49 protein-coding genes (1 of these 49 cut by a window edge) are annotated in these 57,151 nt (G+C 71.8%); 30 read left to right on the top strand and 19 right to left on the bottom strand.

Translation table 11 applies throughout. The annotated features are described in order from the left end of the window. Positions 1–913 carry the 5' portion of a diaminopimelate decarboxylase gene (locus ACF09J_RS13005; protein WP_392305474.1) on the bottom strand. 509 nt of this gene lie to the left of the window's left edge, so 913 of the gene's 1,422 nt are visible here — the first part of the coding sequence; it begins with the start codon at positions 911–913; its stop codon lies off the left edge, out of view. Between the two features lie 181 nt (positions 914–1,094). Between ACF09J_RS13005 and hutU the strand changes: the two genes are divergently transcribed. The 4 genes from hutU (at position 1,095) to hutI (ending at position 6,686) form a co-directional block, all read left to right on the top strand. Continuing rightward, entirely contained in the window at positions 1,095–2,813 is a 1,719-nt protein-coding gene (gene hutU, locus ACF09J_RS13000) for a urocanate hydratase (RefSeq protein ID WP_392305473.1), read from the top strand. 83 nt (positions 2,814–2,896) lie between these two features. Next, entirely contained in the window at positions 2,897–4,102 is a 1,206-nt protein-coding gene (locus tag ACF09J_RS12995) for an allantoate amidohydrolase (RefSeq protein ID WP_392305827.1), read from the top strand. After that, entirely contained in the window at positions 4,099–5,487 is a 1,389-nt protein-coding gene (locus ACF09J_RS12990) for a formimidoylglutamate deiminase (RefSeq protein ID WP_392305472.1), read from the top strand. Before ACF09J_RS12995 ends, ACF09J_RS12990 begins: the two co-directional genes overlap by 4 nt. Positions 5,488–5,513: 26 nt before the next feature. Then, complete coding sequence (gene hutI, locus ACF09J_RS12985; protein WP_392305471.1) at positions 5,514–6,686, top strand: imidazolonepropionase; 1,173 nt, start codon at positions 5,514–5,516, stop codon at positions 6,684–6,686. Between the two features lie 126 nt (positions 6,687–6,812). Here hutI and ACF09J_RS12980 read toward each other — a convergent pair whose 3' ends face one another. Beyond that, positions 6,813–7,748, bottom strand: a complete 936-nt coding sequence (locus ACF09J_RS12980) for an RNA polymerase sigma factor SigF (RefSeq protein WP_392305470.1) — start codon at positions 7,746–7,748, stop codon at positions 6,813–6,815. A 238-nt stretch (positions 7,749–7,986) separates the two neighbouring features. Here ACF09J_RS12980 and ACF09J_RS12975 point away from each other — a divergent pair, with 238 nt between their 5' ends. After that, positions 7,987–8,364 carry an STAS domain-containing protein gene (locus ACF09J_RS12975; protein ID WP_392305469.1) on the top strand — a complete coding sequence of 126 codons (378 nt, stop codon included), beginning with the start codon at positions 7,987–7,989 and terminating at the stop codon, positions 8,362–8,364. Between the two features lie 249 nt (positions 8,365–8,613). Next, positions 8,614–9,162 carry an ATP-binding protein gene (locus tag ACF09J_RS12970; RefSeq protein ID WP_392305468.1) on the top strand — a complete coding sequence of 183 codons (549 nt, stop codon included), beginning with the start codon at positions 8,614–8,616 and terminating at the stop codon, positions 9,160–9,162. 144 nt (positions 9,163–9,306) lie between these two features. Here the strand turns inward: ACF09J_RS12970 and ACF09J_RS12965 are convergent, their stop codons facing one another. Further along, positions 9,307–10,845, bottom strand: a complete 1,539-nt coding sequence (locus ACF09J_RS12965; protein WP_392305467.1) for a peptide MFS transporter — start codon at positions 10,843–10,845, stop codon at positions 9,307–9,309. Positions 10,846–11,379: 534 nt separating this feature from the next. On the opposite strand from ACF09J_RS12965, the gene ACF09J_RS12960 reads away from it, so the two are divergent. Together ACF09J_RS12960 and ACF09J_RS12955 are read left to right on the top strand one after the other, a co-directional pair. Continuing rightward, complete coding sequence (locus ACF09J_RS12960; protein WP_100571005.1) at positions 11,380–12,057, top strand: response regulator transcription factor; 678 nt, start codon at positions 11,380–11,382, stop codon at positions 12,055–12,057. A 35-nt stretch (positions 12,058–12,092) separates the two neighbouring features. Then, the gene (locus ACF09J_RS12955) at positions 12,093–13,361 is read left to right on the top strand and encodes an ATP-binding protein (protein ID WP_392305466.1); all 1,269 of its coding nucleotides are present in this window, start codon (positions 12,093–12,095) and stop codon (positions 13,359–13,361) included. A 17-nt stretch (positions 13,362–13,378) separates the two neighbouring features. On the opposite strand, the gene ACF09J_RS12950 is transcribed toward ACF09J_RS12955, so the two are convergent. Next, the gene (locus ACF09J_RS12950; RefSeq protein ID WP_392305826.1) at positions 13,379–13,924 is read right to left on the bottom strand and encodes a GtrA family protein; all 546 of its coding nucleotides are present in this window, start codon (positions 13,922–13,924) and stop codon (positions 13,379–13,381) included. Positions 13,925–14,196: 272 nt separating this feature from the next. On the opposite strand from ACF09J_RS12950, the gene ACF09J_RS12945 reads away from it, so the two are divergent. Genes ACF09J_RS12945 through ACF09J_RS12935 form a run of 3 tightly spaced genes read left to right on the top strand, consistent with a single transcriptional unit; the run spans position 14,197 to position 17,044 of the window. Then, positions 14,197–15,336 carry a 5-(carboxyamino)imidazole ribonucleotide synthase gene (locus ACF09J_RS12945; RefSeq protein WP_392305465.1) on the top strand — a complete coding sequence of 380 codons (1,140 nt, stop codon included), beginning with the start codon at positions 14,197–14,199 and terminating at the stop codon, positions 15,334–15,336. Continuing rightward, positions 15,333–15,860, top strand: a complete 528-nt coding sequence (purE, locus tag ACF09J_RS12940) for a 5-(carboxyamino)imidazole ribonucleotide mutase (RefSeq protein ID WP_392305464.1) — start codon at positions 15,333–15,335, stop codon at positions 15,858–15,860. Before ACF09J_RS12945 ends, purE begins: the two co-directional genes overlap by 4 nt. A gap of 5 nt (positions 15,861–15,865) precedes the next feature. Further along, positions 15,866–17,044, top strand: coding sequence for a dipeptidase (locus ACF09J_RS12935; protein ID WP_392305463.1), 1,179 nt, complete (start codon positions 15,866–15,868; stop codon positions 17,042–17,044). Between the two features lie 84 nt (positions 17,045–17,128). Here the strand turns inward: ACF09J_RS12935 and ACF09J_RS12930 are convergent, their stop codons facing one another. Beyond that, complete coding sequence (locus ACF09J_RS12930; RefSeq protein ID WP_392305462.1) at positions 17,129–17,485, bottom strand: VOC family protein; 357 nt, start codon at positions 17,483–17,485, stop codon at positions 17,129–17,131. Between the two features lie 118 nt (positions 17,486–17,603). Here ACF09J_RS12930 and ACF09J_RS12925 point away from each other — a divergent pair, with 118 nt between their 5' ends. After that, positions 17,604–18,110: a CGNR zinc finger domain-containing protein gene (locus tag ACF09J_RS12925; protein ID WP_392305461.1), complete on the top strand. Its 507-nt coding sequence runs from the start codon at positions 17,604–17,606 to the stop codon at positions 18,108–18,110. Between the two features lie 124 nt (positions 18,111–18,234). Here the strand turns inward: ACF09J_RS12925 and ACF09J_RS12920 are convergent, their stop codons facing one another. After that, positions 18,235–19,578 carry a UDP-glucose dehydrogenase family protein gene (locus ACF09J_RS12920; protein ID WP_392305460.1) on the bottom strand — a complete coding sequence of 448 codons (1,344 nt, stop codon included), beginning with the start codon at positions 19,576–19,578 and terminating at the stop codon, positions 18,235–18,237. A gap of 171 nt (positions 19,579–19,749) precedes the next feature. Here ACF09J_RS12920 and ACF09J_RS12915 point away from each other — a divergent pair, with 171 nt between their 5' ends. Together ACF09J_RS12915 and ACF09J_RS12910 are read left to right on the top strand one after the other, a co-directional pair. Then, on the top strand, positions 19,750–20,907 hold the full coding sequence (locus tag ACF09J_RS12915) for an acyl-CoA dehydrogenase (RefSeq protein ID WP_392305459.1): 1,158 nt from the start codon (positions 19,750–19,752) through the stop codon (positions 20,905–20,907). Positions 20,908–21,119: 212 nt separating this feature from the next. Continuing rightward, positions 21,120–21,482, top strand: a complete 363-nt coding sequence (locus ACF09J_RS12910) for a four-helix bundle copper-binding protein (RefSeq protein ID WP_392305458.1) — start codon at positions 21,120–21,122, stop codon at positions 21,480–21,482. A gap of 75 nt (positions 21,483–21,557) precedes the next feature. Here the strand turns inward: ACF09J_RS12910 and ACF09J_RS12905 are convergent, their stop codons facing one another. Beyond that, positions 21,558–22,868, bottom strand: a complete 1,311-nt coding sequence (locus ACF09J_RS12905) for an LCP family protein (protein ID WP_392305457.1) — start codon at positions 22,866–22,868, stop codon at positions 21,558–21,560. A gap of 92 nt (positions 22,869–22,960) precedes the next feature. Between ACF09J_RS12905 and ACF09J_RS12900 the strand changes: the two genes are divergently transcribed. Further along, on the top strand, positions 22,961–23,545 hold the full coding sequence (locus ACF09J_RS12900) for an acyl-CoA thioesterase (protein ID WP_392305456.1): 585 nt from the start codon (positions 22,961–22,963) through the stop codon (positions 23,543–23,545). A 23-nt stretch (positions 23,546–23,568) separates the two neighbouring features. On the opposite strand, the gene ACF09J_RS12895 is transcribed toward ACF09J_RS12900, so the two are convergent. Beyond that, complete coding sequence (locus ACF09J_RS12895; RefSeq protein ID WP_392305455.1) at positions 23,569–25,059, bottom strand: LCP family protein; 1,491 nt, start codon at positions 25,057–25,059, stop codon at positions 23,569–23,571. A 125-nt stretch (positions 25,060–25,184) separates the two neighbouring features. On the opposite strand from ACF09J_RS12895, the gene ACF09J_RS12890 reads away from it, so the two are divergent. Further along, positions 25,185–26,213 (top strand): glycosyltransferase family 2 protein, encoded by a 1,029-nt coding sequence (locus tag ACF09J_RS12890; RefSeq protein WP_392305454.1) that lies wholly within the window; start codon positions 25,185–25,187, stop codon positions 26,211–26,213. Between the two features lie 73 nt (positions 26,214–26,286). Here the strand turns inward: ACF09J_RS12890 and ACF09J_RS12885 are convergent, their stop codons facing one another. The 4 genes from ACF09J_RS12885 to ACF09J_RS12870 form a co-directional block, all read right to left on the bottom strand. Next, complete coding sequence (locus tag ACF09J_RS12885) at positions 26,287–26,715, bottom strand: hypothetical protein (protein ID WP_392305453.1); 429 nt, start codon at positions 26,713–26,715, stop codon at positions 26,287–26,289. A gap of 171 nt (positions 26,716–26,886) precedes the next feature. Further along, positions 26,887–28,548 carry an LCP family protein gene (locus ACF09J_RS12880; protein ID WP_392305452.1) on the bottom strand — a complete coding sequence of 554 codons (1,662 nt, stop codon included), beginning with the start codon at positions 28,546–28,548 and terminating at the stop codon, positions 26,887–26,889. 93 nt (positions 28,549–28,641) lie between these two features. After that, positions 28,642–30,393: an LCP family protein gene (locus tag ACF09J_RS12875; RefSeq protein ID WP_392305451.1), complete on the bottom strand. Its 1,752-nt coding sequence runs from the start codon at positions 30,391–30,393 to the stop codon at positions 28,642–28,644. Positions 30,394–30,893: 500 nt separating this feature from the next. Then, positions 30,894–31,649, bottom strand: coding sequence for a TIGR03089 family protein (locus ACF09J_RS12870; protein ID WP_392305450.1), 756 nt, complete (start codon positions 31,647–31,649; stop codon positions 30,894–30,896). A gap of 132 nt (positions 31,650–31,781) precedes the next feature. Between ACF09J_RS12870 and ACF09J_RS12865 the strand changes: the two genes are divergently transcribed. Both ACF09J_RS12865 and ACF09J_RS12860 read left to right on the top strand, forming a co-directional pair. Beyond that, on the top strand, positions 31,782–33,080 hold the full coding sequence (locus ACF09J_RS12865) for a peptidoglycan recognition protein (protein WP_392305449.1): 1,299 nt from the start codon (positions 31,782–31,784) through the stop codon (positions 33,078–33,080). A gap of 37 nt (positions 33,081–33,117) precedes the next feature. Next, on the top strand, positions 33,118–34,200 hold the full coding sequence (locus ACF09J_RS12860; protein WP_392305448.1) for a sugar phosphate nucleotidyltransferase: 1,083 nt from the start codon (positions 33,118–33,120) through the stop codon (positions 34,198–34,200). A gap of 57 nt (positions 34,201–34,257) precedes the next feature. Here ACF09J_RS12860 and ACF09J_RS12855 read toward each other — a convergent pair whose 3' ends face one another. The 4 genes from ACF09J_RS12855 to ACF09J_RS12840 all read right to left on the bottom strand — a co-directional run bounded on the left by ACF09J_RS12855 (position 34,258) and on the right by ACF09J_RS12840 (position 38,259). Continuing rightward, positions 34,258–35,259, bottom strand: coding sequence for a DNA-3-methyladenine glycosylase family protein (locus ACF09J_RS12855; RefSeq protein ID WP_392305447.1), 1,002 nt, complete (start codon positions 35,257–35,259; stop codon positions 34,258–34,260). A gap of 46 nt (positions 35,260–35,305) precedes the next feature. Next, on the bottom strand, positions 35,306–36,631 hold the full coding sequence (locus ACF09J_RS12850; protein WP_392305446.1) for a coenzyme F420-0:L-glutamate ligase: 1,326 nt from the start codon (positions 36,629–36,631) through the stop codon (positions 35,306–35,308). Continuing rightward, positions 36,628–37,611 (bottom strand): 2-phospho-L-lactate transferase, encoded by a 984-nt coding sequence (cofD, locus tag ACF09J_RS12845; protein ID WP_392305445.1) that lies wholly within the window; start codon positions 37,609–37,611, stop codon positions 36,628–36,630. Before cofD ends, ACF09J_RS12850 begins: the two co-directional genes overlap by 4 nt. 102 nt (positions 37,612–37,713) lie before the next feature. Further along, complete coding sequence (locus ACF09J_RS12840) at positions 37,714–38,259, bottom strand: cysteine dioxygenase (protein ID WP_392305444.1); 546 nt, start codon at positions 38,257–38,259, stop codon at positions 37,714–37,716. A 661-nt stretch (positions 38,260–38,920) separates the two neighbouring features. On the opposite strand from ACF09J_RS12840, the gene ACF09J_RS12835 reads away from it, so the two are divergent. From ACF09J_RS12835 to ACF09J_RS12825, 3 genes are all read left to right on the top strand, one after another. After that, positions 38,921–39,184 (top strand): WhiB family transcriptional regulator, encoded by a 264-nt coding sequence (locus tag ACF09J_RS12835; protein ID WP_003975777.1) that lies wholly within the window; start codon positions 38,921–38,923, stop codon positions 39,182–39,184. Between the two features lie 193 nt (positions 39,185–39,377). After that, entirely contained in the window at positions 39,378–43,241 is a 3,864-nt protein-coding gene (locus tag ACF09J_RS12830; RefSeq protein ID WP_392305443.1) for a glycosyltransferase, read from the top strand. Next, entirely contained in the window at positions 43,238–44,767 is a 1,530-nt protein-coding gene (locus ACF09J_RS12825; RefSeq protein WP_392305442.1) for a DUF5719 family protein, read from the top strand. The genes ACF09J_RS12830 and ACF09J_RS12825 overlap by 4 nt, the downstream gene beginning before the upstream one ends. A gap of 70 nt (positions 44,768–44,837) precedes the next feature. Here the strand turns inward: ACF09J_RS12825 and ACF09J_RS12820 are convergent, their stop codons facing one another. Beyond that, positions 44,838–45,287 (bottom strand): metallopeptidase family protein, encoded by a 450-nt coding sequence (locus ACF09J_RS12820; protein ID WP_392305825.1) that lies wholly within the window; start codon positions 45,285–45,287, stop codon positions 44,838–44,840. A 294-nt stretch (positions 45,288–45,581) separates the two neighbouring features. Here ACF09J_RS12820 and ACF09J_RS12815 point away from each other — a divergent pair, with 294 nt between their 5' ends. From ACF09J_RS12815 to ACF09J_RS12790, 6 genes are all read left to right on the top strand, one after another. Continuing rightward, entirely contained in the window at positions 45,582–46,004 is a 423-nt protein-coding gene (locus ACF09J_RS12815) for a DUF3499 domain-containing protein (RefSeq protein WP_392305441.1), read from the top strand. Positions 46,005–46,118: 114 nt separating this feature from the next. Then, positions 46,119–47,483 carry a phosphomannomutase/phosphoglucomutase gene (locus tag ACF09J_RS12810; RefSeq protein ID WP_392305440.1) on the top strand — a complete coding sequence of 455 codons (1,365 nt, stop codon included), beginning with the start codon at positions 46,119–46,121 and terminating at the stop codon, positions 47,481–47,483. Between the two features lie 142 nt (positions 47,484–47,625). Then, a complete protein-coding gene (locus ACF09J_RS12805; protein ID WP_100570979.1) occupies positions 47,626–47,796 on the top strand; it encodes a Trm112 family protein in 171 nt (56 codons plus the stop codon). 102 nt (positions 47,797–47,898) lie between these two features. Further along, a complete protein-coding gene (locus ACF09J_RS12800) occupies positions 47,899–49,026 on the top strand; it encodes an SIS domain-containing protein (protein ID WP_392305439.1) in 1,128 nt (375 codons plus the stop codon). Between the two features lie 128 nt (positions 49,027–49,154). Next, positions 49,155–50,306 carry a mannose-6-phosphate isomerase, class I gene (manA, locus tag ACF09J_RS12795; RefSeq protein ID WP_392305438.1) on the top strand — a complete coding sequence of 384 codons (1,152 nt, stop codon included), beginning with the start codon at positions 49,155–49,157 and terminating at the stop codon, positions 50,304–50,306. Positions 50,307–50,436: 130 nt separating this feature from the next. After that, entirely contained in the window at positions 50,437–51,417 is a 981-nt protein-coding gene (locus ACF09J_RS12790; RefSeq protein ID WP_392305437.1) for a cation diffusion facilitator family transporter, read from the top strand. Positions 51,418–51,475: 58 nt separating this feature from the next. On the opposite strand, the gene lepB is transcribed toward ACF09J_RS12790, so the two are convergent. Beyond that, complete coding sequence (lepB, locus tag ACF09J_RS12785; RefSeq protein ID WP_392305436.1) at positions 51,476–52,150, bottom strand: signal peptidase I; 675 nt, start codon at positions 52,148–52,150, stop codon at positions 51,476–51,478. Between the two features lie 284 nt (positions 52,151–52,434). Between lepB and ahcY the strand changes: the two genes are divergently transcribed. Then, entirely contained in the window at positions 52,435–53,892 is a 1,458-nt protein-coding gene (gene ahcY, locus ACF09J_RS12780; protein ID WP_392305435.1) for an adenosylhomocysteinase, read from the top strand. Between the two features lie 102 nt (positions 53,893–53,994). Continuing rightward, entirely contained in the window at positions 53,995–54,612 is a 618-nt protein-coding gene (locus ACF09J_RS12775) for a hypothetical protein (protein WP_392305434.1), read from the top strand. Between the two features lie 54 nt (positions 54,613–54,666). Here the strand turns inward: ACF09J_RS12775 and ACF09J_RS12770 are convergent, their stop codons facing one another. After that, positions 54,667–55,635, bottom strand: a complete 969-nt coding sequence (locus tag ACF09J_RS12770; RefSeq protein ID WP_392305433.1) for an RDD family protein — start codon at positions 55,633–55,635, stop codon at positions 54,667–54,669. 131 nt (positions 55,636–55,766) lie between these two features. Between ACF09J_RS12770 and ACF09J_RS12765 the strand changes: the two genes are divergently transcribed. Then, positions 55,767–56,774 (top strand): stage II sporulation protein M, encoded by a 1,008-nt coding sequence (locus ACF09J_RS12765; protein ID WP_392305432.1) that lies wholly within the window; start codon positions 55,767–55,769, stop codon positions 56,772–56,774. Positions 56,775–57,151 lie beyond the last annotated feature (377 nt).

Here is a 57,151-nt window from a genome sequence, read left to right as displayed (position 1 = left end):
CCAGCCCGTACCGCCCCTCGCACAGCCCCGGCACCACCTCGCGCAGCAGCCGCGCATAGTGCGCGTACGTCGGCGTGGTCGCCTCGGAGCTGAAGTTCACCGGCAGCCCGCCGCCGATGTCGAGGGTGTCGATCTGCCGCCGCCCGGCCCGCGCGTTGATCTCCTCGGCCAGCTCGTACGTCCGCGCCGCGCCCTCTGCCATCAGGGAGAGCGGGATGCCCTGGGACCCGGTGTGGGCATGCAGCCGGGTCAGCCACGGACGGTCGAGATACGCCCGCACGACCCACTCGCGGGCGCCCTCGTCGCGCAGCGCCACCCCGAACTTCGAGGTCGCCGTGGCCGTCGACAGCGCCTCGATGGCACCCCCGCCGACCTGCGCATTCACCCGTATCCCGAGCGGTGAGCGAGGGGTGGCGGAGCCCACGAGGGCGTCGATGCGGGCCAGCTCCTGGGGGTTGTCCGCGTTGACGGCGATGCCGAGTTCCAGCGCCTCGCGCAGTTCGGCAGGTGTCTTGGCGGGGGAGTCGAGGACGGTACGGGCGGGCGGGACCCCGGCCGCCCGCGCCAGCGCCAGTTCCCCCGGGCTCGCCACCTCGGCGCCGATGCCCTCCTCGTGCAGCAGCCGCAGGACGGGCACGAGCGGGGTCGCCTTGACCGCGAAGGCGTGCAGCACCGGGGTTCCCGGCGCCAGCACCGCGTCGAACGCCGCCCGGAGCGCCGCCGCGGACTCCCGGATGCCGGTGACGTCGAGCAGGCCCACGACGGGGGAGCCGGGGCCGACCAGCCCCTGGGTCACGGCGGCCCGCACCGCCTGGTCCCGCCGCACGGCCCGCTCGCGGTCCGCCTCGCCGAAGCCCTGGTCCGTGCCCTGGTCGACGTCCTGGTCGATGTCCTGGTCGATGTCCTTGTCCATGCCGCGCCCCCGGTCCCGTCGGTGTGCCTCCAGGTCCTGCCTTCCTGACCTGGCGGCGGCCAAACATCGGCCCGCCGCGCACGCCGGCGCGCGTCCCTGTATTGACTAGCCCTATTCATCACGCCAGGATGTGAATAGACACAGTAATAATCGCCCGGGAGCACCCACCAGGAGGCAGACCATGTCAGGACCCCGCCCGCCCGTCTCCCGCCACCACCCTCAAACGAGGCCCTACGGGCCGCCCCCTGGTGGGGTACAAGCGCCGCGCGGTACGGAACTGAGCGCCCTGGGATGGCAGCAGGAAGCCGCCCTGCGGATGCTCCAGAACAACCTCGACCCCGAGGTCGCCGAGCACCCGGACAAGCTCGTCGTCTACGGCGGCACCGGCAGGGCCGCCCGCGACTGGCGCTCCTTCGACGCCATGGTCCGCACGCTGCGGACCCTCAAGGCCGACGAGACCATGCTCGTCCAGTCCGGCCGCCCGGTCGGCGTCATGCAGACCCACGAGTGGGCCCCGCGCGTGCTGCTGGCCAACTCCAACCTCGTCGGCGACTGGGCCAACTGGGAGGAGTTCCGCCGCCTGGAGGCCCTCGGCCTGACCATGTACGGCCAGATGACCGCCGGCTCCTGGATCTACATCGGCACCCAGGGCATTCTCCAGGGCACCTACGAGACCTTCGCCGCCGTCGCCGCGAAGAAGTTCGGCGGCACGCTCGCCGGGACGATCACCCTGACCGCCGGCCTCGGCGGCATGGGCGGCGCCCAGCCGCTCGCCGTCACCATGAACGACGGCGTGGCCATCTGCATCGACTGCGACCCGCGCGCCATCGAGCGGCGTATCGAGCACCGCTACCTGGACGTGAGGGCCGACTCCCTGGAGCAGGCCCTCCACCTGGCCGTGGAGGCGCGCGACCAGCGCAAGCCGCTGTCCATCGGCGTCCTCGGCAACGCCGCCGAACTCGTCCCGCAGCTCCTCGCGATGAGCGCGCCCATCGACATCGTCACCGACCAGACCTCCGCCCACGACCCGCTGGCCTACCTGCCGCTGGGCACCGACTTCGACGACATGGCCGACGCCGCGGCCAAGGACCCGGCCGGCTTCACCACCCGGGCCCGCGAGTCCATGGCCCGCCACGTCGAGGCCATGGTCGGCTTCATGGACGCCGGCGCCGAGGTCTTCGACTACGGCAACTCGATCCGCGGCGAGGCCCAACTCGCCGGGTACGAGCGGGCGTTCGCCTTCCCCGGGTTCGTCCCCGCCTACATCCGGCCGCTGTTCTGCGAGGGCAAGGGCCCGTTCCGCTGGGCCGCGCTGTCCGGTGAGGCGTCCGACATCGCCAAGACCGACAAGGCGATCCTGGAGCTGTTCCCCGAGAACGAGTCCCTGGCGCGCTGGATCAAGATGGCCGGCGAACGCGTCCACTTCCAGGGCCTGCCCGCCCGCATCTGCTGGCTCGGCTACGGCGAGCGCGACAAGGCGGGCGAGCGGTTCAACGACATGGTCGCGAGCGGTGAGCTCCAGGCGCCGATCGTGATCGGCCGCGACCACCTCGACTGCGGCTCCGTCGCCTCCCCGTACCGCGAGACCGAGGCCATGCTCGACGGCTCCGACGCGATCGCCGACTGGCCGCTGCTGAACGCGATGGTGAACGTGGCCTCGGGCGCGTCCTGGGTGTCGATCCACCACGGCGGCGGCGTCGGCATGGGACGGTCCATCCACGCCGGACAGGTGACGGTCGCCGACGGGACCCCGCTCGCCGGGGAGAAGATCCGCCGGGTGCTCACCAACGACCCCGGCATGGGCGTGATCCGGCACGTGGACGCCGGGTACGACATCGCGGACTCGGTGGCCGGCGAACGCGGGGTGCGCGTGCCCATGCGCGAGGGCGAGGAGGCGTGACGCGGCATCCGGCCGACCCGAGCGAGGCCCGTCCGACCGCGACGCGGACCCCGTCGCCCGCCGTGGGCGACTCCTTCCACACGATGTGGCGGGAGCTGCTCCCCATCGGGCGCCATGCCGAGTCCGGCGGTTACCGGCGTTTCGCCTGGAACGCGGCCGACGCCGAGTGCCGGGCCTGGTTCCGGCAGCAGGCCGAGGACCGCGGCCTGGCCTACGAGGTCGACCGCAACGGCAATCAGTGGGCCTGGCTCGGCGACCCCGCGACCGGGGACGCCGTGGTCACCGGGTCGCACCTCGACTCCGTGCCCGACGGCGGGGCCTTCGACGGGCCGCTGGGCGTCGTGTCCTCCTTCGCCGCCCTCGACGAACTGCGCGGCAGGAACGCGCGGTTCACCAAGCCGCTGGCCATCGTCAACTTCGGTGACGAGGAGGGCGCGCGGTTCGGGCTCGCCTGCACCGGCTCGCGGCTGACCGCCGGGCACCTCACCGTCGAGCAGGCGCACCGGCTCACCGACGCCGACGGGATCACGCTGCCCAGGGCCATGGAGGCCGCCGGGTACGACCCCGACGCCATCGGCCCCGACCCGGAGCGGCTCGCACGCATCGGCGCCTTCGTCGAACTGCACGTCGAGCAGGGCCGCGCCCTCGACCTGACGGGCGACGCCGTCGGTGTGGCCAGCGCCATCTGGCCGCACGGGCGGTGGCGGTTCGACTTCCGGGGCGAGGCCAACCACGCGGGCACCACCCGGCTCGTCGACCGGCGCGACCCGATGCTGCCGTACGCCGAGACCGTGCTCGCCGCCCGGCGCGAGGCCGCGCTCGCCGGTGCCGTCGCCACCTTCGGCAAGATCGCCGTCGAGCCGAACGGCGTCAACGCGATCCCGTCCCTGGTGCGCGGCTGGCTCGACTCCCGCGCCGCCGACCAGGCGACCCTGGACACCGTGGTCACCGGCGTCGAGAAGGCGGCCCGCGAGTACGCCGCCGCGCACGGCGCCGACCTGGACGTGGTCCGCGAGTCCTTCACGCCCGTCGTCGAGTTCGACCACGCGCTGCGCGACGAACTCGCCCGCCTCCTGGCCACGACGAGCGCGTGCCTGAAGGTGCCGGTGCTCGGCACGGGCGCCGGACACGACGCCGGAATCCTGTCCGGGACCGTCCCGACCGCCATGCTGTTCGTGCGCAACCCCACCGGTGTCTCGCACTCCCCGGCCGAGTTCGCGGCCGAGGACGACTGCGTGGCCGGGGTGCGCGCGCTCGCCGACGTACTGGAAGGGCTGGCCTGCACGTGACCCCCACCGAGCAGACGCGGACGTATTGGCTGGAGCAGGCCTGGCTCGGCACCCTCCCCCGAGCTCTCGACGGCGCTCGGGCAGGGGGGACCCTCATCGAGCCGGGCGTGGCGCTCGACGTGCGCGGCGGCCGCATCGCGGCCGTCCGCACCGGGGTGCCCGTCCCGGAGCCGGGTGCCGAGGTGCTGCGGGGGCTCACGGTCCCGGGGCTCGCCAACGCGCACAGCCATGCCTTCCACCGGGCTCTGCGCGGCACCGTCCAGGTCGGCTCGGGGACCTTCTGGACCTGGCGCGAGGTCATGTACTCCACCGCCGACCGGCTCACTCCCGAGACGTACCACGCGCTGGCCCGCGCGGTGTACGCCGAGATGGCCCTGGCCGGCATCACGGCCGTCGGCGAGTTCCACTACGTCCACCACGCGCGGGGAGGCACCCGGTACGCCGACCCGAACGCGATGGGCGAGGCACTGATCGCGGCCGCCGCCGAGGCCGGGATCCGCATCACCCTCCTCGACACCTGCTATCTGTCCTCCGGATTCGGGCAGCCGCCCGACACCCACCAGCTCCGCTTCTCCGACGGGACGGCCGAGGCCTGGGCCGAACGCTGTTCAGATCTCAAGGAACACGATCACGCGCGGATCGGTGCCGCCGTGCACTCCGTACGGGCCGTGCCCGCGCGGGAACTGGCGACGGTGGCGCGGTGGGCCGAGGAGCGGCGGGCCCCGCTCCACGTGCACCTGTCTGAGCAGACCGCCGAGAACGACGCATGCCAGGCCGCCCACGGGTGCACCCCGGCCCGGCTGCTGGCCGACCACGGCGTCCTCGGCCCGCGCACGACCGGCGTGCACAACACCCACCTGACCGACGAGGACATCGCCCTGCTCGGCGGCTCCGGCACCGGCACCTGCATGTGCCCGACCACCGAGCGCGACCTGGCCGACGGCATCGGACCCGCCATCGCCCTCCAGCGCGCGGGCTCCCCGCTCTGTCTGGGCTCCGACAGCCACGCCGTCATCGACCTGCTCGAGGAGGCCCGCGCGATGGAGTTGAACGAGCGGCTGCGCACCCGCGCCCGCGGCCACTGGACGGCCGCGTCCCTGCTGCGGGCCGCCACCGCCGACGGCCACGCCGCCCTTGGCTGGTCCGACGCGGGCAGCCTCACCCCCGGCGCCCACGCCGACTTCACGACGATCGCGCTGGACTCGGTCAGGACAGCGGGGACGCTGCCCAGGCTCGGCGCCGAGACGGCCGTATTCGCGGCGACCGCAGCCGACGTACGCCATACGGTCGTGGCCGGCCGGCACATCGTGCGGGACGGCGCCCACACCCTCGTACCGGATGTGCCGTCGGCGCTGGCAGGCGCCGTCGAGGTACTGCGCGGCTGAATCCCCCCGTCACCCCTGAGGACACCATGAGCAGCACCGTCATCACCAACATCGCCACGCTGGTCACCAACGACCCCTCCCTCGGTGACGGATCCCCCCTCGGACTGGTCCGGGACGCGGCCGTCGTCATCGAGGGCGACCACGTCGTGTGGACCGGTGAATCCAGGAAAGCACCCACCACTGACAACCGGGTCGACGCCGGCGGCCGGGCGGTGATCCCCGGCTTCGTCGACTCCCACTCCCACCTGGTCTTCGCGGGCGACCGCACCGAGGAGTTCAACGCCCGCATGTCCGGCCGGGCCTACAGCGCCGGCGGCATCCGCACCACCGTCGCCGCCACCCGCGCCGCCACCGACGCGGAGCTGGAGGCCAACCTCACCCACTACCTCGCCGAGGCCCTGCGCCAGGGCACGACCACGTTCGAGACCAAGTCCGGCTACGGCCTCACGGTCGCCGACGAGGCCCGCGCCCTGCGCATCGCCGCCGCGCACACCGACGAGGTCACCTACCTCGGCGCCCACATCGTCTCCCCGGACCACGCCGAGGACCCGGCGGCGTACGTCGCCCTGGTCACCGGGGAGATGCTGGACGAGTGCGCCCCGCACGCCCGCTGGATCGACGTCTTCTGCGAGAAGGGCGCCTTCGACGGCGACCAGGCCCGGGAGATCCTCACCGCGGGCAGGGCGAAGGGCCTGCTCCCGCGCATCCACGCCAACCAGCTCGGCTACGGCCCGGGCGTCCAGCTCGCCGTCGAGCTGGACGCGGCCAGCGCCGACCACTGCACCCACCTGACCGACGCGGACGTGGACGCGCTGGCGAACGGGAACACGGTCGCCACGCTCCTGCCCGGCGCCGAGTTCTCCACCCGGGCCCAGTGGCCCGACGCCCGCCGTCTCCTCGACGCCGGCGTCACGGTCGCCCTGTCCACCGACTGCAACCCGGGCTCGTCCTTCACGTCGTCGGTGCCCTTCTGCGTCGCGCTCGCCGTACGCGACATGGGCATGACCCCGGACGAGGCGGTCTGGGCTGCGACGGCGGGCGGTGCGCGGGCCCTGCGCCGCGACGACGTCGGCCGGCTGTCCCCGGGCGCCCGCGCCGACCTCGCCGTCCTCGACGCGCCCAGCCACGTCCACCTGGCCTACCGGCCGGGCGTCCCGCTGGTCACCGAGGTCTGGCGGCGCGGCGTGCGCGAGGTCTGAGCAGGCCTGAACAGTTCTGAACAGGTCTGAACAGGCTGAGAGCAGGACCGCTCAGGGCGGCGGTGAGGCGCCGGTCGCGGCTGTCGAGCCCGTCGACCGGCGCCTCACCGCCGCCCCGTCACCCGGTCACTCCTCGAGCGTCAGGCCCTTGCGCAGTTGTCCGAGTGTGCGGGACAGCAGCCGCGAGACGTGCATCTGCGAGATGCCCAGTTCCTCGCCGATCTCCGACTGGGTCATATTGGCGACGAACCGCAGGGACAGGATCTTCCGGTCCCTGGAGGGCAGCTGCGCGATCAGCGGCTTCAGCGCCTCGACGTACTCGATGCCTTCGAGCCCGTGGTCCTCGTAGCCGATGCGGTCCGCGAGGGCGCCCTCGGAGTCGTCCTCCTCGGGCTGGGCGTCCAGCGACGAAGCGGTGTAGGCGTTGGAGGCGGCCATGCCCTCCACCACCTCGTCCCTGGACAGACCGAGGTGCTCGGCGAGTTCGGCGACGGTCGGGGCGCGGTCAAACCGCTGGGCCAGTTCGTCACCGGCCTTGGCGAGGTCGAGGCGCAGTTCCTGGAGCCGGCGCGGGACGCGCACGGACCAGGAGGTGTCGCGGAAGAAGCGCTTGATCTCACCGATGATGGTGGGCATCGCGAACGTGGGGAACTCCACGCCCCGGGACAGTTCGAACCGGTCGATCGCCTTGATCAGGCCGATGGTGCCGACCTGGATGATGTCCTCCATCGGCTCGCTGCGGGAGCGGAAACGGGAGGCGGCGAACTTGACGAGCGCGAGGTTGAGCTCGACGAGCGTGTTGCGGACGTACGAGTAGGGGTGCGTGCCCTCCTCGAGGGACTCCAGCCGCTCGAAGAGGGCCTTGGAGAGGGCCCGGGCGTCGTCGGGCGCCACTTCGTCGTACGGGGGGATGTCCGGAAGTCCGGCCAGTGCGTCGGCCTGATCGGCCCGCTCGGCGCGTACGTCGGGAAATTCGATGGGATCCAGGTGCTCCGTGGGGGATGCCGACGTCGCCATCCGGGTATGCGAGGCGTCGAGCCGGGGTGACATGATGTCCTCCATCGTTCTCGGCATATGGCTGCCGAAGCCAATATGTGCACTGCGGTGTGCGGCGCCTCCAAAGCCGGCCGTGTCGGGTGCGGGTCCCTACTAGCCCTACCCGCTTTCCCAACACCGCCGCAAGTTCCTTATGTGGGGCTATGTCCGATTGTGTGTAGTTGTTCGGGTGTCGGAGCGGTGAGGGAAGGCGTAGTGTTCGAGGGCGTCAGTCAGCAGCCAAGACCCCGGGAGAGAAGACGGCATGGACCGCGGGACGGTCGGCAGCGCACAGTCGGGCCGGCTTCTGGTGGAGGTGCGGCAAGAGGGCTCCAGTGCCGTCGTGACGCCGGCGGGTGAGCTCGATCACCACACGGCCGACCTGCTGCGCGAGCCGCTCGAGGAGTGCCTCGACAAGGGGCGCTCGCGCCTGGTGGTGGACTGTTCACGCCTGGAGTTCTGCGACTCCACGGGGCTGAACGTCCTGCTGGGCGCGCGGCTGAAGGCGGAGGCGGCCGGAGGGGGCGTGCATCTGGCCGGGATGCTGCCGGTGGTGGCCCGCGTGTTCGAGATCACAGGGGCGGACGCGGTCTTCACCGTGCACGGCTCCCTGGAGGACGCGCTGGCCGACGAGGCCGGCTGAGCCGGCCCCGGGTCCGTCGACGTGCCCCTTCCGTGCTCCGCGCCCGGCGTACGCCGGGCGTCGGCATGGCGGGCCGAAAACGGGGGTGTTCCCCTCGATCGGTCGGGCAGGAGACATCCTGAGTGGATCGGCCGCCCTCGCGAGTCGGCGACCGGGTTCGGCGTGTGTACGGACGTACCGACCGTGTACGTGTGAAGTGACTGGTGACTTTTGAATCGTGAACTGGTGAATCGGTGAGGTGAAGCGCTGATGGCCACCACCCGGCCTTACTCGCCGGGCGACCGCGGCCCGGAGCCCAGCGGCGCTTCCGGGGCGTCCGAGGGGGACGCGCCGGCGGGCGCGGTACCCCCAGGGGGTGCGACGGCCGTGCCGGCGGCCCCGTCCGGGAGTCGCCAGATCCGCAGGCTGAGCTTCGACGGCGAGAGCGGCGTCGTGCCGCTCGCCCGCGACTTCACCCGCCAGGCGCTGTACGCGTGGGGCTGGCTGCCCGCCGCGACCGCCGACCAGCGGGCCGCCGCGGAGGACGTACTCCTCGTCGTCTCCGAACTGGTCACCAACGCCTGCCTGCACGCCGAGGGCCCCGATCAGTTGGAGATCACCTGCGACAACAAGGTGATCCGCCTGGAGGTCTCCGACCGCGGCACAGGACAGCCCGCCCCGCGCACCCCGCACCGGGCGGGGCGTCCCGGCGGCCACGGCATGTTCATCGTCCAGCGGCTGTGCCTGGACTGGGGTGTCGTGCGCGCGCCCGGCGTCACCGGCAAGAGAGTGTGGGCCGAACTGGGGGCACCCGCCTGAACGGGAGCCGCTCGGCGAGGCCCGACGGCGACCGCGGCACGAGACGGCGCGAGGACCGGCGGCACGAGGGCGGCCACACGAAGACCGGCAACACGAAAGGGCCGCCCCGCGAGGGGCGGCCCTTTCGTGTTCCGGCAGGAGACGTCAGTGCACGTCGCCCATCAGGGACTTCACCTTCCGGCGGTACATGTACACCGCGACACCGGCGAGGGCGGCGAGGACCGCCTCCAGGGTGACCGCTCCCGTGCCGCTGAGGTCGACCCCGGCCACGGCGGGGTTGGACAGCAGGCTGGTGATGGAGTCGCCCGCGGTGACCGCGAGGAACCACACGCCCATCATCTGGCTGGCGTACTTGGCCGGGGCCATCTTGGTCGTCACCGACAGGCCGACCGGGGAGAGGCACAGCTCGCCGACGGTCTGGATCAGGTAGATGCCGACCAGCCACATCGGGCTGACCATGGTGTCGCCGCCGGCCATGCCCAGCGGCAGCAGGAAGAAGAAGAACGAGACGCCGATGAAGAACAGGGCGGCCGAGAACTTCGCGACCGTGCTCGGCTCCTTGCCCTTCCGGCTCAGCCACAGCCAGAACCAGGCGAAGACCGGGGCCAGCGCCATGATGAACACCGGGTTCAGCGACTGGTACCAGGAGGAGGGGAAGCCGAAGCCCAGCAGCGAGGAGGAGGTCTTGGTCTCACCGAACGCCTGGACCGTGGAGCCGCCCTGGTCGTAGATCATCCAGAAGGCGGCGGCCGCGACGAAGAACCAGATGTAGCCGGTCATCCTGGACTGCTCGACGCCCGACAGCTCCTTGTCGCGCTTGATGCGCAGCAGGACGCCGGCCGGGATGACCAGGCCGATGACCGTGAGCGGGATCATCGCCCAGTTCAGGGTGAAGTGGCCGGTGAAGCCGACGAGGCCGTAGAAGACGGCGGCGACCGCGAGCCAGGTCAGGCCCTTGCGCAGCCAGGAGGCGCGCTCGACGGCGTCCAGCGGCTTGGGCACGACGTTGCTCTGCGGGCTCAGGTTCCGGGTGCCGATGAGGAAGGCCGCGAGGCCGATCGCCATGCCCACGGCGGCGAGGCCGAAGCCCAGGTGCCAGCTGACCTGCTGACCGACGGTGCCGATGATCAGCGGCGCGAAGAAGGCACCCATGTTGATGCCCATGTAGAAGATCGTGAAGCCACCGTCGCGGCGCGGGTCGTCCGGGCCGTTGTAGAGGTGGCCGACCATGGTGGAGATGTTGGCCTTCAGCAGGCCGGAGCCGAGCGCGACCAGCGCGAGACCGGCGAAGAAGGGCGCCTGGCCGCCGGGCAGCGCCAGGACCGCGTGGCCCGCCATGATCGTGATCGCGGCGATCGCCACCGTCTTGCGGGGACCCCAGACGCGGTCACCCAGCCATCCGCCGGGCATGGCGAGCAGGTACACCATCGACAGATAGACGGAGTAGATGGCGGTGGTGGTGGCCAGGTCCATGCCGAGCCCACCGCTCATGCTCCCCTTCTTGGCGTCGGGGCCGCCGGAGAGCAGGTACACGACGAGCAGAGCCCGCATACCGTAGAAGCTGAAGCGCTCCCACATCTCGGTCATGAAGAGGGTGGCCAGGCCGCGGGGGTGGCCGAAGAAGGTCTTCTCGGAACCGGGGGTGCCCGGATGGACCGAGTCCTTCGTCAGGCTGGACGCCATGGTCGTTCCTTGCTGGTCGGGACGCGCCGCCCTCGGCGGTTACGCGCCCGGTGGGGGTGGCCGGCACCGGCAGGCCCGAGGTCCACCCCACGCCCAGGGGGAGTCCGCTCCGGATCGCGAAGCGGCGGACGACGGCCACCGGGATCCACACCTCTGCCCGCGTCGACGCGCGTACGAGGCCCGGCCCTAGGTCATTCTTCCCGGGCCGGCCCGGGCCGGCCCGCTCACAAAAGAGACCTTCAGCGTCAATACGATCGCCAAAGGTCCCCTGTGTGCATCAGACGTTCAATCCACCATACGGCAGGACACTGCCGGATATGGAAGGACTTGAGACATGGATCACAGGTTCCTGGGGAACCCTGCCCTGCTTTCGAAGGTCTATTACCGAGACCTCAAACGATCGCGTCCAGGCCGGCCGCGCCGCGAGGCGGGCCGCCCGAGCGGCACTCGACCGGCCGCAAGGTAAGAACCGCGCGTGTCGATCACACCGCAGGACCGCCCCAGCGGGCAGCGCGAGCGGACTACCATCGGCTCATGACCCGTGTACTGCTCGCCGAGGACGACGCGTCCATCTCGGAGCCGCTGGCCCGCGCACTGCGCAGGGAAGGTTACGAGGTCGAGGTGCGTGAGGACGGACCCGCCGCGCTCGACGCCGGAATGCAGGGCGGTGTCGACCTGGTCGTGCTGGACCTCGGACTGCCCGGCATGGACGGCCTGGAGGTTGCCCGCCGGCTGCGCTCCGACGGCCACACGGTGCCCATCCTGATCCTGACCGCACGCGCCGACGAGGTGGACACCGTCGTCGGCCTCGACGCGGGCGCCGACGACTACGTCACCAAGCCCTTCCGGCTCGCCGAACTGCTCGCCCGCGTCCGGGCCCTGCTGCGGCGCGGCGCCGCAGAGCCGCAGCAGCCGCCGGCCACGCACGGCGTGCGCATCGACGTCGAGTCCCACCGCGCGTGGATGGGCGACGAGGAGCTCCAGCTCACCGCCAAGGAGTTCGACCTGCTCCGGGTGCTCGTGCGGGACGCGGGCCGGGTCGTCACCCGCGACCAGCTGATGCGCGAGGTCTGGGACACCACGTGGTGGTCGTCCACCAAGACACTCGACATGCACATCTCGTGGCTGCGCAAGAAGCTCGGCGACGACGCGGCGAACCCCCGGTACATCGCGACCGTGCGCGGAGTCGGCTTCCGCTTCGAGAAGAGCTGAGCCCGCCGCCCCGTGCTTCCGTCAGGTAGGAGGACATGCGCCGCCGACTGATCCAGTCCACGCTTGCCGTGGTCCTGGTCGTGATCGCCGTCTTCGGCGTGTCCCTGGTGATCGTCGAGACCCGCACCATCAGCAGCAGCGCCCAGGAGCGCGTCGACTCCGAGGCGCTGCGGCTGGCCAGCATCGTCGACAGCCGGCTGCTCGGTGACGCGACGGTCAACGCGGGGATCCTGCGCCACCAGATGGCCGACGGTCAGTACGCCGTGATCGGCATCCCCGGGAAGCCGCCCATCCAGGTCGGCGACAAACCGTCCGGCGACGTGATCCACTCCACGGCCAAGGGAGAGCAGGGCGAGACCGTTCGGGTGGAGGAGCCCCGCTCCTCGGTGACCCGCGAGGTCGGCCGCACGCTGCTGATCATCGGCCTGGTCGCGCTGCTCGCGGTGGTCGCCGCGGTGCTGCTCGCAGTCCGCCAGGCCAACCGGCTCGCCTCCCCGCTGACCGACCTCGCCGAGACCGCCGAGCGTCTCGGATCCGGCGACCCGCGCCCCCGCCACAAGCGCTACGGCGTCCCGGAGCTGGACCGGGTCGCGGACGTGCTCGACGGATCGGCCGAGCGCATCGCCCGGATGCTGACCGCCGAGCGGCGGCTCGCCGCCGACGCCTCGCACCAGCTGCGTACGCCGCTGACCGCGCTGTCCATGCGCCTGGAGGAGATCACCCTCACCGACGACCCGGACACGGTGAAGGAGGAGGCGAACGTCGCCCTCACCCAGGTCGAGCGGCTGACCGACGTGGTGGACCGCCTGCTGACCAACGCCCGCGACCCGCGCACCGGCTCCGCCGTCTCCTTCGACCTCGATGAGGTCATCCAGCAGCAGATCGCCGAGTGGCGCCCCGCCTACCGCAGCGCCGGCCGTGCGATCGTCAGCTCCGGCAAACGGCACCTCCAGGCCGTGGGCACGCCGGGCGCCGTCGCGCAGGTGCTGGCCGCGCTGATCGAGAACTCCCTCATGCACGGCGGCGGCACGGTGGCGCTGCGCACCCGGGTGACCGGCAACCAGGCCGTGGTGGAGGTCACCGACGAGGGCTCCGGCGTCCCCGCCGACCTGGGCGCCCGGATCTTCGAGCGCACCATCAGCGGCCGCAACTCCACGGGCATCGGACTCGCCGTCGCCCGCGACCTCGCCGAGGCCGACGGCGGCCGCCTGGAACTGCTCCAGGCCCAGCCGCCCGTCTTCGGCCTGTTCCTGTCCCGCACCCCGCCGCTGAAGAGGCAGCCGGAGGACCCGACGGTGCGCTGACCGCCCGAGCCCGGGATCTAGCGGAAGGCGTTGGTCCGGGGCTTCTTCGACTCGGTCTGGAGGAAGGACTCCGCGCCCGCCACTGCCTGCCGGGCCGGCAGGGTGCGGAAGACCCAGGTGCGGTACGACCAGAAGCGGAACAGGGTGGCGATGCCGATGCCGAGGAACTTGAAGACGTTGCTCTGCAGCGGGCTGTCCCAGCCGAAGCCGTACGTCGCCAGGTACAGCACGCCGTTCTCGATCACCAAACCGACCACGCTGAACAGCAGGAACAGCGTCAGTTCCTTGGTGCGCCCGCTCTTGTCGCGGTCCCGGTAGGTGAAGTAGCGGAAGCCGATGTAGTTGAAGACGATCGCCACGACGGTGGCGATGACGCTCGCCCGCACCACCTGGAGTCCGGTCACGTGCCGCACCAGGTTGAACACGAGCAGGTTGACCAGCAGTCCCGCCCCGCCCACCGCGCCGAACTTCACGACCTCGCGCCAGAGCTGGTCCACGCGCCTGCGCAGCGCGCCGCGGGGCGCCGGGGGCGCCGGTCGAAGCCCCGAGGAACCATGTTCCATGGTCGTGCAGGCCCCCGTCTCGGTCGATTCCGTCAACCCGGCCATGCTAACCAGCGGCGCACGCCCGCGCCTGTGGACAAGGCATCAGCTCGGGAACGGGTCGGAAAGAGTCCGGGAAAAGGCGGGAAAGAGCCGTCGAAGCGACTGGTAAGAACGCCGATGGGGGCGCCGCCGCGTACGTCAGTGCGGGGGGTGACATCCCCGAGAGGCGCCGGTACGGCCCCGGCGGGCGCGGAAGCTGGGCGCGGCGCCGCGGCCGATACCCTAGGAGCGTGACGTTTCCGGTAGTCGGCATGGTCGGCGGTGGCCAGCTCGCTCGTATGACACACGAGGCGGGCATCCCGCTGGGCATCAGGTTCAAGCTCCTCAGTGACACTCCCCAGGACTCCGCGGCGCAGGTGGTGAGCGACGTCGTCATCGGCGACTACCGCGACCTGGACACGCTGCGCGCGTTCGCGCGGGGCTGCGACGTGATCACCTTCGATCACGAGCACGTCCCCACCGAGCACCTGCGGGCCCTGGAGGCGGACGGCATCCCCGTGCGCCCCGGCCCCGACGCGCTCGTGCACGCCCAGGACAAGGGCGTGATGCGCGCGCGGCTCGACGCGATCGGCGTGCCGTGCCCGCGGCACCGGATCGTGGCCGACCCGCAGGATGTCGCCGCGTTCGCTGCCGAGGGCGACGGGTTTCCCGTGGTCCTGAAGACCGTCCGCGGTGGTTACGACGGCAAGGGCGTGTGGGTGGTCGACTCCGTCGAGGAGGCCGCCGAGCCCTTCCGCGCCGGTGTGCCCGTCCTCGCCGAGGAGAAGGTCGACTTCGTCCGGGAACTCGCCGCCAACGTCGTACGCTCCCCGCACGGCCAGGCCGTGGCCTACCCGGTCGTCGAGTCGCGGCAGGTGAACGGCGTCTGCGACACCGTGATAGCCCCGGCACCCGACCTCGACGAGAGACTGGCCCTCCAGGCCGAGCAGCTCGCGCTGACCATCGCCAAGGAACTCGGTGTCGTCGGCCACCTCGCCGTCGAGCTGTTCCAGACCCGCGACGGGCGCATCCTCGTCAACGAGCTGGCGATGCGCCCGCACAACTCCGGCCACTGGTCGATGGACGGCGCCATCACCTCCCAGTTCGCCAACCACGTCCGCGCGGTCCTCGACCTCCCGCTCGGCGACCCCCGCCCGCGCGCCCGGTGGACCGTCATGGTGAACGTGCTCGGCGGCGACTATCCCGACATGTACTCCGCGTACCTGCACTGCATGGCCCGCGACCCCCAGCTCAAGATCCACATGTACGGCAAGGACGTGAAGCCCGGCCGCAAGGTCGGCCACGTCAACACCTACGGCGACGACCTGGACGACGTGTTGGAACGCGCCCGTCACGCAGCCGGCTACCTGAGAGGCACCATCACCGAATGAGCCCAGTTGTTGGCATCGTCATGGGGTCGGACTCCGACTGGCCCGTCATGGAGGCAGCCGCCGAGGCGCTCGACGAGTTCGAGATCTCCTACGAGGTCGACGTGGTCTCCGCGCACCGCATGCCGCGCGAGATGATCGCGTACGGCGAGCGTGCGGTGGACCGCGGACTGAAGGCGATCATCGCGGGCGCGGGCGGGGCCGCCCATCTGCCCGGCATGCTCGCCTCCGTGACGCCGCTGCCGGTGATCGGCGTGCCCGTCCCGCTGAAGTACCTGGACGGCATGGACTCCCTGCTGTCGATCGTGCAGATGCCGGCCGGGGTTCCGGTGGCGACCGTGTCCGTGGGCGGCGCCCGCAACGCGGGGCTGCTCGCCGCCCGGATGCTCGCCGCGCACGACGAGGAACTGCTCGCCCGGATGCGGGAGTTCCAGCAGGAGCTGAACGACCAGGCCACCGAGAAGGGCAAGCGGCTGCGCGCCAAGGTCGAGAACTCCGGCGGCTTCGGCTTCGGCACGGGGAAGTGACGCCGATGACCTCGCTGAACGAAGCCCGGGACCTGCTGCGCGAGTTCCCCGTCGTCGACGGCCACAACGACCTGCCCTGGGCGCTGCGCGAGCAGGTCCGCTACGACCTCGACGCCCGCGACATCGCCACCCCCCAGAACGCCCATCTGCACACCGACCTGCCCCGCCTGCGCGAGGGCGGCGTCGGCGCCCAGTTCTGGTCGGTCTACGTCCGCGCGGACCTGCCCGACCCGGTGCCGGCGACGCTGGAACAAATCGACTGCGTACGGCAGTTGCTCGCCCGCCACCCGGCCGACCTGGCACCCGCCCTGACCGCCGCCGACATGGAGGCGGCGCGTGCCGAGGGCCGGATCGCCTCCCTCATGGGCGCCGAGGGCGGCCACTCCATCGCCGACTCCCTCGGCACGCTGCGCGGGCTGTACGCGCTCGGCGTGCGGTACATGACGCTCACCCACAACGACAACGTGGCCTGGGCGGACTCGGCGACGGACGAGCCGGGCGTGGGCGGCCTGTCGGCCTTCGGCCGCGAGGTGGTCCGGGAGATGAACCGGCTCGGCATGCTGGTCGACCTCTCCCACGTGGCCGCGACGACCATGCGGGACGCGCTCGACACCACGAGCGCGCCGGTGATCTTCTCGCACTCCTCCGCGCGGGCCGTGTGCGACCACCCCCGCAACATCCCGGACGACGTGCTGGAGCGGCTGCCCGCCAACGGCGGGATCGCGATGGTGACGTTCGTGCCCAAGTTCGTGCTCCAGGCGGCCGTGGACTGGACGTCCGCCGCCGACGAGAACATGCGCGCACACGGCTTCCACCCCCTCGACAGCACCGCCGAGGCGATGAAGGTCCACCATGCCTTCGAGGAGGCGCACCCGCGCCCGGTCGCCACGGTCGCCACGGTGGCCGACCACCTCGACCACATGCGTGAGGTCGCCGGCGTCGACCACCTGGGCATCGGCGGCGACTACGATGGCACGCCCTTCACCCCCGACGGCCTCGGCGACGTCTCCGGCTACCCGAACCTGATCGCGGAACTCCTGGACCGAGGCTGGTCCAGGACTGACCTGGCCAAGCTCACCTGGCAGAACGCGGTCCGTGTCCTGGGCGCCGCGGAGGACGTGGCCCGTGACGAACAGGCCACCCGGGCACCGTCCAACGCGACGATCGGCGAACTCGACGGCTGAGTTCCGCTGCCGGACGGCAGGAGACCACGTACGTGCGTCTCCTGCCGTCCCGTCCCGTCGCGTACGGCGGCCGGCGGACGTCTCTCAGCAGGCGCACAGGCAGAACGGGTGCCCGGCCGGATCGGCGTAGACCCGGAAGCTCTTGCCGCCCTGCTCGGCCAGGGGCTTCGCGCCGAGCGCCAGCACCCCCTTCTCCGCCGTGTCCAGGTCCTCCACCACCAGGTCCAGGTGGAACTGCTGCGAGGCGTCCCCGGCCGGCCACCTCGGCGGCACGTGCCCCGGCGCCCGCTGGAACGCCAGCGCCGATCCGCCCGGCACCTTCAGGTCCACCCAGTCGCCGTCGCCCTCCACGGTCCCGCCGAGCACCTCGGCGTAGAAGCCGGCGAGGGCGCGCGGGTCGGGACAGTCCAGGACGACGACACCCAGCTTGGCGAGAGCCATGACTTCCTCCCAGTCGGGGACGGTGTTACCCATGGAGGCGGGTAACCGGTAACCGTTACCGTATGCTCCCGCATTGCAGGTAACGACGCAACCGCATTCAAGAGGTACCGTCGCTGACATGAGTGAGAGATCGTCCGCGCCCGGGGGCCTGGCGCTGGTCGAGGCCCTGGTGAACACGCTGGACATCGAGACGGGCGCCGACTCGCTCGACACGGCGGAGGGCCGGGCGCGGCTGGGGATCCCCGAGGCGGAGCTGCCGCGGGCACGCGAGCTGCGCGAGTCGCTGCGGGCGGCGCTGCTGGCTCACGCCGGTCACTCCCCGCACCGGGAGGTGACACCGCTGGGCGAGCTGCTGGCGCGGGCGCCGCTGCTGGTGTCCGTCGACGCCGGGGACGGCTCGGCCACGCTCGTGCCCGCCGACGCCGGTCCCCTGCTCTCCCGGGTCGCCGCCGCCGTCGCCGAGGCCCTCGTCGCGGGCACCTGGACCCGGCTGAAGGCCTGTGAGGCGGCCACGTGCCACTGGGCGTTCTACGACCGCAGCCCGGCCGGCCGCGGCCGCTGGTGCTCGATGCAGGTGTGCGGAGCGCGCGCGAAGATGCGCCGCTACCGGGCGAAGCAGACCTGATCCACAGGGAGTTCCTCGTTCACACCCGGCTCCGGTGGTGCACAATGCGTGCAGACGCCGGTTCGGCCGACTGAGCCTCGGCCGAACCGGCGTCACATGTCCTTGTCTGCCCGCCGGCGCGGGACTAAGCGGTCGGGCGTCCCATCGCCCGGTACGTCCACCCGGCCCGCCGCCACAGCTCCGGGTCGAGCGCGTTGCGCCCGTCGAGGACCACCCGGGCGGCCACGACCTCGCCCAGCCCGGCCGGGTCCAGCTCGCGGAACTCCCGCCACTCCGTCAGGTGCAGCACGACGTCCGCGCCCCGCACGGCCTCGAGCGCGGAGCCCGCGTATCCGAGCGTGGGGAACACCCGCCGGGCGTTGTCCATGCCCTTGGGGTCGTAGACCGTCACCTGGCCGCCCTGGAGGTGGATCTGCCCGGCGACGTTGAGCGCGGGAGAGTCCCGTACATCGTCCGAGTCCGGCTTGAAGGTGGCGCCGAGCACCGCGACCCGCTTGCCGAGGAACGGCCCGCCGCCCAGCGCCTGCCGGGCCAGCTCCACCATCTGCCCGCGCTGGCGCATGTTGACGGAGTCGATCTCGCGCAGGAAGGTCAGCGCCTGGTCCGCGCCCAGTTCACCGGCGCGCGCCATGAAGGCCCGGATGTCCTTGGGCAGGCAGCCGCCGCCGAAGCCGATCCCGGCCCGCAGGAACTTCCTGCCGATCCGGTCGTCGTGTCCGATGGCCTCGGCCAGCTTGGCCACGTCGCCGCCGGCGGCCTCGCAGACCTCGGCCATCGCGTTGATGAAGGAGATCTTCGTGGCCAGGAAGGAGTTCGCGGAGGTCTTCACCAGTTCCGCGGTGGGGAAGTCGGTGACCACGAAGGGGGAACCCTCGCCGATCGGCGTGGCGTAGATCTCGCGCAGCAGCTTCTCCGCCCGCTCGCTGCGCACGCCGACCACGATCCGGTCCGGGTGCAGCGTGTCCTGCACGGCGAAGCCCTCGCGCAGGAACTCCGGGTTCCAGGCCAGCTCCACGTCCGCGCCCGCGGGCGCGAGCTCGGTGATCGTACGGGCCAGCCGGTCGGCGGACCCCACGGGCACCGTCGACTTGCCGACGACGAGCGCGGGACCGGTCAGGTGCGGGGCGAGCGAGGTGACGGCGGAGTCCACGTAACTCATGTCACAGGCGTACTCGCCGTGCTTCTGCGGGGTGTTCACGCAGACGAAGTGGATGTCGCCGAACGCGGCCGCCTCCGCGTAGTCCGTCGTGAAGCTCAGCCGCCCGGTCGAGCCCTCGATCCCGGCCACGTGCCGCCGCAGCAGCTCATCGAGACCGGGCTCGTACATCGGGACCTCGCCCCGCCGGAGCATCTCGATCTTCTCGGGGACGATGTCCAGACCCAGTACCTCGAACCCGAGCTCGGCCATGGCCGCGGCGTGCGTCGCGCCGAGATAGCCGGTGCCGATCACAGTGATCTTGAGGCTCATGGGTGCTCCAGGAGAGACGATGGTGATGCGGTGCCCGAGCATATCGGGGGCATGCGCGGGGCCTTCGCCGGGCAATGTCCCCGCTGTCGCCAAGCTCACGTATCACTGACGTGGGCGGGCGCATAAAATTTGGGTTACTTAACGGTAATTAGCGTTGGAGCGTGAGAGACCTTGGCCGGATCGGCTGACTTCGACCTGTACCGCCCGTCCGAGGAGCACGACATGCTCCGCGACGCCGTCCGCTCGCTGGCCGAGGCGAAGATCGCGCCGTACGCCGCCGTGGTGGACGAGGAGGCCCGCTTCCCGCAGGAGGCCCTGGAGGCGCTGGTCGCCAACGACCTGCACGCGGTGCACGTGCCCGAGGAGTACGGCGGCGCGGGCGCGGACGCCCTCGCGACGGTGATCGTGATCGAGGAGGTGGCCCGCGTGTGCGCGTCCTCCTCCCTCATCCCGGCCGTGAACAAGCTGGGTTCGCTGCCGGTGATGCTCTCCGGCTCCGAGGAACTGAAGAAGCGGTACCTGACCCCGCTCGCCAAGGGCAACGCGATGTTCTCGTACTGCCTGTCCGAGCCGGACGCGGGCTCCGACGCGGCCGGCATGAAGACCAAGGCGGTCCGCGAGGGCGACACGTACGTCCTCAACGGCGTGAAGCGCTGGATCACCAACGCGGGCGTGTCCGACTTCTACACGGTGATGGCCGTCACCGACCCCGACAAGCGCAGCAAGGGCATCTCGGCGTTCGTCGTCGAGAAGTCGGACCCCGGGGTCTCCTTCGGCGCCCCGGAGAAGAAGCTCGGCATCAAGGGCTCCCCGACCCGCGAGGTCTACCTGGACAACGTCCGTATCCCCGCCGACCGCATGATCGGCGCCGAGGGCACCGGCTTCGCCACGGCGATGAAGACCCTGGACCACACCCGCATCACCATCGCGGCCCAGGCCCTCGGCATCGCCCAGGGCGCCCTCGACTACGCCAAGGGCTACGTCAAGGAGCGCAAGCAGTTCGGCAAGCCGATCGCCGACTTCCAGGGCATCCAGTTCATGCTCGCCGACATGGCCATGAAGATCGAGGCCGCCCGCAACCTCACCTACGCGGCCGCCGCCAAGTCGGAGCGGGGCGATTCCGACCTCACCTTCCAGGGCGCCGCCGCCAAGTGCTTCGCCTCGGACGTCGCCATGGAGGTCACCACGGACGCCGTCCAGCTCCTCGGCGGCTACGGCTACACCCGCGACTACCCGGTCGAGCGCATGATGCGCGACGCCAAGATCACGCAGATCTACGAGGGCACGAACCAGGTCCAGCGGATCGTGATGGCGAGGAACCTGCCCTAGCGGATCCCTCTCCGGCGGGTCCCTTCACGGGTGTTCGACGGCCTCCGGCATCGCGCCGGGGGCCGTTCGCGTCGCCCCGGGAGAGGGCCGCCGTAAGCCGAACGGCGGTAACCGGGGCGGTGTCCGTGCCGGATGGCGCGGGTGCCCGGGCGGGCGTACGACGGAAGGGAACAGGGCCCCGCCCCGGTGCCCTTCGTCCCCCAGGAGGAGCCATGACCCAGCCCGGAACCATGACCCCCATGAGCAAGGAGATGCAGGACTGCGTCCAGGCCTGCATGGCGTGCCACACCGTCTGCGAAGAGGCCATGAGCGGCTGCATGCAGTTGGGCGGCCAGGCGCAGATGCAGATCATGCGCGCGCTCATGGACTGCTCCGAGATGACCCGCATGTGCGCGGACATGATGATGCGCCGCTCGCCCATGGCGGCCGAGATGTGCGCGATGTGCGCCAAGGCGTGCGACATGTGCGCCGAGGCGTGCATGTCCATGCCCGACGACAAGATGATGAGGCGCTGCGCGGAGGCGTGTCGCCGCTGCGCGGAGATGTGCCGCGCGATGGCCGGCGTCAGGATGTGACCTGAGCCCGACCGGACGGCCGAAGCCCCGCGGTGCCGGCCGGCACCGCGGGGCTCTCCTGGCCCAGGGGCCGGGTCAGTTGCCCGTGACCGTGACCTTCTCGTCGTTCTTCAGCTCGTTGACCAGCGTCTTGACCTTCGGCATGTCCCACACGAGGTTGCCGCCGGTCGAGCCGGATATCGGCATGTTCATGGAGGTGCCGTCGCCGCCGTTGACGTTCTTCATCGCCCAGAACATGGAGGCCAGGTCCCACAGGCTCATGTCCTTGTCGACGATCAGGGAGTCCAGGCCCGCGCCCATCGTCGGGTAGAGCTTGAACGGGTTCAGGACGGTCGAGGGGGTCGCCACCTGGTGGGCCAGGGCCGCGAGGAACTTCTGCTGGTTCTTCGTGCGCTCCAGGTCGGAGGCGGCGAAGGCGTGCCGGGTGCGGACGAAGGCCAGGGCCTGCCGGCCGTCCAGCGTCTGCTTGCCCGCCTTGAAGTCGGCGCCCGAGTACTTGTCCTTGAAGCCCTTGTCGAGGGTGAGTTCCACGCCGCCGACCGCGTCCACGATGTTCGCGAAGCCGGCGAAGCCGATCTCCACGTAGTGGTCTATGTGCAGTCCGGTGTTGTACTCGACGGTGCGGACCAGCAGCTCCGGGCCGTCGAAGGCGTAGGCCGCGTTCAGCTTGTTCGGGCCGAGCGGGCCCTTGATCTTGCCGGACTCCGAACCGCGGAACTGCGGGATCGTGACGTTGGAGTCGCGCGGCAGGGATATCAGGGTGTCGCCGTTGTCGCCGACGTGCAGGATCATCATCGAGTCCGTGCGCTTGCCCTCGGCGGACCCGGTGTGCAGATCCTTCTTCTGCTCGGAGGACATGCCCTCACGGCTGTCGGAGCCGACGATCAGGTAGTTCGTGCCCTTGCCGGCCTCCGGGCGGTCGATGACCTTGGACAGGTCGACCTCGCGGCGCAGCTTGGAGTCGGCCCAGAAGTAGGTCGCGACCGAGGTCACCACGAGCAGCGTGACCAGGGTGATCACGGTCCACTTGAAGCGGCGGCGCCAGTTCGGCGCGGCACGGTAGGCGCGGGGGTCGTCGCCGCCCGGTCCGCCGGGTCCGCCGTAGACATGGCCGGAGTTGTAGCCGCTGTCGTAACCGTCGTAGCCGCCGGGATCGTCGTATCCCCGGCCGTCGACGTACGACGGCTGCTGCGGGATCCCGTACGGCGGTGCCGAGGGACCGGGGCCGCCGGGGCCGGGGTACCCGCCCTGTCCGGCGGGGCCCCCCGGGCCGCCGCGCCGTACCTGGCGCATCACACGCGCCCCTTCCGGCGTCGCGCCGGCGCTGCCGCGTCCGTATCGGGGTCCGCGGTCGCCGCCGGACCGCCCCTCGGGCCAATCAGTCATGCGCCCCAGTGTGCAGGGCACCGCTGTGTGCCTTACAAGGGCCGTCAGTAAATAAGGGCGCCGCTGTTGCCAAGCTGACACAAATTCCCCGGATGCCGCCTCGGCATAAGGTAGGGGTCATGACAGAGCAGGCCTCCGCCCTCGAGTCCGAGATATCGGACATCCCCGGCAAGCCGACTTCGGCTTCCCGGACCACCCTGAGCCACATCATGACCCACAACGACACCAACCTGCTGGGGACGGTGCACGGCGGTGTGATCATGAAGCTGGTCGACGACGCGGCGGGCGCGGTGGCCGGCCGGCACAGCGGCGGACCCGCCGTCACGGCGTCCATGGACGAGATGGTGTTCCTCGAACCGGTCCGGGTCGGCGACCTCGTCCATGTGAAGGCCCAGGTCAACTGGACCGGCCGCACCTCCATGGAGGTCGGCGTGCGAGTCCTCGCCGAACGCTGGAACGAGTCCACGCCGACCACCCGGGTCGGCTCGGCCTACCTGGTCTTCACCGCCGTGGACGCCGACGGCAAGCCGCGCCCCGTGCCGCCGGTGCTGCCCGAGACCGACCGGGACCGGCGGCGCTACCAGGAGGCCCAGATCCGCCGCACCCACCGCCTGGCCCGCCGCCGCGCGATCAAGGAGCTGCGCGAGAGGCGCGCCGCCGAGGGCTTCGAGGACTGACGGCGGCCCGCCGGTTCACTCCGTCAGCCGCACAGCACCTCGTCGCCCGTCACGACCGTGGCGGCACCCTGCTCCGGGTCCTCCACCCGCACCGGGCGCACCTGGCGGTAGTCGCTTCCCGCGATCACCTTGAGCGTGGCGCCCTGCCCCGGCACGGCCCGCAGCTCACTGCCCGGCAGCGCCGCGGCGAGCGACTTCGCCGACCGGTCCCACTGGGGGTCGTAGAGCACGACGGTCCGCCGCGCGGTGCGGTCCTTGGCATCCGTGGGCGCCCCGGTCGTACGGAACCCGGTCGAGGCCAGCGCCCGGTCCACCCGCTTGCCGAGCCCGGCCGCGGCGGTGCCGTTCTCCACCTGGACCCGGATCTGCTGCGGGGCGACCTGCACGGTCGCCGGAGGGTGCGTCGGCCGCGGCCGTCCCACGGTCAGCGGCCGGTCGTCGCGCAGGGCCTGGAAGAGCCGGTCCGCCTTGGTCCGGTCCCACTTCACCGTCGAGCCGACGCCCTTGACGGGATACGACGGCTGCGCGATCGGGACAGTGGTGAACTCGGAGGAGGACGGGGAGAAGTTGCGCATCGCCCGGCCGAGGTCCAGCAGCTCGTCGGTGTGGAAACCCTGGTCCGCCCGCACCGAGCCCAGCACGGTCAGCGCCACGTTCCGGAACTTGATCGGGTTCAGCAGCACCCGGGAGGAGGTCGCCCGCTCGATCAGGGCGGCCAGGAACCGCTGCTGGCGCTTCATCCGGCCGAGGTCGCTGGCCCCGTCGACGTGCCGGGAACGGACGTACTGCAGGGCCTGGCCGCCGGAGAGCGTGTGCGTGCCGGCCGGCAGGTCCAGGCCGGAGTAGCTGTCCTTCATCGGTTCGTAGGTGCAGATCTGCACCCCGCCGAGGACGTCCACGGTCCGCATGAAGGTGGTGAAGTCCACCTCCAGATAGTGGTCGATCTTCAGACGGGTCAGGTCCTCGACCGTGCGCACGGTCAGATGGGGCCCGCCCTCCGCGTACGCCGCGTTGAGCTTGACGGGATGCGGTCCGTGCCGCCTGCCGGAGTTCTGCTCGATGTGACCGGGCAGCTCGGCGTAGGAGTCGCGGGGCAGGCTCACCACGCTGGCCCGCTGCCGGTCCTGCGACACGTGCACGATCATCATCGTGTCGGTGCAGTGGCAGGCCTGGCCGCCCAGCCGGTACTGGCGCCGCTCCTGCTCGCTGATCCGGTCCCGGCCGTCGGTGCCGACCAGCAGGACGTTCATGCCGTGACCCGCCCGCGGGCGGTTCTTCATGTCCTTGAAGGGATCGACCCGGGCGATGTCCGCGTCCAGGCTGGAGACCACCGCGTGCCCGATCCCGGCGGAGGCGAGCACCACCACCGACAGCGTGGTCGCCGCCCGCATGGCCCAGCGCGGTCTTTTCCGCGGTACGGACGCGTACGGGACCCGGGCCGACCGCGGCGGTGCGGGGCGGCGCTGCGGGGGGCGCGATGACCGCGGGCGGGGCCGGGACGGCGTGGTGGGCATGGGGACACCTCCGCATAGGCGTGGGTGGGCACCGTGAGCACCGTAGGGCCATACGATCTCCTGATTGGCGCAGTGACCCCCACGGCGCGCACCGGTGTCCCCCGTTCGCGGTAACGTGAGCACCGATGAACGCCAAGCCCGACGTGCGGCTCCCCGCCGTTTCTGTGATCATGCCCGTCCTCAACGAGGAACGGCACCTGCGCGGAGCCGTCGAAGCGATCCTCGCGCAGGAGTACGGCGGCGAGATGGAGGTCGTGATCGCCCTCGGTCCGTCCACGGACCGCACGGACGAGATCGCCGCCAGGCTCGTGGCCGAGGACCCGCGCGTGCACACGGTCCCGAACCCCACCGGCCGCACCCCCGCCGCGCTCAACGCCGCGATCAAGGCCTCCCGCCATCCGATCGTGGTCCGTGTCGACGGGCACGGGATGCTCTCGCCGGACTACATCGCCACGGCGGTACGGCTCCTGGAGGAGACCGGCGCGCAGAACGTCGGCGGCATCATGCACGCCGAGGGCGAGAACGCCTGGGAGCACGCCGTCGCCGCCGCCATGACCTCGAAGATCGGGGTGGGCAACGCCGTCTTCCACACCGGCGGCCGGGCCGGCCCGGCCGAAACGGTCTACCTGGGTGTCTTCCGCCGCGCGGCCCTGGAGCAACAGGGCGGCTACAACGAGGAGTTCATCCGGGCCCAGGACTGGGAGCTCAACTTCCGCATCCGCGAGGCGGGCGGCCTGATCTGGTTCTCGCCCGAACTGCGGGTGTCCTACCGGCCGCGCCCGAACGTCAAGGCCCTCGCCAAGCAGTACAAGGACTACGGCCGCTGGCGGCACGTGGTCGCCCGCTACCACCAGGGCTCCATCAACCTGCGCTACCTCGCCCCGCCGGCCGCGGTGTGCGCCATCGCGGCCGGGATCGTGGTGGGCGCCGCCCTGACCCCGTGGGCCCTGGTGGTCCCCGGCGGCTACCTGGCGGCGATCACCGCCGGCTCGCTCCCCGCGGGCAGGAACCTCCCCCTGTCCGCCCGGCTGCGCATCCCGGTCGCCCTGGCCACCATGCACATGTCCTGGGGCTGGGGCTTCCTGACCAGCCCCAAGTCCCTGGCCAGAAGGGTCATCGCGTCCCGGCGGCCGGCAGTGGCCGGCCAGGCCTGACCGGTCTGACCGCCGACGGCCAGTCAGCCCCGGAGCCCAAGCGTGCTCCGGGGCTAACCGCGCGAGAGGAACGTCAGCACACGGAGCTGGTGGATCCCCCGGTCGAGTTCAGGTAGCCGGTGGCGTGCGTGCAGCGTGAGGCAGTGTTGGCCGCAGGACCCCACAGCTCGGAACGCGTGGTGTTGTTCACCGTCGCCTGGCCGTAGTCGACACCGGAGTCCGCCTCGTTGACGATCTTCACATACAGGTCCCACGACGAGTGCGTGTCGCGGTACTGCTGCCAGACGAAGATGTAGGCGTAGTTGTAGCCGCAGCCGTAGTACTGCTTGACGGACGCGGCCTGCATGCCGCCCACGGTCAGAACGCGCGTGGTCCCGATCTGGGAGACGTTTGAGCACGAGGACGGCGTGGAGGCGGAGGCGCCGGGGGCCACGACGACGCCGATGCCGATGATCGCGGCGAGGGAGGTAAGAACAGTTCCGATCTTTTTAGTGATGTTCATGTGCGGGATGCTTGCATAAGAGATCTGTAGATGAAAGCCCTTGCTGAATAAGGGAGTTGGGGCCGATCGGCCTGTATGGCGAACGCCATTCATTCCTGCCTCTCCGGCCCCCGAGCCCGACACCTGTTGCTCCGCGTTCGCCCGGGGGCGTCGACGCGGCCCGTTGGCCGGCTACCACCGATAGGGCGCGTACACGTCCATGCACTGGTTCTCGTCCGAGCCGTTGATGGCGTCGGAGTTGTCGGGCAGTTCTCCGGGCTTCGGCGTGGCCTCCTCCGGATAGGTGCTCCCCGTACGCCAGTCGGCGCCGACGACGACGGTGACACCGGAGACGTCGGTCGACTTGCGCACCGAACTCAGCGGAATCCCGAGGGCCTTGGCGACGCTCTGCGCGTCGCCCTCCATGTCCGCGCTCGGGTACCGCACGAGCGTCTCGTCCTCCGCCAGCGCCGGCGAGGTGTCCGCGGCGGCCCGGGTGAAGCCCTTGCCCGCCAGTTCCTGGCTGATCTCCCGGGCCCGGCCGCCGACCGGGGCCTGGGTGGCGGTGCGGGTGGCGTTCTGCACCAGGACGCCCAGGCGGTCGGCCGCGACCGAGGGAGTCCTGCTCGGCGCGCTCTTGCCGGTCCGCTTCTTGGCGTCCGCCGACGGGCCCTTGTCGTCGAAGGGCACGTCGTCGCGGAGCATCTTCCACATCCGCGCGGCGTTGGCGCCGTCCGGGAGCAGGTGGTTCTCGTCCTTCCAGTCCTTGATGTTGGGCATCGTGGTCATGGTGATGCGGTCGGTGGGGACCGTCTTCAGCTGCATTCCGAGGTCGTACAGCTTCTTGACGGTGCCGACCTCCTCGGAGACCTCGAGCGACTTCGTGGCCGTCTCCGCCAGGTTCATCAGCCGGCCGGTGTCGGTGAAGACGTTCTGGTGCTGCAGCGTGCGGATCATCGAGTTCAGGTACATGTGCTGGCCCCTGGCCCGCATCTGGTCGCTGCCCCAGGCGTGCCGGGTGCGCAGCCACTGCAGGGCCTGTTTGCCCTTGACCTTGTGCTTGCCCGCCGTCAGCTTCAGGCCGGAACCCCCGGGCGCCTGGGGCGTGGGGTGGTCCCACACGTTCTGCTTGACGCAGACCTCGACGCCGCCGATGGCGTCCGCCATCTTCACCACGCCCGCGAAGTCGATCGTCATCCAGTGGTCGATGTACACACCGGTGAGGCTCTCCCAGGTGGCGAGCGTACAGCCGGGGCCGCCGCGGGCCAGCGACTCGTTGATGATCTTGTTGACCGGCGGATAGACCTCGCCGGTGTCGGGGTCGGTGCACTTGGGGATGTCGACCCGGGTGTCCCGCGGGATGCTCACCACGGCGGCGCTCTTGCGGTCCGCGGCCAGGTGGATCAGCATCTGCACATCGGCCCGCGGCGGGGTGCCGCGGTTGTCCCGGCTGCCGCCCAGCGCGACGTTCGCGTCGGAGTTACGGCTGTCGGAACCGATCAGCAGGATGTTCATGGGCGTCTGGCCGGCCGCGTTCGGCCTCGACCGCTGCGCCTTGGAGTCGCCGCTGCTGCGCTGACCCTTGCGGATGTTGTTGTTCAGGTGCTGGTAGTAGAGGTATCCGGCGCCGGCCGTGCCGAGTACGACCAGTGCGAGCGCCGTGGCCGACCAGCGCAGTACGCGCCGCGCGGGGCTTGCGCCCCCGGCATCGCGCCTCTTCCCGCCGCGTCCTCCTCCGCCGCGCCCCCCTCCACCGTGCCGGCCGCGGCCGTCCGATGTGCTGCCCTTGCGCGGCGCGGGAGGTATCGCTTCCTCGACCGCCGACCCCTCCCCGCGCAGACTGCTCCGCGTCACTCCCCGTCCTCCCACCCTGGTGCCATGCCATGAAACAGGCCTGCCGTGCGTCGGGTTAGACGCACGACAGGCCCATAAGGTGGTGCGGTTCGCTCAACTTGCGCATTCGACCTTGTCCGCCGTGGACTTTCCGCTGACCTCCGGGGCCTTCGTCGGCGGAGTGAGTGGCACGCCGGCACCCTTGAAGTCCTTGCCCAGGGTCAGGGTCATCGTCGGCAGACCCTGGGAGTTGGTGAAGCTCTTGCCGGGCTTCAGCGCGGCCCCGGACAGTCCCATGAGCGCCGCGAGCTTGCGGGCCTGCGGTGCCTGGTCGGGCGCGTACTCGAGCGTGGTCTTGGCGATCTCCTTGGGCGCGTTGGCCGCGTTCTCCGACTTGAGCACGCCCACGGAGGTCTGCAGCCAGGTGACGGTCTCCCCGGCGGCGCCGGCGGCGGCCCCTCCGTTGAAGACCCGGACCCGCACCTCGGAGGCCTCGGACTGGGTGCCCTTGAGGCGGGCGGCCGCGGCGCTCTTGTCGGCCTTCTGCTTCTTCTTCACTTCGGTGAAGGAGACGTCGTTGGCGATGGCGTCGAAGACCGGGGGCGCGAGGTTCGGGTCGACGACGACCGTCGCGCGGACCTTTTCGGCCGGGTTGTCCCGCACCGGCACCGTCAGGAAGGTGATGTTCTTCGTCGGCACCTTCTTCAACTCCAGAGCCACGTCCTTGAGGGCGCTGACCTTGCCGATGCCGGTGTCGACGGTCAGCGCCTTGGTGGCGGCGTCGGCCAGGTCGTACAGCTTGGTCGGGTCGGTGAGGGTGTCCCCGGAGGCCATCTTGCGCATCAGCGAGCTGAGGAACTGCTGCTGCACCTTGATGCGGTCCAGGTCGCCCTGGTTTCCCCAGGCATGCCGGGTACGCACGAAGGCCAGCGCGTCCTCGCCCTCGATGGTGGACTTGCCGGCGCGCAGGTTCAGGTGCGATTTGTCATCGTTCACGGCGTGCTTGAGGCACACGTCGACCCCGCCGACCGCCGTCGTCAGCGTCTTGACCGCGTTGAAGTCGGCCATCATGAAGTGGTCGGGCTGAACACCCGTGACCTCTTTGACCGTGCGCATGGTGCAGCCCGGGTCGCGGCCGTCCTGGCCGAGGCTCGTGTTGAAGCGCTGGCCGGACGTCCCCGGGATGACCTTCGTGCTGCCGTCGGGCTGCTTGGTCGGGCAGTCAGGGATGTCCACGATCAGGTCGCGCGGGATGCTCAGCGCGGTCGCGTTCGTACGGTCCTTGGAGACGTGCAGCAGGACGTTGGTGTCGGCGTGACCCACGCTGCCCTTGTCGCCGTAGCCCCCATTGCCTTTGCCGGTGCGCTTGTCCGTGCCGATGATCAGTATGTTGAAGGCCTCGTCCTTGCTGAAGCCGTTCTTGGCCGCGCCGCCCACGTCGGTCGTGGTGACGTTTCCCTCGAGGTGTTTGAGGAACAGGTAGCCGGCCGTGGTGGCGCCCACCAGGACGAGCGCCATGGTGCCGCCGGTCCACATCAGGACCTTCTTGGTCTTCGACTTCTTCTCCGGCCGGCGCCCCCGCCGTCCGGGCGGCGGCTCGTCCGGCGGCGCCGCCCGGCGCCGGCGCGGTGCGGGCACCGTTTCGGCGGGAGCGGCCTCGCGGGTCTTCTGTCGTGCGGGCGCCGCCTGGGACTCCCCGGACGCGTTGCCCCCGGCCCTGCCGGCGGACGGCCGGCGGGGACCCGGCACCGCCGACTGCGGAGCGGAAGGGGTCAGTCGCAGTTCGTATTCGCCGGTGTCCGGATTGAGTACCCACTGGTCTGCGGGGTCGATGTTGTCCGCCCGCCCACGGCCTTGCGCGTCCACGGTTGTCCGAATCCTCCGTCGGGGCCACGCGGCGCCTGCCCTTCTCGGCGCCAGGTCTGCTTCACACAGTGCGTGACCCCAGGAAGACCTCGCGGCCAGCCGCACCGGATCGCTCACACTATCCGGCTGATTCAACATCGAGCGACGCTGGTGACAAATTCCACTTCCGCACAAGGGGGCAATTCGCCCATTTCCTTGGACAAAAGTTCGCCTTTGGCCGGGGCTTTACCCCCAGGGGCCCTCGAGTTGGCGGTGTTGTCCTGGAACGACGTCGTGGACGGGGGTCGTGTCACGGGTCCCGCGAGCGCTCGGCCCGAGCCGTGCGCGAGGCACGGAGAATACCCACTGTAGTCGTTCGACTGCGCAGATGAATCCCTTTCCGGTCCGGAATCCGAATCCGCGCGGCAGTGGAATTCGCGCCGTTCGCCCCGAATCCAGCATTCCGCAAGATTCAGGGCGGGCGGGTGGTCGCTGAGATCCGGGCGCGGGGCCCGGTCGCGTCATCTGGCCGTGGCCGTGACCCGTTCGGATTCGATGCGCTTGGCGAGGGCGTCCTCGGGCAGGCGGTCGAGGTTGCGGCACAGGACGACCGAGGCGCCGGCGGTGAGCGGCGCGTACAGGCCCGCGCTGAGGCCCTCCCAGGTGTCGTACGGCAGGGCCGACAGCAGGCGGGAGCCCGGCCCGGTCAGATTCAGCTCCGGGGCGTCGCCGCGGGCCAGCTCCACGACCTCCGCCGCCGTGTACTCGGCCCCGGCCACGATCAGCGCCGGCTCCTCCGGGTCCACCGGAGCGAAGGGCGCGAACACGTCGCCCTGCCCCGGCACCTCGACGGCGTAGTCCACGAATCCCTCCGGCGGCTGCGGGAACCGCCCGCCCAGCGGCCGCAGCGCCAGCGCCACCCGCTCCCCGGAGCACGCGCGGGCCGCGTCCAGCGTGTCGGGACCGCTGACCACGACGTCGGCCGCGCCCGCGTTCCCGTCCACGTCGGCCACCGCGCCCACCGACGCGCACGCCAGCAGCCACACCGCCGTCTGCCAGTGCGCCGGCAGCAGCAGCGCGACCCGGTCGCCGGGTCCGGCGCCGAGGTCCCCCTGGAGGAGGTTCGCGGTCTTGGCCACCCAATTGGAGAAGGTGGCCACGGACAATTCGACGCGTTCGCCCGTGGCGTCGTCGTAGAAGGTCACCAGTGGGCGTCCGGGATCCGCGGCGAGCGCGGAACGCAGCAGGTCGGCAGGGGTGCGTTCGGTGGCGTTCACCCGCGCAAGCGTACGCGCCGCCACTCCCGTCCACCGCGTGGCGGGCCACGTGCGGGTGAGCGGCGGGCCACCGGTTCGGCGCAACGGCAGTCGACGGCCCGTCAAGTCCCGGATGGACAGGTTTGTCTGACCATGTCCAGGATCAGGAGCATGCGTCGATACGGATTTCTTGCCTCCTCGATCGGTGTCACGTGCACGGCCGCCCTCGCCCTCGCGCCGGGCCTGACGGGCAGTCGGGCGAGCGCCGAGCCGGCCTCCGCGACCGGGTCGGCGGCCGTCCCGGGGAGCACCCAGTCCCTGCCCCTCGCCCCGCTCATCCGCGACCCCGGCCCCGGCGGCGCCGCCCGCGAACAGGGCCTGCGCCGCACGGACGTCCGCCACTTCTCACTGGCCGGCGTCGTCTGGGACGACCCGGACGCCGAACTGCACGGCACCGTCCGGATCCGCACCCGCTCAGCCGCCACCGGCGCCTGGTCCGGCTGGCAGGACCTCGACACCCACAACGCCGACCACGGCGCCGACCCCGGCACGGCCGAGCGCACCTCGGGACACGTGCACGGCGCCACCGCGCCGCTGTGGGTGGGCGACTGCGACGGCGTCGACGTACGCGTCCGTGCCGATGCCGGGAGCCGTGACCCGGCCGCCCGGCCGGTCCCGCTGCCCGCGGGGCTGCGCCTGGAACTCGTCGACCCCGGCACCCGGTCCCCGGCACGGGGCGCCGCGGCCGGTGGCGGCGGGATTTCCGCGCCCGGCCGCGAGGACACCGAGCGCGAACTGCCCGCCCCGCCCGGCGGCGAACCGGCGGAGGGCCGGAGCGCCCGGGCCCCCGTCGGACCGCGGCCGGGGATCGTCACGCGCCACGGCTGGGGCGCGGACGAGTCCCTGCGCGAACGGGGCTTCGTCTACACCCAGAAGGTCAAGGTGGCGTTCGTGCACCACACGGCCTCCGGCAACAGCTACACCTGCGCGCAGGCCCCGGCGGTGATCCGCGGCATCTACCGCTACCACGTCAAGAGCATGGGCTGGCGCGACATCGGCTACAACTTCCTGGTCGACAAGTGCGGGAACACGTACGAGGGCAGGGCGGGCGGTGCGGCGAAGGCCGTGCTGGGCGCCCACACCATGGGGTTCAACAGCAACAGCATGGGCGTCGCCGTCATCGGCACCTACGGCACCACCAAGCCCTCCTCCGCCGCGGTGACGGCCGTCGCACGGCTGACCGCGTGGAAGCTCGGCCTCTACGGGATGAATCCGCTCGGAAAGACATATCTGACGTCCGGTGGTGGCAACCTCTACCAAAAAGGGAAGAGCGTACGCCTGAACGTGATCTCCGGCCACCGGGACGGCCTCGCCACCGACTGCCCGGGCCAGCAGCTCTACGGCAAGCTCGGCACGATCCGGTCGGCCGCGGCGCGCTACCAGGGCCGCTGAGGGCGGACCGAGGACGAACAGGAAGCGGAGACGACAGGTGACAGAAGCGATCCTCCTGGTCGGCGGCAAGGGAACCCGGCTGCGCCCCCTCACGGTGCACACCCCGAAGCCGATGGTGCGTGCGGCGGGCGTGCCGTTCCTCACCCACCAGCTGGCGCGGGCGAGAGCGGCGGGCGTCGAGCACGTCGTGCTCGCCACCTCCTATCTGGCCGAGGTCTTCGAGCCGTACTTCGGCGACGGCTCCTCGCTCGGGCTCCATTTGGAGTACGTGACGGAGAAGGAGCCCCTGGGCACGGGCGGCGCCATCCGCAACGTCGCCCCGCGGCTGCGCTCCGCCCCCGACGAGCCGGTCCTGATCTTCAACGGGGACATCCTGACCGGGCTGGACATCCGCGCGCTGGTGCGCACCCACGAGACGACGGGCGCGGACGTCTCCCTGCACCTGACGCAGGTGCCGGACCCCCGCGCCTACGGTCTGGTCCCGACCGACGGGACCGGCCGCGTCCTGGCCTTCCTGGAGAAGCCGCAGACCCCCGAGGAGATCGTCACCGACCAGATCAACGCGGGGGCGTACGTCTTCAGACGCTCGGTCATCGACACGATCCCGCACGACCGGCCGGTGTCCGTGGAGCGGGAGACGTTCCCCGAACTGCTCGCGGCGGGCGCCCACTTGCAGGGCATGGTCGACTCCACCTACTGGCTGGACCTGGGCACCCCGGCCGCCTTCGTACGGGGCTCCGCGGACCTGGTCCTCGGCCGCGCGCCCTCCCCGGCCGTGCCCGGTCGATGCGGCGACCGTCTGATCCTGCCCACGGCCGTCGTGGCCCCCGGGGCCAAGCTGACCGGCGGCACGGTGGTGGGCGAGGGCGCGTTCGTCGCCGAGGGCGCACGGGTGTTCGGCAGCGCGATCCTGCCCGGTGCCGTCATCGAGTCCGGTGCCGTCGTCACCGACTCCCTCATCGGCAGCCGCGCCCGCGTCGGCACTCGCTCCGTCCTCAACGGCACGGTCGTCGGCGACGGCGCGGTGGTCGGCGCGGACAACGAGCTGAGGAACGGCGCGAGAGTGTGGTGCGACGCGACGATCCCGGCCGGGTCCGTGAGGTTCTCCTCGGACCAGTAGCCCGGCCTCGTGCCGGCCGCACTGAGGGAACCCGACGGCGGACGAAGCCGACCCGGCTCAGAGGCGCCCGATGTCGCCCTTCGGCATCCGCGGCGCCCGCCGGGGCGGCACCCGCCCGCTCACCAGGATCAGCCGGGCCGCCCGATGCCGCTGCCCGGCGTACGGTTCCAGCAGGCGCAGCATCTCCGCGTCGTCCGCGTTCCGGTTCCCGGCCAGCGCCCAGCCCACGATGCCCGGCAGATGCAGATCGCCGACCGTGACGGCGTCCGCCGCGCCATGACTGCGCTGCACGGTCTCCGCCGACGTCCACGGCCCGATGCCGGGCACCAGTTCCAGGCGCTCCCGCGCCCGCTCCGGAGGCATGCGCGCCGCCTCCTCCAGCCGCGCGGCGACCCGCACCGCCCGCAGCACGGTCGACGCCCGCTTGTCGTCGACCCCGGCCCGGTGCCACTCCCACGACGGGATCAGCGCCCAGGTCCGCGGCGCCGGCATGACGTACATCCGTCCGGGGGCGGGCCCGGGCGCCGGCTCCCCGAACGTGCGCACCAGCGTCCGCCAGGCCGCGTACGCCTCGACCGTCGTCACCTTCTGTTCCAGGACCGAGGGGATCAGCGACTCCAGCACCAGCCCGGTCCGGGTCAGCCGCAGTCCCGGCCGCCGGTGCCGGGTCAGCGCGAGCAGCCGGTGCCGCGGTACGAACGGGGACGGGTCGTCGGCGGCCCCGAGCAGCTCGGGCAACTGCTCCAGCAGCCATGCGGCCCCCGGCCCCCAGGCCTCGCCGCGCACCTTCCCGCCATGGGCGGACACGCGCAGCGTCCCGGGTCCGAGCGGAGTGCGGCCGGTGCGCCACACCGAACCGTCGGGCGTCGCCCGGAACGTGGGGTCGCCCTGCCCCCGCCGCAGCGGCCCGAGCACGAGGCCCAGGTCCAGCGGCCCGTCCGGCGCCCAGGCGCGCACCAGCCCCGGCGCGACGGCCTGCCGGGGTACGGCCGCGGGTACGCCGGCGTGCCCGCCGCGCACGGTCGGACGCGGGGGCCGCGGAGCGAAACGTCCTGCCACGAGTGAGATCCAGGGTTGCCTTGAGGTGCCGTACGAGCCTATGCGGTCACAGGGAGACGACGAACGCCCCCGGGTCGCGCTCCGGCCGTGGCCTCGGCCGCTCCGCCGGATGCCCGACGGCGACCGCCCCCATCGGATCCCAGTCCGCGGGCAGCCCGAGCACCTCGCGCACCACGTCCCGGCAGAACATCGTCGAGGACACCCACGCCGAGCCGAGCCGCTCCCCGGCCAGCGCGACCAGGAAGTTCTGCACCCCGGCCCCGGCGGCGACCACGAACATCTCCCGCTCGGCGCCGTCCCGCCGCTCGTCGCCGTACTCGTGCGAGCCGTCCATGACGAGGCACGGCACCACGAGGTACGGCGCGTTGCGCAGCACGTCCCCGCGCCGGATCCGCCGGGCGATCGACTCCTCGCTCTTGCCGTCCCGCCGCAGGTCCGCGATCCAGGCCTCGCGCATCGCGTCGAGCAGCCGGGTGCGGGACTGCGCGGACTCGAGCAGCACGAACCGCCAGGGCGTGGTGTGGTGCGGCGCGGGCGCGGTCACCGCCGCGGCCACCGCCCGCCGCACCGCGCCGGGGTCGACGGGCTCGTCGGTGAAGGACCGCACGGTACGCCGCTGGGTCACGGCCTCCCGCACGGCCTCGGAGGTCCCCAGCCGGAACATGTCGTCGCGTGCGTCGCGCACCAAGGCCCGGGCTCCTTCCCCGTCCTCCTCGGCGACCACGTGCCGCAGTCCGCGCACCACGGCGACGGGCAGCCCGGCGGCCTTGCCCTTGACCAGGTCGCCCGCGGCGGCGAGTTCGTCGGCGGTGGCGACGACGGTGGCGCTCAGCGGGTTGCCGTGGGCGTCGGTGCCGCCGCGCAGATCGTCCAGCACCCGCACGCCGGCGGCGCCGATGGCGACGTCGGTCAGTCCCGCGCGCCAGGGCCGCCCGAAGGTGTCGGTGACGAGCACGCCGACGGTGACCCCGAGGGCGTCGCGCAGCCCGTCCCGGATCGCGCGCGCGGACGCGTCCGGGTCCTCCGGGAGCAACAGAACCGTGCCGGAAGGGGTGTTGGACGCGTCGACCCCGGCGGCCGCCATGACGTGCCCCTGCCGGTTCTGCACGATCCGCAGCGGTCCGCGCCGGGCCACGACCCGTACGGTCTCGGCGTCGATCGCGGCCTCCCGGTCGGTCGCGTGGACCAGCCGTCCCTCGGCCTTGGAGACGATCTTGGAGGTGACGAGCAGCACATCCCTGTCGGCCAGCCCGGGCTCCGCGCCGGCGATCAGCTTGGCCAGATCGTCGCCCTGCGCGACCTCGGGCAGTCCGGGCACCGCCCAGACCCGGAACTCCGGGGTGGCCCGTGGCTGCTGCGTCGTGCCGCTCATGTCCCGCGCACCTCCTCGGCCAGCGTGAGCGCCTCGTCCGCCATCCGGGCGGCAGCGTCGACGTCGGTCATCATCAGCGGCACCGCCCGGCACCGGATGCCCGCGGCCTCGACCCGCTCGATGGAGGCCTCGTCGACCGTGTCGACGAGCCAGCCGTCCAGCAGTCCGGAGCCGTAGTGCTCGGCCACCGCCGCGGCCGTGGACTCCACGCCGACCGCGGCGAGGACCTTGTCGGCCATGCCGCGCACGGGCGCGTCCCCGACGATGGGGGAGAGGCCGATCACCGGTACCCCGGCGTCGGCGATGGCCTCCCGGATGCCGGGCACCGCGAGGATGGTGCCGATGGAGACGACGGGGTTGGACGGCGGGAAGAGGATCACGTCGGCCGCGGCGATCGCCTCCAGCACGCCGGGCGCCGGCTTGGCCTGTTCCGCGCCGACCGGCACCACCGCCTCGGCCGGCAGCGAGGCCCGCAGCCGTACCCAGTACTCCTGGAAGTGGACGGCCTTGCGCTCGCCGGGCCCCGGGGTGGCGCCGCTGTCGGGCAGCGTGACCGCGACATGCGTCTCCACCCGGTCGTCGGTCATCGGGATCAGCCGCACCCCCGGCTTCCACCGGTCGCACAGCGCCTCGGTCACCGCGCTGAGCGGGTACCCGGCGCCGATCATCTGAGTGCGCACGATGTGCGTGGCGAAGTCGCGGTCGCCCAGACCGAACCAGTCCGGTCCGACGCCGTACGCCGCGAGCTCCTCCTTGAGATGGAAGGTCTCCTCGGCCCGGCCCCAGCCCTGCTCCTCGTCGATGCCGCCGCCGAGCGTGTACATCACCGTGTCCAGGTCCGGGCAGATCTTCAGCCCGAAGAGGTGGATGTCGTCGCCGGTGTTGCCGATGACCGTGACGTCCGCGTCCGGCACGGCCCGCTTGAGACCGCGCAGGAACCGGGCACCACCGATGCCGCCTGCCAGAACCACAATCCGCATGGAAACAGTGTGTCAGCCGCCGGGCCGGCGCGTGGCGGCCTGTGGACGAGGGAGCCGGCGCGTGGTGGCCTGTGGACGAAGGACGCGTCCCCCGCGGGCGGCTCAGGCGCCGGCCGCGCCCGCCGGGTCGGGGAAGTGGAAGGCCCCCGCGCACCGGGCGGCGGAGTGGGCCGCCCCGGCCGAGGACCGTGGGTGCATGGGCATCTCGGTCAGACCGGGGAAGTACACGTGCAGGCTGACCGCCGGCTCCAGCGTGTCGTTGACGACCTCGTGCGCGTACCCGGGTGCGAACACACGCTGCGCGCCCGCGCCCAGCGTGCGCGCGGCCCGCGCGGTGCGCTCGGTCAGCTCGCCGTCGAGGACCGTGAGCACACCGGAGGAGGGACCGTGGTCGTGCGGTCCGCTGCCCTGTCCGGGCACCCAGGACAGCAGCCACACCTCGTAGCCGGGGCCGGTGCGCAGCCGGTGGTACCAGCGGGTCGTCGCGTCGTAGCGGACGAGGTGCGCCCACTGGGCGCGGTCGGCGGCGATGGAGCGGGCCAGACCGACGAACTCGGCCACGGTGGAGGGGTGTTCGCGGGGGGCCTGGAGCAGGTGCGGGACTTCGAGGATGTCGCCCGCGATCTGCAGGTCGCTGTCGCTGTTCATGAGGGTGGGGTGGTTCCTCGGTGAAAGGGTGAAAGAAGAGGGAACGGGGGTCCGGCCGCGGGGGCCCGGACTACGGCTGGAGCACGCGTGCGCGCGTGGGGCTCAACAGCCGCAACAGCGACAGCTGTGGCGAACGTGGGCTGCACCGCGGGACCCGGCGGTGCGGGTCGTGGTGAGTGCCGAGTTCGCGAGCATGCCCTCTAGGACAGCGGCTCACACCTTCACTGTCAACCTGACGCCCGGAATGTGGGACATGTTTCACCTCATCCGGTTCATCTCGCAGGTGAAAGGTTTGCTCGGGCGGCTACCGGGACACATGGCGTCCATGCCGGGCGCGCAAGCCCCGTTGCGATCCCGTGATCAGACCGTGATCCGGGTCGCTTCGGTGCGTGTGTCGGAACGAGATCGAAGTCCGGGTCGTCCTTCCTTGTGCGGGCTCCGTGCGGGGGGCGAGACCCTCGGGGCCTCAGCGGGGTGTAGGGGTTTATCCCGATTTGAACACTTTCCGCATGGGCTTGGTTCCGCAGAGTGAATAAGGGGCTCAATAGCAGATCTCGGCTTGACTCGCCCGGAGCAGCACACTTGTAATTTCACTCGTGTCGTTCAGCCGGACAGATAACGGCTGCATCACGGGGACGCGAAAGACAGACGAGGGGCGCACATGACCGAGCTGGTGCAGCAACTGCTGGTCGACGACGCGGACGAGGAACTCGGCTGGCAGGAGCGCGCGCTGTGCGCCCAGACCGACCCCGAGTCCTTCTTCCCCGAGAAGGGCGGCTCGACCCGCGAGGCCAAGAAGGTCTGCCTCGCCTGCGAGGTCCGCTCCGAGTGCCTCGAGTACGCCCTCGCCAACGACGAGCGCTTCGGCATCTGGGGCGGCCTGTCCGAGCGGGAGCGCCGCCGGCTGAAGAAGGCCGCCGTCTGACCGCCGAACCACCGCAGGCTCCGCTCACTTCCCCCGGAAAAACGTCACGAACGGCCCGTCGCAGGTGGGTTATCCACAGGCGGCGGGCCGCCTTGTTGGCCAGCCGATAGTGTGGTCGCTCGTCCGACACGCCCCCTGCCCCCAGCGGGCGCGGGCGTCCACCGCAGACCACCGAACCGGGGCCCGTATCTCGATGTCCGTGCACAGCCATACGGCAGCCCACTACGACGGCGCTGCCCCAGCGCCCGACCCCGCGCGCGCGACGGTGTCCGACCAGACCGGCACACCGGAGTACCCGCGCCACGTCGTCACCGCCGTGCTCGTCTCCCACGACGGCGCCCGCTGGCTGCCCGACGCGCTCGCCGGCCTGCTCGGCCAGGAGCGCCCCGTCCAGTACGCCGTGGCCGCCGACACCGGCAGCGGGGACGAGTCCGCCCAGGTGGTCACCGACGCCCTCGGCGCCGACCGCGTCCTGCACCTCGCCCGGCGCACCGGCTTCGGACAGGCCGTCGAGGAGGCCGTCCACAGCGCCCCGGTCCTCACCCCGGACGACCTGCCGTACCTCAAGCGCCCCAGCAGCTGGGACCCCGTCACGCGCACCTGGCGCGACGACGCCTACGACCTGCCCGAACTGCCCCACGGGGAGCCGGTGCAGTGGCTCTGGCTGCTGCACGACGACTGCGCCCCCGAACCCGACGCCCTGGCCGAGCTGCTGCGCGTCGTGGACAACGAGTACGAACTCGGCCGCGACGACGTGGCCGTCGTCGGCCCCAAGCTGCGCGGCTGGTACGACCGCAGGCAGCTCCTCGAAGTGGGCGTCAGCATCGCCAACTCCGGCCGCCGTTGGACCGGACTCGACCGCCGCGAGCAGGACCAGGGCCAGCACGACCACGTACGGCCCGTGCTGTCGGTGTCCACCGCCGGAATGCTGATCAGGCGTGACATCTTCGAGGAACTGGGCGGGTTCGACCGCCGGCTCCCCCTGATGCGCGACGACGTCGACCTGTGCTGGCGTGCCCTCTCCGCCGGCCACCGCGTCCTGGTCGCCCCCGAAGCCGTCGTACGGCACGCCGAGGCGGCCTCCCGCGAGCGCCGCACCGTCGACTGCGTCGGCCGCACCGCCGCCTCCCCGCACAAGGTCGACAAGGCCGGCGCCGTCTACACCCTGCTCGTCAACGTCCGTACGGCGGCGCTGCCCTGGGTGCTGCTGCGGCTCGTCCTGGGCACCCTGCTGCGCACCGTCGCCTACCTCGTCGGCAAGGTGCCGGGGCAGGCGGTCGACGAGATCCGCGGCCTGATGAGTGTCCTGCTCCGGCCCGAGCGGATCATCGCGGGCCGCGGCAGACGCGGCAGGCCGCAGATCGACAAGGGCGAACTGAAGGCGCTGCTTCCACCGCCGGGCGCCACCATCCGCGCCACGGTGGAACAGGTGGCCGGCAACATTGGGGGCGGCTCCGACGCCGAGGCGTCCTCGGCCGGCCGGCACGGCGCGATCGAGTCGGGGCCCGGCGGCGACGACGCCGACTACCTGGAGATCGAGCAGTTCGCCCGCCTCAAGCGCATCGCCCGCAAACCCGGGCCGGTGCTCTTCCTGGTGCTGCTCCTCGTCTCCCTGGCGGCCTGCCGCGGTCTGCTCGGCGGCGGCGCGCTCGCGGGCGGCGCCCTGCTGCCCGCACCCGCCGACTCCTCCGAACTGTGGTCGCGCTACCTCGACGCCTGGCACCCGGTGGGCGCGGGCGGCACCCCGTCCGCACCGCCGTACCTGGCGATGGTCGCGATGCTCGCCTCCCTGCTGCTCGGCTCGACCGGACTCGCGGTCACCGTCCTGCTCGTCGGATCGGTGCCGCTGGCCGGGTTCACGGCGTACTTCGCCTCCCGCCCGCTGGTCCCCTCCCGCCTGCTGCGCGCCTGGGGCGCCGTCGCCTACGCCTTCCTGCCCGCCACCACCGGCGCGCTGGCCGGCGGCCGCATCGGCACCGCCGTGCTGGCCGTGCTGCTGCCGCTGATCGCCCGAGCGGGCGTCGCGGCCGGCGGCCTCGCCAAATCCCCCGGCGCCCGCGGCAGTTGGCGTGCCACCTGGGCGTACGCACTGCTGCTGACCATCACCACCGCGTTCACGCCGATCGTGTGGCCCGTCGCGCTGCTGCTCGGCCTCGGCGTGCTGGTCGTGCGCCGCGACGACATCGTGGCCCACGGGCTGCGCTTCCTCGCCCAGTTGGGCACCCCGCTGCTGGTCCTCGCGCCCTGGTCGCTGTCGCTGCTGCCGTTCGGCTTCTTCCACGAGGCCGGCCTGGACTACGGCTCCTCCGCCGCCTCCGCGCTCGACCTGCTCGGCGCCGGCCCCGGCGGACCCGGCACGATGCACGGGCTGATGCTCATCGGCATCGTCCTGGCCGCGCTGGCCGCCCTGCTGCGCTCCGAGCGCCAGTTTGCGATCTGGACCGCCTGGGCGGTCGCCCTGGTGGCGCTCGTCTTCGCCGTGCTGTCCAACGGGTCCACCTGGGCCGGCCCGGCCACCCTGGTCTACGGCCTCGCCCTCCTCGCCGCCGCCGTGGTCGGCGCCGACGGGGCACGCGCGCGTGTGGCCGAGCAGAGCTTCGGCTGGCGCCAGCCGGTCGCCGCGCTGATCGCCTTCGCCTCGGCCGCCGGACCCCTGCTCGTCGCCGCCGGCTGGATGATCGGCGGCGCCGACGGCCCCGTGGAGCGGCGCGACCCCGTGCAGGTGCCCGCGTTCGTCGCCGAGGAGAGCGCCACCCGCGACCAGGCCCGCACCCTGGTCCTCGACAGCGACTCGCCCGCCCACGTCGGCTACATGCTCGTACGCGGCTCCGGCGCCCGCATGGGCGACGCCGAACTCGCCGCGGTGAACGGCGCGGACAAGCACCTCGACAAGGTCGTCGCCAACCTGGTCGCCGGCTCGGGCGCCGACCAGGCCGGCCAGCTCGGCGGCTACGCCGTGCGCTACGTCCTGGTCCACAAGGGCGCGCCCCGCGACGTCAGCCGCGTCCTGGACGCCACGCCGGGCCTGACCCGGCTCAGCCAGCAGGACGGCAGCGCCCTGTGGCGGGTGAACCAGGAGGTCTCGCGCGCCGCCATCGTCTCCGCCGCGGGCCCGGGCACCGCCGAGCCCGTCGCCGCGGGACCCGTCGAGATCCACACCACCATCGGGTCCGGGGCCGAGGGCCGCGTGCTGCGCCTGGCCGACTCCGCCGACGCCGGCTGGACGGCGACCCTGGACGGCAAGCCGCTCACGCGCACCACCGTCGACGGCTGGGCCCAGGGCTTCCAGCTCCCCGCCTCCGGCGGCAAGCTGGACGTCACCTTCGACGATCCGTTCAGCCACACCGCCTGGTTGTGGGCCCAGGGCGCCCTCGCCGTCGTCCTCGTCGTGCTGGCCCTGCCGGGCCGGCGGCGTGACGTCGACGACGACCTGCCCGAGGAGGAGCTCGTTCCCGCCCAGGCCGTCGCCGGAGAGGGCCGCCGGGCCCGCAGGCTGCGGGCCCAGGCCGAGGCCGAGGAGGCCGGACAGGACGGGGGCGGTCACGAGGGCTTCGGGCAGGAGGTGCCCGGACAGGGGGAGCCCGGCCGGCCGGACTTCGGGCCGGAACCGGGCGCCGTGCCGCCTCCCGCCGTGGACGAGGCCGCCGCCGCCGTCCCGCACCAGCAGGCCTACGACGAGTGGGACACCACTGCCTACGCGGGAGCCACGGCCGAGTACGGCGGCTACGGCGACGGCCAGTACCAGGACGACGGCCAGTACCAGGACGGCGGGCAGTACCAGGACGGCGGCCAGTACCAGGACGACGGGCAGTACCAGGACGGCGGCCAGTTCCAGGGCGCCCAGCCCCAGCAGTACCCGACGGGCGGCTACGACCAGGCGTACCAGGCCGACCCGTACCAGGGCGCCCAGTACGACCCGTACGGGTACGGCGGCCAGACCCCGGCGCCGCCCTACGAGCGGACGACGTACCAGCAGGGATACGAGGAGCCGTACGACCCGGCTCAGCACCACCCGCACGGCAACGGCAATGAGCGCCCCGACGGGAGCCAGCAGTGAATCGCACGACCCTGTCCCTGATCGCCGGCGTGACCGCGCTCGCCGCCGTCACCGGATTCGCCGCGCTCAAGACGCCGGAGGCCACGGGCGCCGGCACCGCCACGGCGGCCGCGCAACTGCCCGTCGAGCGCACGACACTGGTGTGCCCGGCGCCGAGCACCTCCGACATAGCCGACACCGCGTACACGTCCTTCACCCCCGTGACCACGGGCACCGGCGGCACGGGCAAGGCCCAGCTCCTGCCCGCCGAGCCGTCGGACACGGCCGACGGGAAGGGCTCGGCCAAGGGCGGCTCCACGGACAGGACCAAGGGCGGCGGAAAGAACAAGACCGCCAAGTCCGTCCTGGACCCCAAGGAGCCCGGCACCCCCGTCGCCCACGACCTCTCGGGCGGGGACGGGACCGCGCTGATCGGCACGGCCGAGGGCAAGTTCGCGCCCGGCTGGACGGTGCAGCAGACCACCGAGGTCGCCGTGGGCGCCGGCCGCGGCCTCCTGGGCGTGACCTGCACCGCGCCGGACACCCAGTTCTGGTTCCCCGGCGCGAGCACCGCCGCCGCCCGGTCCGACTATCTCCACCTGACCAACCCGGACGACTCCGCGGCCGTCGTCGACATCCAGCTCTACGGCACGGAGGGCGTCGTGAAGTCGTCCGCCGGCGAGGGCATCACTGTTCCGGCGCACTCCAGCGAGCCGGTCCTGCTTTCCACGCTCGCCGACTCCTCGCAGCAGGACCTCACGGTGCACGTGAGCGTGCGCAGCGGCCGGGTCGGGGCGGCGGTGCAGGCACTCGACAACAGTCTGGGCGGGGACTGGCTGGCGGCGTCCGCCGACCCGGCGGGCAGCCTGGTGCTCCCCGGCATCCCCAAGGATGCCACGGACGTGCGGCTGGTCGCCTTCACGCCCGCCGACTCCGACGCCGACCTGAAGGTGCGCCTCGCCTCGCCGTCCGGGCTGATCACGCCCGCGGGACACGAGACGGTCCACCTCAAGGGCGGGACGACGACCGTCGTCGACCTCGGCGAGGTCACGCGCGAGGAGGCCGGATCGCTGGTGCTGACCCCCACCTCGCGGTCGGTGCCCGTGGTCGCGGCGCTGCGGGTCCTCAGGGGCAAGGGCGACCGGCAGGAGACGGCGTTCATCCCGGCGACCGGCCCGGTCGTGACCCGGGCGACCTCGCCGGACAACAGCGCCAAGGCCTCGACGCTGTCGCTGACGGCTCCGACCGCCACCGCGGAGGTCAAGGTCACCGCGTCGGCGGGCAGCGGCGGCGGCACGGCAGTGTCGAAGACCTACACGATCAAGGAGGGGACGACCCAGGACATCGCCCCGCCGGTGCCGTCCGGTGTGAAGGGGACGTACGCGGTCACGGTGGAGCGGGTCTCCGGCGGTCCGGTCTACGGGGCGCGCACCCTCACGGCGTCGAAGGAGGGCAGCTCCGGCTTCACGATCCAGACGCTGCCGGACGACCGGGGGATGGTGGCGGTGCCGCGCGCGGAGCAGGACCTGTCGGTGCTGCAGAAGTGAGCCGGGCGGTCCCCGGCGCGCGGGGCCGCCCCTCGGCGCGGCGGGGCGGTCAGTCCTCGCCGTACCGGGGTCAGTCCTCGCCGTACCGGGGGTCGACCGTCTCCGGGGTCAGCCCCAGCAGCTCGGCCACCTGCTCGACCACGACCTCATGCACCAGGGCCGCCCGCTCGTCGCGGCCCTTGGTGCGGATCTCCACCGGCCGCCGGTAGACGACCACGCGCGCGCGTCGCCCCTCACGCGACGCGACCGTGCCCCCGAGCGGCACCGCCTCGTCGCTCCACGCCTGCCCCGGCCCGTCCAGCCGCGGCACCTCCACCACGAAGAAGTCGATGTCGGCCAGTTGCGGCCAGCGCCGCTCCAGCCGGTCCACGGAGTCCTGCACCAGATCCGCGAACGCCTCGGCGCGGCTCGCGGCGAGGGGCACCTGCGGCGGGGCGATCGGGCCGCGCATGCCCCGGCCGTGGCGATCACGTCGACGGGGCCCGGGGCCGGTGGCACGGGGCGGTACACGGTTGTCCATCACCGCTGAAGGGTAGTCCCCGGCGTCCCCGCGCGCCCGGCTCCACGCCCCATCACGGACACCGTGCGGGAACGCGTCACGGCCCGCGTCACAGTGAGCATTTCAGCCAAGCTGGGGCTCGATTCCATATCTCTCCGGGGCCGTCAATATCAAGGTAATTGACTGATTTTGTACCCGGTCGTGACCGGATCCGACTTGTTCGAGCTCTCGTCGGGCCGCGTTCATGCAGGTCAGCGAAGTGTGACAGATGGTGCTTCCGGGACGTTTCATACCGCGACACGGGGGAGTGGCCTGGTGGAGAGTCGTCGCGGCCCGCTCAAGAGTGCGGTACCGTCCAACGTCGTGAGCCTTGTACGTCGCTGTTCGCGCACCGCTTGCGGCCGTCCCGCCGTAGCGACGCTGACGTACGTCTACGCCGACTCGACCGCCGTCCTCGGCCCGCTCGCCACCTACGCCGAACCCCACTGCTACGACCTGTGCGCCGAACACTCCGAGCGCCTCACCGCCCCGCGCGGCTGGGAGGTCGTCAGGCTCCTCGACGGATCGGCTCCCGCGCGGCCCAGCGGTGACGATCTGGAAGCGCTTGCCAACGCCGTGCGCGAGGCCGCCAGGCCCCAGGAACGCGCGGCCGAGGCCGGTGGCGGCGCGCGTGCCGCGGACCCGATGGAGGTCGCTCGCCGCGGCCACCTGCGCGTGCTCCGCTCGCCCGACAACTGACAGTCCGTCCGGCCGCGCACTCCTTCCGTCACCCGCATCCCCCGCCTTCGCTGCCTCGTGTTCGCACACCGGCGGTAGTTTGTGGTGACCGATAGGACCTCAGAAGGGCTGGCCGTGGCTGCTGATCTGTCGCAGATCGTGAAGGCGTACGACGTACGCGGGGTGGTCCCGGACCAGTGGGACGAGCCGCTGGCCGAGCTCTTCGGTGCGGCCTTCGCCCAGGTGACCGGTGCCGAGGCCCTCGTGATCGGCCACGACATGAGGCCCTCCTCGCCCGGCCTGGCCCGCGCCTTCGCCCGCGGCGCCGCACGCCACGGCGCCGACGTCACCGGCATCGGGCTGTGCTCCACCGACCAGCTCTACTACGCCTCCGGCGCCCTGGACCTGCCCGGCGCGATGTTCACGGCCTCGCACAACCCGGCCCAGTACAACGGCATCAAGATGTGCCGTGCGGGCGCGGCCCCCGTCGGCCAGGACACCGGGCTGGCGGAGATCCGCGAACTGGTCGAGCGATGGCTCGCCTCGGGCGCCCCGGAGCCGGCCGCCCGGCGGGGGACGATCAGCCGGCGCGACACGCTGCACGACTACGCGGCGTACCTGCGCTCCCTCGTGGACCTGGACTCCCTGCGCCCCCTGAAGGTCGTCGTCGACGCGGGCAACGGCATGGGCGGCCACACCGTCCCGACCGTCTTCGACGGGCTGCGCGTCGACCTCGTCCCGATTTACTTCGAACTGGACGGCACCTTCCCCAACCACGAGGCCAACCCCCTGGACCCGGCCAACCTCGTCGACCTCCAGAAGCGGGTCCGCGCGGAGGGCGCCGACCTCGGCATCGCCTTCGACGGCGACGCCGACCGCTGCTTCGTGGTCGACGAGCGCGGCGAGCCGGTCTCCCCTTCCGCGATCACCGCGCTGGTCGCCGCCCGCGAGCTGGCGAAGAACGGCGGCAAGGGTGTGATCATCCACAACCTCATCACCTCCTGGTCGGTCCCGGAGGTGGTCGAGGAGAACGGCGGCACGCCCGCCCGCACCCGCGTGGGCCACTCCTTCATCAAGGCCGAGATGGCGAGGACCGGCGCGATCTTCGGCGGCGAGCACTCCGCGCACTACTACTTCAAGGACTTCTGGAACGCCGACACCGGCATGCTGGCCGCCCTGCACGTCCTCGCGGCCCTCGGCGGCCAGGACGGACCCCTGTCGGCCCTCGTCGCCCAGTACGACCGCTATGCCGGCTCCGGCGAGATCAACTCCACGGTCGGCGACCAGGCCGCCCGCCTCGCCGCGATCAGGTCGGCCTACGCCGACCGCGCCGACGTCACCCTCGACGAACTCGACGGCCTCACCGTCACCGCCGCCGACTGGTGGTTCAACGTCCGCCCGTCCAACACCGAGCCGCTGCTGCGGCTGAACGCCGAGGCCCGCGACGAGCCGACGATGGCCAAGGTGCGCGACGAGGCCCTGGCGATCATCCGTGGCTGACGGACCGTTCACCCGGCGGGGCCTGCGCCCCGGCGTGCCGGGTCCCGGCCCGACCCCGCCACGCCGCCGCCACCGGCGGTACGCTGACCAGGCACGTCCGTACGACCGCACCGACGCCTCCACCCGCCCGAAGGGAAACCCCATGCCGCTCGAAGCCGGCCTCCTGGAGATCCTCGCCTGCCCGGCCTGCCACGCCCCCCTCAAGGAGCAGGAAGCCGAGCTGGTCTGCACCGGGCAGGACTGCGGTCTGGCGTACCCCGTCCGCGACGGCATCCCCGTCCTGCTCGTCGACGAGGCCCGCCGCCCCGCGTGACGCCGGCTCGTCCGGAAGAGGCCCACGGCCTCGCCCGGACGGGTCCCGCTGCCCGCACGGAGACGACCAGGCGCTCGGTGCCCGATCGGGAGGCTGCCGCCCATGCTCGACGAATCGCTGCTCGACGCCCCGGAGGGGCTCGCCGAGGCCGACCGCCGCGGACTGCTCCGCGGTGCCGCCGAGGCCGGCGCCCGCGTCCGGACCGCCGCCCGGAACGCAGCCGAGGCCGGCGTGGGCGGCCTCAGGCCCGACGGCCGCCCGCGCGCCGTCCTGATCGCCGGACCCGGCGCCGCCGCCACTCATGCGGCCGACCTGCTCGGCACGCTCGCCGGCGCCGGCAGCCCCGTGATCCGGCTGGCACCCACCGGCGTGGCCTCCGCCGCCGGCGCCCTGCGCTGGGAGCTGCCCGGCTGGGCCGGTTCCGTCGACCTGCTGCTGATCGCCACTCCGGACGGCACCGAACCGAGCCTGTCCCTGCTCGCCGAGCAGGCCTACCGGCGCGGCTGCACAGTCGTCGCCGTGGCCCCGGCGGGCACCCCGCTCGCCGAGACCCTCGAAGGCGCCCGCGGCCTGTTCATCCCCATGGCCACGGCCCCCTACGACCACGGCGAACCCCTCGCCGGTTCCGCTCCGGGCGTCCTGTGGGCGCTGCTCACCCCGCTGCTGGCCCTCCTGGACCGCATCGGCCTGCTCACCGCTCCGCCGGAGGCTCTGGAGAAGGTCGCCGACCGGCTGGACCACATCGCCGAGCGCTGCGGACCCGCCATCGTCACCTACAGCAACCCGGCCAAGACCCTCGCCGCCGAACTCGCCGACGCGCTGCCGGTCATCTGGACCGAGGGCGCCTCCGCGGGACCCGCGGGGCGCCGCTTCGCCGCCGGGCTCGCCGAACTGTCCGGCATCCCCGCTATCGTCGCCGAACTGCCCGAGGCCCTCGCCGCGCACAGCGCCCTGCTCGCCGGTCCGCTGGCCGCCAGCGCCGACCCGGACGACTTCTTCCGCGACCGCGTCGAGGAACGGCCGGCCCTGCACGCGCGCGTGGTGCTGCTGCGCGACCGGCCGCTGGGCGGACTGACCGCCGCCCCGGCCGCGCGGGACCTGGCCCTCAGCCACGACACGCCGATCAGCGAGCTGGAGCCGGACCCCGGCGACGAGATCGAGACCCTCGCGGAACTGATCGCCGTCACGGATTTCACCGCCGTTTACCTGGCGCTCGCCTCCGGCACCTGATCTGTCCTTGTCCCTCTTCGAGAGCAGACGAGACCTGTCCTCGAGGGCAGACGAGTTCTGTCCTCGACGGCAGACGAGAACAGCCCAGAACAGCCCAGAACCGCAGAGAGATCCGCAGAGAGAAGCGCATGGACCGCCTCGACAACACGATCCGCCCCTACGCCTGGGGCTCCACCACCGCCATCCCGCACCTGCTGGGTGTCGAGCCGAGCGGCGAGCCCCAGGCGGAGCTGTGGATGGGGGCCCACCCGGGCGCACCCTCGCGCACCGCACGCGGCACCCTCGCCGAGGTCATCGAGGCCGGCCCGGAGAAGGAACTCGGCGCCGGGACGGTCGCCAAGTTCGGCCCGCACCTGCCCTTCCTGCTCAAGATTCTCGCCGCCGGCGCCCCGCTCTCCCTCCAGGTCCACCCCGACCTCGAACAGGCCAAGGAGGGCTACGCCGACGAGGAACGCCGAGGCGTCCCCGCCGACGCCCCGCACCGCAACTACAAGGACGCCAACCACAAGCCCGAACTGGTCTGCGCGCTCACCGAGTTCGACGGCCTGTGCGGCTTCCGCGCGCCGAACCGGTCCGCCGACCTGCTCGACGCCCTCGGTGTCGACTCCCTCAAGCCGTACATCGAGGTGCTGCGCACCCGCCCCGAGGAAGCCGCCCTGCGCGAGGTCCTCACCGCCCTTCTCACCTCCGACCGCGAGGAGATGGCCGCGACGGTGACCGAGGCCGCGGCCGCCTGTGCCCGCCTCGGCGGCGACCACGCCCCCTACGCCGGCATCGCCCGCCACTACCCGGGCGACCCGGGCGTGCTGGCCGCGATGCTCCTCAACCACTTCCGCCTCAAGCCGGGCGAGGCGGTCTTCCTCGGCGCCGGCGTCCCGCACGCCTACCTCGACGGACTGGGCGTGGAGATCATGGCCAACTCCGACAACGTCCTGCGCTGCGGCCTGACCCCCAAGCACGTCGACGTCCCCGAACTCCTGCGCATCGTCCGCTTCGAGGCCGGCGACCCCGGCATCCTGTCCCCGGAGGCCGGCCCCGACGGCGAGGAGGTCTACGACACCCCCGTCGACGAGTTCCGCCTGTCCCGCTACGTCCTGCCCGAGGACGCCGCCGCCCGCGACCTCACGCTCGGGACCCCGCAGATCCTGCTCTGCGCGGCCGGCACCGTGCGGGCCGGCCGGCAGGAACTGACGCCGGGGCAGTCCGTGTTCGTCCCGGCCGGCGAGAAGACCGAGGCATCCGGCGCCGGCACCCTGTTCCGGGCCACTGTCGTCGTATGACCGCGCGGGCGGCGGCCGTTGAGGCCGCCGCCCCGGTACCGCCGCCGGTCCGGGCTGCCACAATGATTCACCGGCCGAGCACGGGCCACGGCCGCAACGGCGTACGACGGCGAAGGGACAACGCGAACAGATGAGCGCGTCAGGCGGTACCAGGGCGATCATGGCGGCACTCGGCGCCAACCTCGCCATCGCGGCAGCCAAGTTCGTGGCGTTCGCCTTCAGCGGCTCCTCGTCCATGCTCGCCGAGGGTGTGCACTCCCTCGCCGACTCCGGCAACCAGTTCCTGCTGCTGATCGGCGGGAAGCGCGCCCAGCGCGAGGCGACCCCCCAGCACCCCTTCGGCTACGGCCGCGAACGATACGTCTACGCCTTCCTCGTCTCCATCGTCCTGTTCTCCGTCGGCGGCATGTTCGCCATCTACGAGGGCGTCGAGAAGATCAGCCATCCCCACCAAGTGGAGCACTGGTACTGGCCGGTGGGCGTCCTCCTCTTCGCGATCGCCGCCGAGGGCTTCTCCTTCCGCACGGCCGTCAAGGAGGCCGACCAACTGCGCGGCCAGCTGTCCTGGCCGCAGTTCATCCGCCGCGCCAAGGCACCCGAACTGCCCGTCGTGCTCCTGGAGGACTTCGGCGCGCTGATCGGTCTCGTCCTCGCCCTCGGCGGTGTGGGCCTCTCCCTGCTCACCGGCGACGGGATCTGGGACGGCATCGGCACGGTCTGCATCGGCGCCCTGCTCGTGCTGATCGCCCTCGTCCTGGCCGCCGAGACCAAGTCCCTGCTGCTCGGTGAGGCCGCCGGCGCCGACGTGGTCCGGCAGATCGAGACCGCCATGGTCGACGGCCACACCGTCGCCGGCGTCATCCACATGCGCACGCTCCACCTCGGCCCCGAGGAACTGCTCATCGCCGCCAAGATCGCCGTCAGGCACGACGACACGGCCGCCGACGTCGCCGCCGCCATCGACGCCGCCGAGTCCCGCATCCGCGCCGCCGTTCCCATCGCCCGCGTCATCTACCTGGAACCGGACATCTACAGCGAGGCCGAGGCAGCCAAGGGCCCGGACCGCGAGGCCACCCCGGGCGGCCCCACCCCGCACCCCACCGGACACTGAGTCCGAGAGCCGTCACGGCGCCTGCCGATCCTTCTGCCCCGGCGGGCGCCGTCCGCGTTCACGCCCGCACGGGCCACGACGGCACCGGCGGCACCGCCTTCCGACGTCGTCCGGCCAGCGCCGCGATCCCCAGCCCGAGCCCGACCAGGAACGAGACGACCCCTGCGAGCAACCCGGTGAGGATCAGGACGAGGGCGGTGCGACTTTCGGTGACCCGGCCTTGGACGGCCGAGACGGGCACCGTCCCGCCGTGGTCGGCGGCGAAGAACCGCGAGTCGTTCGAGTTCGCCCGATCATCGCCCAGCAGGAACAGGCGCCCCTCCGGAACCGTCACGTCGTAGGCCTTGTGCGCTCCGTCGGCGTCACCGTCCTTCACATACGGCTCCTGGAGCGGCTTGCCGTTCACAGTGACCCGCGCCCCGCTTCCCTCACCTGTGCAGCACACCACGTGATCGCCGCCCACTCCGACGACCCGCGTCACGACGCCGGCGGTGAAGCCGTAGCGTTCCGGCGCGGAGAACAGCACGACGTCACCACGCCGCACCCGGGTGCCGTCGACCCGCTCGAAGAAGATCCGGTCTCCCCGCTTGTACGTCGGAGACATGCTGGAGCCCTGTACGACGGATCCCCCGTACGCCGTCCTCGCGTACCCGAAGGAGCCGAAGCCCAGCACCAGCCCCACCAGTCCCAGCACCAGCGCCGCGACCCCGATTCCCCGCCCGCTGCCAGACATCCGTCCCCTCCCCACGCGGCCCGTCCGCGGCGCAGAGAGTAGCGGAGTGTGCTGAGGCGGACTGGGGCCGCCCGGCTCTCCGGTGTAGCTTGGTTCGGAGCCAGACGTCGCTGCTGATGGCGGTCGGGCGGCCCGAGCAGGGACCGGCCGAGGGAGAGAGGGCCTCCGACGGACTGCGCTGCGCGCACGCGGGCATGCCATGTGTCCTCTTCGGGCACCCCTGTGTCCGCCGCCGCGCAGATCAGCCGTACCCACCTCGCCCCAACCCCGAGGAGCAGCACCCCATGACGACTGTCGAGAACCGACAGGACTTCAAGGTCGCCGACCTGTCCCTGGCCGAGTTCGGCCGCAAGGAGATCTCCCTCGCCGAGCATGAGATGCCGGGCCTCATGGCGATCCGTGCGGAGTACGCCGCGAAGCAGCCGCTCAAGGGCGCCCGCATCACCGGCTCCCTCCACATGACCGTGCAGACCGCCGTCCTGATCGAGACCCTGACGGCCCTCGGCGCGCGGGTCCGCTGGGCGTCCTGCAACATCTTCTCCACCCAGGACCACGCGGCCGCCGCCATCGCCGTCGGCCCCGACGGCACCCCCGACGCCCCGCAGGGCGTTCCGGTCTTCGCCTGGAAGGGCGAGACCCTCGAGGAGTACTGGTGGTGCACCGAGCAGGCGCTGACCTGGCCGGACAGCCCTACCGGCGGCCCGAACATGATCCTCGACGACGGTGGTGACGCCACCCTGCTCGTCCACAACGGCGTCGAGTACGAGAAGGACGGCAAGGTTCCCTCGCCCGACACCGCCGAGTCCGACGAGCACCGCGTCATCCTGGAGCTGCTGAACCGCACCCTGGGCGAGAACCCCCAGAAATGGACCCAGCTGGCCTCCGAGATCCGTGGCGTCACCGAGGAGACCACCACCGGAGTGCACCGCCTGTACGAGATGCAGCGCGAGGGCACCCTCCTGTTCCCGGCGATCAACGTCAACGACTCCGTCACCAAGTCGAAGTTCGACAACAAGTACGGCTGCCGGCACTCCCTGGTCGACGGCATCAACCGAGCCACCGACGTCCTGATCGGCGGCAAGACCGCCGTCGTGTGCGGCTACGGCGACGTGGGCAAGGGCTGCGCGGAGTCCCTGCGCGGCCAGGGTGCCCGCGTGATCATCACCGAGATCGACCCGATCTGCGCGCTGCAGGCGGCGATGGACGGCTACCAGGTCACCACGCTGGACGAGGTCGTCGAGACGGCCGACATCTTCGTCACCACCACCGGCAACAAGGACATCATCCTCGCCTCCGACATGGCGAAGATGAAGCACCAGGCCATCGTCGGCAACATCGGCCACTTCGACAACGAGATCGACATGGCCGGCCTCGCCAAGGTCCCCGGCATCGTCAAGGACGAGGTCAAGCCGCAGGTCCACACCTGGACCTTCCCGGACGGCAAGAAGATCATCGTGCTGTCCGAGGGCCGCCTGCTGAACCTGGGCAACGCCACCGGCCACCCGTCGTTCGTGATGTCCAACTCCTTCGCGGACCAGACCCTGGCCCAGATCGAGCTGTTCACCAAGCCCGACGAGTATCCGACCGGCGTCTACGTGCTGCCCAAGCACCTCGACGAGAAGGTCGCCCGCCTCCACCTGGACGCCCTCGGCGTCAAGCTCACCACGCTGCGCCCCGAGCAGGCCGCGTACATCGGCGTGGAGGTCGACGGCCCGTTCAAGTCGGACCACTACCGCTACTGACCACCACCGAGCCGCATCCCGCGTCTCACCCAGGTCCTTCGAGGCAGGCCCCCGCACCCCCGTGCCGGGGGCCTGCCCAGCCCGTCACACCCCAGGACCCCCATGCCCCGCGGCCGTTATTCGCTTCACGATCCGCACGATCACACCCCCCTCGCAGAAGAGCACTTCCAGTGCGCCCCCGGCCCCTCCGGCTGGCGCTACGTGTCCCAGGTGACCACCCCTTCGGGCACTCGACTCGGCTCCGTAGACCTGGCTCTGGACGACCTCGGCCGTCCCCTCCGCCTCGAACTCCACGCGGGAAGCTGGCAGGTGCGCGGTGCCGCCCTCGACGGCGTCACCTGGGTCCGCACCGACCCCACCGGCATCCATGCCACCGAAGGCACTGTGCGCGCCCACGCCTTCACCGGCACGTCCCCCGCGTTCCTCGTCGCCACCGCCCGTCTTCTGCGCCTCACCCCCTCTGCCTCCGCGACCCGCGTCCGACTCGTTGCCTTCACGGACCCGGTCCTCGCCCCCCGCACCGTGGACCAGTCCTGGGCTCTGCTGGAAAGAGAAGCACACGCCACTGACAACGGCCCTCTGACCGTGGACGAATACCAGGTCACAGCCCTGGACACGGGCGAGCAGCACACCGTGCACATCGCCGGGGACGTGGTTCTGGCAGCCCCAGGGATCGAGCTCGAGGACCTCCAGTCGCCCCCGTCGGTCTTCGACGCCTGAACCCGCGAGCCGGAAGAGGCCGAGAGAAGCCGACCGTGACGGCCGGCCAACGTGTCAGGCCGGCGGCACGAACCCGGTGCCGGGACGTTCGGACCGCGAAGTCTCCTCGGGGGCCGCGTGCTGCGACGGGAGTTCCGTGGACGGGGCACCCCAGGAGGGAGTGTCCTGATGCGCGGCGGGCGGGGCCGCGGCGGCGGACCCGGGAGCACCGGGCGCCGCCCCGAACCCGGCGACCCGGGCCCCGCCCCCTCCGGTGGTCGCAGCGGCCGCGGAGCCGCCGCCGAACGCGCGCCTGGCCTCACGTGCCTGCCGCTCCTGCAGCACCGCCGCCAGATACATGGGCGGCGGGACCTCGCGCGGCGCCGGAGTCCCAGTGCGGGCGGCGAGATCGGCGGCAAGCTGTTCGGCCATGGTCCAGCCGACCTGGGGATCGAGGTGCTGCATCCGCGTCAGGTACTGCCGGATCGCCAGCCAGAGCCCGTCGGGCACCGCCGACAGATCGAGTGCCGAGAAACGTCCCGCCAGCCAGGGCGGCGGCGGAGGCACGGCGGTCGCCTGCCCGGCCGGTACCCGCTCCCGCACGACCAGGGTGCCCGCGAACACGTCACCCAGCCGACGCCCCCGCGCCGACACCAGCGAGGCGATACTGGCGACAGCCCCGAACGTCATCAGACTCTCGACCACACCGATAGCGCCACGCACCAGCGCGTGCCGGAACCGGATCGGCCCGCCGTCGTCCCTGACCACCCGCAACCCGCACGCGATTTTCCCGAGCGACCGCCCGTGGCTGAGCGTCTCCACGGCTATCGGCCCCCCGACCAGGATGAGCAGGAACGACGCGATCGACACCGCGATCTGCGCCGCCTCGTCCAGGGAAGCCGTGGCCACGAGAAGAGCCATGGACACGACCATGTAGACCGTCACCGTCACGACCAGGTCGAGCAGCACCGCCAGTGCCCTGCTGGGCAGCCTCGCCGGGCGCACCTCCAGCGCCACGGCCTCACCCGTCACCAGCTCACTCACGCCCGTCGTCCTTCCCCTGGCCTGCCCCTGGAACGGTCAGTCTGCCAAGCTGAGGGCGACCGCGCCGCAGTAGGACAAGCTGACACAGCCGACGAGTTGTCGAACAACCAGCCGAGGAGCAGGCAGACACGATGGACCTGGACGTCTTCGTCTCCGCCCACCGAGCGGAATGGGACCGCCTCGACACCCTGCTCCGCCGCAGGCGTCGGCTCACCGGCACGGAGGCCGACGAGCTCGTCGCCCTCTACCAGCGCACCGCCACCCACCTCTCCCTGATCCAGTCCAGCGCACCCGACCCGCAGCTCACGGGGCGGCTCAGCCAACTTGTGGCAGGCGCGCGCAGTGCCGTGACCGGAACCCGCCGCGCCTCGTGGCGGGACGTCACCCGCTTCCTGCTGGAGGGCTTCCCCGCGGCGGTCTACCGCGCCCGCCACTGGTGGGTCCCCACCGCGATCCTGTCCACCGTCGTCGCGGCGCTCCTGGGGTGGTGGATCGGTACGCACCCCGAGGTGCAGGCCGCGATCGCGGCTCCAGAGGAGTTGCGGCAGCTCACCCGCCCCGGCGGCGAGTACGAGGCCTATTACTCAAGCCATCCCGCGGCCGCCTTCGCCGCACAGGTCTGGACGAACAACGCCGAGGCTGCGGCGATGTGCCTGGTCCTGGGCGTCTTCCTGGGCCTGCCGGTCCTGTGGATCCTCTTCAAGAACATGCTCAACCTCGGTGTGGGCATCGGCCTGATGTCCTCGGCCGGCCGACTCGACACCTTCCTCGGCCTCGTCCTCCCTCATGGTCTGCTCGAACTGACGGCCGTCTTCGTCGCCGCCGGCACGGGCCTGCGCCTCGGCTGGACGGTCATCGACCCCGGCCCCCGCTCCCGCCGCACCGCTCTCGCCGAAGAAGGCCGGGCCGCGCTGGGCATGGCGATCGGCCTGGCCCTCGTCCTCTTCGTCTCCGGCGCCATCGAAGGCTTCGTCACGCCGTCGGGCCTGCCCACCTGGGCCCGCATAGGCATCGGGATCGTGGCCGAGCTGGCCTTCCTGGCCTACGTCTACGTCCTCGGCGGTCGGGCGGCACGGGCCGGGGGCACCGGGGACATGGAGCCGATCGGGCGAAGCGCGACCGTGCCGACCGCCGCCTGATGTGCGTTTGGGTCCGCCGAGCTGCTACTCTCCTCTTCGCCGCACCGGAGCCGTTGACACGGGTCGGGTGGGGAGGTAGATTCAAACAGTTGCCCGGAGATGGACAGGGTCCACGAGGGTGGCAGTGAGCATCTATCTGCTTCTGCACATGTCGACAAGATCGAACATGGAGAAGCCTCTCCCGATAAATCGGAAACGAGGGCCGGTCAGACCGGCTCAAAAGTTCTGATAAAGTCGGAGCCGCCGGAAAGGGAAACGCGAGAGCGGGAACCTGGAAAAGCGCCGAGGAAATCGGATCGGAAAAAGATCTGATAGAGTCGGAAACACCGAAGGGAAGCGCCCGGAGGAAAGCCCGAGAGGGTGAGTACGAAGGAAGC

The organism is Streptomyces sp. NPDC014889, assembly GCF_043081205.1.
Lineage (GTDB): Bacteria > Actinomycetota > Actinomycetes > Streptomycetales > Streptomycetaceae > Streptomyces.
This window is presented reverse-complemented; position numbering and strand designations above follow the sequence as displayed.

Coding starts and splice junctions, on each gene's coding strand:
- ACF09J_RS12935 (WP_392305463.1), top strand. CDS start 15,866: ATGACCTCGCTGAACGAAGCCCGGGACCTGCTGCGCGAGTTCCCCGTC.
- ahcY (WP_392305435.1), top strand. CDS start 52,435: ATGACGACTGTCGAGAACCGACAGGACTTCAAGGTCGCCGACCTGTCC.
- hutI (WP_392305471.1), top strand. CDS start 5,514: ATGAGCAGCACCGTCATCACCAACATCGCCACGCTGGTCACCAACGAC.
- ACF09J_RS12980 (WP_392305470.1), bottom strand. CDS start 7,748: ATGGAGGACATCATGTCACCCCGGCTCGACGCCTCGCATACCCGGATG.
- ACF09J_RS12955 (WP_392305466.1), top strand. CDS start 12,093: ATGCGCCGCCGACTGATCCAGTCCACGCTTGCCGTGGTCCTGGTCGTG.
- ACF09J_RS12800 (WP_392305439.1), top strand. CDS start 47,899: ATGCTCGACGAATCGCTGCTCGACGCCCCGGAGGGGCTCGCCGAGGCC.
- ACF09J_RS12965 (WP_392305467.1), bottom strand. CDS start 10,845: ATGGCGTCCAGCCTGACGAAGGACTCGGTCCATCCGGGCACCCCCGGT.
- ACF09J_RS12820 (WP_392305825.1), bottom strand. CDS start 45,287: ATGGACAACCGTGTACCGCCCCGTGCCACCGGCCCCGGGCCCCGTCGA.
- ACF09J_RS12850 (WP_392305446.1), bottom strand. CDS start 36,631: ATGAGCGGCACGACGCAGCAGCCACGGGCCACCCCGGAGTTCCGGGTC.
- ACF09J_RS12975 (WP_392305469.1), top strand. CDS start 7,987: ATGGACCGCGGGACGGTCGGCAGCGCACAGTCGGGCCGGCTTCTGGTG.
- cofD (WP_392305445.1), bottom strand. CDS start 37,611: ATGCGGATTGTGGTTCTGGCAGGCGGCATCGGTGGTGCCCGGTTCCTG.
- manA (WP_392305438.1), top strand. CDS start 49,155: ATGGACCGCCTCGACAACACGATCCGCCCCTACGCCTGGGGCTCCACC.
- ACF09J_RS12765 (WP_392305432.1), top strand. CDS start 55,767: ATGGACCTGGACGTCTTCGTCTCCGCCCACCGAGCGGAATGGGACCGC.
- ACF09J_RS12960 (WP_100571005.1), top strand. CDS start 11,380: ATGACCCGTGTACTGCTCGCCGAGGACGACGCGTCCATCTCGGAGCCG.
- ACF09J_RS12905 (WP_392305457.1), bottom strand. CDS start 22,868: ATGACTGATTGGCCCGAGGGGCGGTCCGGCGGCGACCGCGGACCCCGA.
- ACF09J_RS12805 (WP_100570979.1), top strand. CDS start 47,626: ATGCCGCTCGAAGCCGGCCTCCTGGAGATCCTCGCCTGCCCGGCCTGC.
- ACF09J_RS12950 (WP_392305826.1), bottom strand. CDS start 13,924: ATGGAACATGGTTCCTCGGGGCTTCGACCGGCGCCCCCGGCGCCCCGC.
- ACF09J_RS12835 (WP_003975777.1), top strand. CDS start 38,921: ATGACCGAGCTGGTGCAGCAACTGCTGGTCGACGACGCGGACGAGGAA.
- ACF09J_RS12865 (WP_392305449.1), top strand. CDS start 31,782: ATGTCCAGGATCAGGAGCATGCGTCGATACGGATTTCTTGCCTCCTCG.
- ACF09J_RS12970 (WP_392305468.1), top strand. CDS start 8,614: ATGGCCACCACCCGGCCTTACTCGCCGGGCGACCGCGGCCCGGAGCCC.
- ACF09J_RS12885 (WP_392305453.1), bottom strand. CDS start 26,715: ATGAACATCACTAAAAAGATCGGAACTGTTCTTACCTCCCTCGCCGCG.
- ACF09J_RS12995 (WP_392305827.1), top strand. CDS start 2,897: ATGTGGCGGGAGCTGCTCCCCATCGGGCGCCATGCCGAGTCCGGCGGT.
- lepB (WP_392305436.1), bottom strand. CDS start 52,150: ATGTCTGGCAGCGGGCGGGGAATCGGGGTCGCGGCGCTGGTGCTGGGA.
- ACF09J_RS12830 (WP_392305443.1), top strand. CDS start 39,378: ATGTCCGTGCACAGCCATACGGCAGCCCACTACGACGGCGCTGCCCCA.
- ACF09J_RS12930 (WP_392305462.1), bottom strand. CDS start 17,485: ATGGCTCTCGCCAAGCTGGGTGTCGTCGTCCTGGACTGTCCCGACCCG.
- ACF09J_RS12920 (WP_392305460.1), bottom strand. CDS start 19,578: ATGAGCCTCAAGATCACTGTGATCGGCACCGGCTATCTCGGCGCGACG.
- purE (WP_392305464.1), top strand. CDS start 15,333: ATGAGCCCAGTTGTTGGCATCGTCATGGGGTCGGACTCCGACTGGCCC.
- ACF09J_RS12775 (WP_392305434.1), top strand. CDS start 53,995: ATGCCCCGCGGCCGTTATTCGCTTCACGATCCGCACGATCACACCCCC.
- ACF09J_RS12895 (WP_392305455.1), bottom strand. CDS start 25,059: ATGCCCACCACGCCGTCCCGGCCCCGCCCGCGGTCATCGCGCCCCCCG.
- ACF09J_RS12910 (WP_392305458.1), top strand. CDS start 21,120: ATGACCCAGCCCGGAACCATGACCCCCATGAGCAAGGAGATGCAGGAC.
- ACF09J_RS12900 (WP_392305456.1), top strand. CDS start 22,961: ATGCCGCCTCGGCATAAGGTAGGGGTCATGACAGAGCAGGCCTCCGCC.
- ACF09J_RS12925 (WP_392305461.1), top strand. CDS start 17,604: ATGAGTGAGAGATCGTCCGCGCCCGGGGGCCTGGCGCTGGTCGAGGCC.
- hutU (WP_392305473.1), top strand. CDS start 1,095: ATGTCAGGACCCCGCCCGCCCGTCTCCCGCCACCACCCTCAAACGAGG.
- ACF09J_RS12840 (WP_392305444.1), bottom strand. CDS start 38,259: ATGAACAGCGACAGCGACCTGCAGATCGCGGGCGACATCCTCGAAGTC.
- ACF09J_RS12890 (WP_392305454.1), top strand. CDS start 25,185: ATGAACGCCAAGCCCGACGTGCGGCTCCCCGCCGTTTCTGTGATCATG.
- ACF09J_RS12790 (WP_392305437.1), top strand. CDS start 50,437: ATGAGCGCGTCAGGCGGTACCAGGGCGATCATGGCGGCACTCGGCGCC.